This window comes from Streptomyces sp. NRRL S-37, assembly GCF_000721605.1.
Lineage (GTDB): Bacteria > Actinomycetota > Actinomycetes > Streptomycetales > Streptomycetaceae > Streptomyces.
Genome location: NZ_JOIZ01000022.1, coordinates 1 through 56,711, shown reverse-complemented (window position 1 = coordinate 56,711; position 56,711 = coordinate 1). Strand labels below are relative to the sequence as shown.

Below are 56,711 nucleotides of genomic sequence, written 5' to 3'. Positions count from 1 at the left end.
GGATCGACGGCCTCCATGGCGCTCACCGCGCGCCCCGCCGCCGTCTGCGCGGCGTGCACGTCGCCCATCAGCGCGTGCCCGCGCGCCTCCGCCGCGTGGAACATCGCCTCCGCGCGGGGTGTCACGCGCCCCCGCGCGCCCTCCTGCGCCGCGCGCGCCAACTGCGCGATCTCCCGCGGGTTTCCGAGCTGTGCGGCCAGGTGGCTCATCGAGGCGGCGAGCACGTACCCGCCGTATCCGCGGTCCCCGGCCGCCTGCGCCAGCCGCAGCGCCTGGATGTAGTAGCGCTGGGCGAGGCCCGGCTGCCCGGTGTCGACGGCCATGTACCCGGCCAGTTCGGTCAGCCGCGCGACCGCCGCGAACAGGTCGCGCCCCACGGCCTCGCGGTACGACCCCGCCAGCAGCCCCGAGACGACGCTGTTGAGGTAGTGGACCACGACCGGGCGCACGTGCCCGCTGCCGTACTGGTGGTCCAGGTCCACCAGCGCCTGCGTCATGGACCGCACGGCCGCCACGTCGGACTGGCCCACGCGGGGCCCGGCGGAGCGCGCCACCTGCCCGTCGGGCGCGGAGATCAGCCAGTCGCGGCTGGGCTCCACCAGCGCGGAGGCGGCGACAGAGGACCCGGACAGGAAGTCCCGCCGGCCCACGTCGCTGCGCCACAGCTCGCAGACCTGCTCGATGGCCCCCAGTACCGTCGGCGAGAACTGGAGGCCGACGCCCGAGGCGAGGTTCTTGCCGTTGGCCATGCCGATCTCGTCGATCGTGACCGTACGGCCCAGTTTGCGGCCCAGCGCCTCCGCGATGATCGCCGGCGCCCGGCCCCGCGGCTGCTGTCCGCGCAGCCAGCGCGCCACCGACGTCTTGTCGTAGCGCAGGTCGAGGCCGTGCTCGGCGCCGCACATGTTGACCCTGCGGGCCAGCCCGGCGTTGGAGCATCCGGCTTCCTGGATGAGCGCCTGCAGCCGTTCGTTCGGCTGCCGTGCGACGAGAGGCCTTGCGGCCATTGGCGTACCCCCTGAGGCTGCGGTGCCCTGCCACGCACCGAGTTGACGTGTCTTCCGCGGCCGTACGTCTCGCGTCCCGGCGATGGATGCGGCCGGGAAGATCAATGCCCCACTGAAGTACCGACAATGCGGGACATGTGAGGATTGCCGGGGTAACGGCGGATGCCGGCCCCTCTCCTGGTTACCCACCGGGGACGCGGATCCTCCCGCGCGCCCCCGTGGATGCACCCATGCGCCCCGGACACGGAGCCGGTGCTCCTCCCCCGCGCATGCGCGTGGGCGTAACCCCTGGTGACGGCCGTAGTTGTGTTCATCGTGGAAGAGACGATCGCGGGCGCCGACGCCGTACAGATCCCGAAGCAGCGCGGGGAATCGCTGCTGGACACCGCAGTTCGCTACGCCGAGGAGCGGCACTGGGACGTGTTCCCGGGTACCTGGCTGGAGGCCGTCGAGGGGGTGCAGCGCTGCTCGTGCGGTGACGCCGCGTGCCCCGCGCCCGGCGCGCACCCGGCCCGCCCGGACTGGGCGGCCCAGGCGACCGGCAGCGCGACCGTCGCCCGCCGGATGTGGCAGAAGCAGCCGGACGCGTCGATCCTGCTGCCCACCGGGCGGACGTTCGACGCGGTCTCGGTGCCGGAGACGGCGGGGTTCCTGGCGCTCGCGCGGATGGAGCGGATGGGGCTGACGCTGGGGCCGGTCACGGTGACGCCGGACCGGCGGACGGAGTTCTTCGTGCTGCCGGGGGCGTCGGCGAAGGTGCCGGATCTGCTGCGCAGGCTGGGGTGGTCGTTGTCGTCGCTCGACCTGGTGGTCCTCGGGGAGGGGGCGTACGTGGCCGCGCCGCCCACGCGGGTCGGGTGCCGGGGGGCCGTGCAGTGGGCCTGCCGGCCGACGGCGGCGAACCGGTGGCTGCCGGACGTGGAGGAGTTGGTCTCGCCGTTGGCTTATGCGTGCGGCAGGGATCGGTAGGGCGCCTGTTGTCCCGCGGGGCTTGTGTGGTGTCGCGACCGCGGGTTCGTTGTGGCTTGTCGCGCAGTTCCCCGCGCCCCTTCGGGGGCGCTCCACTCCCCTAGGCTTCTTTGCTGACGGAAGGAGACCTGGTGGGGACTGTGGCCGTAAGTGTGCGAGGGCTGTGGAAGCGGTTCGGGGAACAGGTCGCGGTCGGGGGGATCGATCTGGAGCTGCCCGCGGGGCGGTTCATCGGGCTGGTCGGGCCCAACGGGGCCGGGAAGACCACCACCTTGTCCATGGTGACCGGGCTGCTGCGGCCCGATCAGGGCACCGTCGAGATCGTCGGGCACGACGTGTGGCGGGATCCGGTGGAGGTCAAGGCCCGGATCGGGGTGCTGCCGGAGGGGCTGCGGCTGTTCGAGCGGCTGTCGGGGCGTGAGCTGCTCGCCTACACGGGGCGGTTGCGGGGGCTGCCCGGTGCCGAGGTCGACAAGCGGGCCACGCAGTTGCTCGACGTCCTCGGTCTGGCCGGTGCCCAGCACAAGCTCGTCGTCGACTACTCCACCGGCATGCGCAAGAAGATCGGGCTCGCCGCCGCCCTGCTGCACAATCCCGAAGTCCTCTTCCTGGACGAGCCGTTCGAGGGGGTCGACCCGGTCTCCGCGCAGACCATCCGGGGTGTTCTGGAGCGGTACACGGCGTCCGGCGCCACGGTCGTCTTCTCCTCCCACGTCATGGAGCTCGTCGAGTCGCTGTGCGACTGGGTGGCGGTGATGGCCGCCGGCCGGATCCGCGCCCACGGTCCGCTCGCCGAGGTGCGCGGGGACGCGCCCTCGCTGCAGCGGGCGTTCCTGGAGCTGGTCGGGGCGGACAGCCGGGACGCCGGTTCGGATCTGGACTGGCTGGGCGGGGGTTCCCGGTGAGCGCCGTGAACACTCCCGCCGCCCTCACCTCCGTCTTCGTCCGGCTGAAACTGTCCCTGCTGCGCAACGGGCTGCGGCAGTCCGGCGGGCGGAAGGCGGCCTACATCGCCTCCGCCGTCGTCGTCCTGCTGTTCGCCGCGCTGCAACTGCTCGGGCTGATCGCGCTGCGCGGCTCCGGTCACGTCGAGTCGCTGGTGGTGCTGCTCGTGGTGGTGCTGAGCCTCGGCTGGGCGGTGATGCCGCTGTTCTTCCCCGGGGGCGACGAGACCCTCGACCCGACCCGGCTGGTGATGCTGCCGCTGCGGCCGCGGCCACTGGTGCGGGCCCTGCTCGTGTCCTCGCTGGTCGGTATCGGGCCGCTGTTCACGCTGTGCCTGCTCACCGGTTCCGTGATCGCCGTCGCGCACGGCGGGGCGGCGTTCGCCGTGGGCGTCCTCGCCGTGCCGCTGACGCTGCTGGGGTGCGTGGCGCTCGCGCGGGCGGTGGCCGCCGCCAACGTACGGCTGCTCACCAGCCGCAAGGGCCGGGACCTCGCGGTGCTCAGCGGGCTGGTGATCGCCGTCGGGGCGCAGGTGGTCAACTTCGGGGCGCAGCGGCTGGGTTCCTCCGGTCTGGAGCAGCTCGACCCGGCGGCGGACGTGCTGCGGTGGCTCCCGCCGGCGTCGGCGGTCGCCGCGGTGCACACGGCGGGCGAGGGGGCGTACGGGGTCGCGCTGGCGCAACTGGCGCTGAGTGCGGCGGCGCTGGCGGGGCTGCTCGCGCTGTGGTCGCGGTCCCTGACGCGGCTGATGACCTCGCCGGACGGTTCCACCCTCCAGGCGGCCGGGGACACGGCGGTCCGCGACCGCGCGTCGACGGGCCTGGCCCGGCTGCTGCCGCCGGGCCGCACGGGTACGGCCATGGAGCGCAGCCTGCGTTACGTCTGGCGTGATCCGAAGACGAAGGCCGCGTGGGTGACCTCGCTGGCGATCGGGCTGCTCGTGCCGGTGTTCAACGCCTGGCAGGGCACCGGCTCGGTCTACTTCGCCTGTTTCGCCTCCGGGATGCTCGGCATCCAGATGTACAACCAGTTCGGGCAGGACACCTCGGCGTTCTGGATGGTCGCGATGACGATCTCGTCGGCCCGGGACGCGTACGTCGAGCTGCGCGCCCGTGCGCTGGCGCTGCTGCTGGTCACCCTGCCGTACGCCACGCTCGTCACCGTGCTGACGACGGCGATGCTGGGCGACTGGGCGCGGCTGCCGGAGGCGCTGGGCCTGTCCTTCGCGCTGCTCGGCGCGATGCTCGCGACGGGCGCGTGGACCTCGGCCCGTTTCCCGTACTCCATCCCGCAGGAGGGCCACAGGAACGTCGCCCCGGGGCAGGTCGGGCTGGCCTGGATCTCCATCTTCGGCGGCATGGTCGCGGCGGCGGTGCTGTGCGTCCCGGTCATCGCCCTCACCGTCTGGCTGAACATCGCCGAGGGCGACGACTGGCTGTGGCTGCTGCTGCCGGTGGGCACGGCGTACGGCGCGGCCCTGACGTTCCTCGGCCTGCGGCTGGCGGCCCCGCGGACGGCCGGCCGGCTGCCGGAGATCCTGACGGCGGTGAGCAAGGGGTGAGCCGCGGTCAGTCCTCGCCCGGTGAGTCCAGGGGGCCCAGGGAGTCCAGGAAGGGTTCGATCGCCGCGAGCCAGGTCTCCGGCTGGTCGTAGTGGACCAGGTGGCCGGCGTCGGCGACCTCCGCGTACCGGCCGTGGGGCATGACGCGGACCATCTCCTGGGCCTCCGCGCGGCCGAGTTCGCCGTCGAGGCCGCGGACCACCAGGGCGGGGCAGCGCACCTGGGCCAGTTCCTCCCAGTGGGCGTCGAAGACCCAGGTCTCGCGGGAGCGGAGCATCTGGTCCGGGTCGAACACCGGACGCCAGCCGTCCGGGGACTCGGCCATCACCTCGGCGTAGAACGCGCCGCGGGCCGGGTTGGGCCGCTCCACCCAGGGGTCGTCCTCGCCGAACCACTTGCGTACGTCGGCGAGCGTGGCGAACGGGACCGGCCATGCCTTGAACCACTCCGCCCACTCGCGCTGCGAGGCGGCCCCGAGGGCGGAGGCCCGCATGTCGCAGACGACCAGCCCGCGCACCAGGTCGGGGCGTTTGGCGGCGAGCTGCCAGGCGGTCAGCGCGCCCATCGCGTGGCCGATGAGGACGGTGGGGCCGAGACCGAGCTGTTCCACGGCGGCCTCGGCGTCGTCGACGTAGGCGTCACGGGTGAAGGAGGCATGCGGGGGCTTGTCGCTGCGGCCGTGGCCGCGCTGGTCGAGGGCGACCGCGCGGTACCGCCCGGAGAGCCGGCGGGCGGTGGACGCCCAGTGCGAGGCGCGGCCCATCAGGCCGTGCAGTAACAGCACACCGGGGGCGTTCCGCCCGGCGCCCTCCGCCGGGTCGGCCCCGTTCTTGGGAGGGTCGCCGAACTCCCAGGCGGCGAGCCGTACGCCGTCCGCCCCGGTCACGTCGATGCGTCGCGCCATGGTCCTGGCACCCCCCAAGCTCGCTGCCTGTCCGCTGCCTGTGTACTGGCCCTACCCGTTGCCACCGCCCGCAGGCTATCGAATGAGCATTCGAAAATGGCCTTTTGCCCGGCAACACCCCTCGTTCGAGTGACCCCCTGCGGGGATTGATCGCCGCGGCCCGGGGGAGATCTTCATCGGGAGGCGGACCGCTCGGGGAAAACGGTCCGAGGGGGATGACCCTGAGAGCTCGGGGCTCCGGGTCAGCACAGGGGAGGACAGGCCCCGGCGCCGCGCGGCGCCGGGGCTCCTCACGTGGTCACGGCACATCGTCCCGCCCCTCCCCTGCCGGGACGACACCGCTGTCGGCCCGGCCAGAGCCACTCAGGTCATATGCCTCACGCGACAGCCTCGCACGCGAATCCGGTGAGCGCTGCGATTCGCCGCAGTGGATCCGGCATTCGGCGCGTTCACACCTCACACCGGCGGGCGCGGACCGGCCGCCCGACGTCCCGTCCCACCGGCCTGTCCAGCCTGTCCGGCCGGCCGGCCGGTCAGGGCTTGGCGACGAACACGTGCGAGGCCACCTCCGACTCCAGCTCGGCCGCCTCGCCGCTGCTGCCCACCAGCACCCCGCCCGCCGACTCCGTCACGCTGACCACCGAACCGGGCTGCACGCCCGCCCGGCGCAGCGTGTACATGAGCTGTGCGTCCGTCTGGATCGGCTCGCCGATCCGGCGCACCACGACCGTCTTGCCCCCGACGCCCGGGTCGAGGTCGGCCAGGGACACCATGCCCTCGTCCAGGAACGGATCGGCCCCGTCCTTCTCGCCCAGCTCCTCCAGACCCGGAATCGGGTTGCCGTACGGCGACTCGGTGGGGTGCCTCAGCAGCTCCAGCACGCGGCGCTCGACGGCCTCGCTCATCACGTGCTCCCAGCGGCAGGCCTCGGCGTGGACCTGCTCCCACTCCAGACCGATCACGTCGACCAGGAGACACTCGGCGAGGCGGTGCTTGCGCATCACGCGCGTGGCCAGCCGGCGGCCCTCCTCGGTGAGCTCCAGGTGCCGGTCCGAGGCGACGGACACCAGGCCGTCGCGCTCCATCCGCGCCACCGTCTGGCTGACCGTCGGCCCGCTCTGGTCGAGCCGCTCGGCGATCCGGGCACGCATGGGGATCACACCTTCCTCCTCCAGCTCGAGGATGGTGCGGAGATACATCTCCGTGGTGTCGATCAGTCCGGACATACATGCCCCTCGATGAGATCTGCGGATGGCTCTGCCGGAGGCTGGACGGCTCACCGGCGCGTGCGCTGGCCCAGGACCCAATTCTGACGCATCGGACCGACAACCGGGCCGCACCGTGGAAACGAGGGGCCGCGCGGAGGGGAAACCCCGCCGTCGGACGCCGTATTGACACGGCACTGGTCCAGACCGCACGGTGATCCGCGACACTCCTCCCCGAAGTGCCCGAAGGGATGCCGCATGAGCGACCGCACGCCGGCCGACCGGTTCCTCGACGCCGCGATCGACCTGCTGCGGCAAATCCGCGACGAGGAGGCCGAGTCCGTCACGGCGGCGGGCACGCTGCTCGCCGACACGGTCGCGGACGGTGGCCGGCTCTTCGCCTTCGGCGCCGGGCACTCCTCGCTGGCCGCGCAGGACCTCGTCTACCGGGCCGGCGGACTCGCCCTGATGAACCTGCTCGCCGTCCCGGGGGTCGTCGGCGTCGACGTGATGCCGGCCACGCTGGGCTCCGCCCTGGAACGGGTCGACGGCCTCGCGGGCGTCGTGCTCGACTCCTCACCCCTCCGCGCGGGCGACGCGCTGATCATCGTCTCGCTGTCCGGGCGCAACGCGCTGCCCGTGGAGATGGCCATGAAGGCCCGGGAGCGGGGCGTGCGGGTGATCGGCGTGACGTCGGTGGCGTACGCGGCGCAGACGACGTCCCGGCACTCCTCCGGGACGTTCCTGAAGGACCACTGCGATCTCGTACTCGACTCCCGGATCGCGGTCGGTGACGCGGAACTCACCCTCGACAACGTGCCGGCGCCCTTCGCTCCCGCGTCCACGGTGGTCACCTCAGCACTCCTGCAGTCCGTCGTGGCCACAGCGGCGGCGGTTCTCGCCGACCGCGGCATCGAGCCTCCGCTCCTGCGCTCCGGCAACGTGGACGGCGGCCACGAGTGGAACGCCCGCATCATGGACGAGTACGGCGACCGGATCTTCTACCGCCACTGACCCGGGACGACGGTTTTCCTCGCCCCCGCCGCCCCTTCCCGTCCCGAACCTGGGGCTCCGCCCCAGACCCCGCTCCTCAAACTCCCCCAGAGGGGCTGAAACTTAGCCCCTCTGGGGGTACCCCCTCTGGGGGAGTTTGAGGAGCGGGGGTCCGGGGGCAGCGCCCCCGGGGACGGGAAGGGGAAGGGGCGGCGGGGGCGAGAAAACACCTGTCAGCGGTCGTCGCCGAGAAGCCCCGCCAGATCCAGGGCCGCGGCGATGCGAACCGCCACGTCCTCCGCGTACATCGCGTCGGAGCGCTCGAACGCGTGCCGCCCCACCCCCCGCAGAAACGTCACAGCACCAAGCGACCGCCCCCGGCTGCGCAACACCGCGCACAAGGCGTGCACCGCGTCTCCCGGCCACTGCCGCGCCAGCGCCCACGCCCGCGCCTCCTCGGCCCCCATGGACCCGGCGTCCGCCCGCACCGTCCCGGCCCGCTCCACACACCGCACCGCCGGATGCCCCTCGGCGTACCGCACCGGCAGCCCCGCCCGCCCGGCGAGCCTGCTCGGCCCCGGCGCACCGGCCGGCGTGGCGGCGATCCGCACCAGCCGCACCCGGCCGGTGTCCTCCGCGCCACCGGCCACCCGGTCGATCAGCGCGTGGTCGGCGAACCCGGCCAGCGCGAAGTCCAGGTGGACCGTCACCGCCTCCGCCGGATCCTCGCACTCCGCCGCCGCACGCGCCGCGCGGTGCAGCTGCTGCGCGCGGAACCGCAGCAGCGACGCCTCCTGCTCGCCCCGCCGGGACTCGGTCACGTCCTGGAACAGCCAGCCGACCCCGAGCGGCACCGGCTCCTCCGCCAGCGGCGACGACAGCCGCACGAAGCCGCTCCGCCAGCACCGCCGACGCTCGCCCTCCGGCGTGCGCACGCTCACCCACAGGTCGGCCGGCGCGGGCGGGGCGCCCTCCGCGAGGACATGGGTGAGCGCGCTCTCCAGCTCCTCCACGCCCTGCGCCAGCAGCTCCCCCAGCGGCCGGCCCAGTACGGACGTCCGCCCCGCCCCCAGCGCCCGCGCGGCGTGCGCGTTCACCACCGCGGGCCGCAGGTCCGCGTCGACCAGGACGACACCCCAGCTCGCCTCCTCCAGCAGCGCCTCGCTCAGCGCGATCGACCGCTCCAGGTCGATCTGCGCGTGCACCTCGCTGAACGCGCAGTACACCCCCGCCGGCTTCCCGTCCGGCCCGCGCACCGCCGCGGACTGGGTCCGCACCAGCACCCGGCCGCCGTCCTTCGTCAGCAGCGCGAACTCGTCGACCTGCCGGCCCGGCGCGTCCATGGCCGACATCAGCCGCGCCTCGACCTCCTCGGCGTCCGCGCTGCGCACGGCCCACCCGGCGAGACCGGCCCGGCCCACCGCCTCGTCCGCGCTCCAGCCGAGGATCCGCTCCGCCTCACGGTTCCAGTGCGTGACCGTCCCGTGCGCGTCGAAGGCGCACAGGGCGGCGTCCATACCGTCGAGCAGCGCGGCAAGGAGATCGGAGCCGTCCGCCCCCTCCCGCGCGGGCTCGGGCTCGTCCGGCCCCAGCTCGTCGGTGGTCCCACTACGCCGGGAAGCACTCACCTGGACCCCCTGCAGGCTGCGTCCGCACGTACGGCACGACGGTTCGCTCACTTGCAATCATTCAACTTGAACGTGACTCAGCGCACATCGGGTTCCCGCAAGATTGAGAGAATCGTTGTAGGCGGTCGCCTTCGCGTGAAGCGGCCGCCCTCCCTACGCGGGGGAAGCCACCAGTCGCAGGTCGACCCACTCGTCGCGCTCGCCGTCCAGGACGTACCGCTCCCGCTCGGCGAAGCCCTTCGCCGCGGCGAACCGCAGCCCCTCCGCGTTGGCCGCCTGCACCACGGTCTCGATCTCCCCGGCCCCGAGCCCGCGCGCGTGCGCCAGCCCCTTCTCGTAGAGCGCCGCGCCGATCCCCCTGCCCCGGTGCCCGGGCAGCACCCGCGCGATGACGGTCGCCACGGCCTCCTCGCCCCGCGGGGGCCGCACCGTCGAGCAGCCGACGAGTACGTCACCGTCGTACGCGTTCTCCAGCCGGTACCCGCGCGCGAGCCGCTTCCGCGCCTCGCCGGGCGTCATGGCGGGGGGCGGCACGATCACGTTGTGGACGTGCCGCCACTGCTCCAGCAGGGCGCCGCCGTCCACGACGTCGATACGAAGATCAGTCATCCGGCAAGCCAATCGCGCCCCCGCGCGGGGGTCAACGAAAAAAGTGGTTGATACGGCGCCGATCGCTTCTTAGGGTGGCAGTACTTCGGAAAGGAGGTGGTTCGGCAGATGTATGACAACCGGACGGAAGAGGTGGCTGCGGGCCAGTAGCCCGTCGCCGTACTCGGTTCGGCGCCGGACCGGCGTGTGCGAGATACACGCAACCGGCCCAATCCAACGCAGTCACCCGACCCGCGAGTCGCCGGTAACGTCCGGCCGGCTCCTCCCCAGGGAGGAACCAGACTCGCGGGTCGCCTGCGTTCCGGGGCCTTTCCTCAGTGGACGGTGTCCGCGTAGCCCTCGATCTCGCGCGGGTCGCGCGTGCCCGGGCCGACGTAGCGGGCCGAGGGTCGGACCAGGCGGCCCGTGCGCTTCTGCTCCAGGATGTGCGCCGACCAGCCCGCCGTACGGGCGCAGGTGAACATCGAGGTGAACATGTGCGCCGGGACCTCGGCGAAGTCCAGCACGATGGCCGCCCAGAACTCCACGTTGGTGGCGAGGACCCGTTCGGGGCGGCGGGCGTGCAGCTCGGCCAGGGCGGCCTTCTCCAGGGCCTCGGCGACCTCGAAGCGCGGGGCGCCGAGTTCGCGGGCGGTGCGGCGCAGGACGCGGGCGCGGGGGTCCTCCGCGCGGTAGACGCGGTGGCCGAAGCCCATGAGGCGCTCGCCCTTGTCGAGGGCCTGCCGGACGTACGCCTCGGCGTCCCCGGTGCGCTCGATCTCCTCGATCATGCCCAGTACGCGTGAGGGGGCGCCGCCGTGCAGCGGTCCCGACATGGCGCCGACGGCTCCCGAGAGAGCCGCCGCGACGTCCGCGCCGGTGGAGGCGATGACCCGCGCGGTGAACGTGGAGGCGTTCATGCCGTGCTCGGCGGCCGACGTCCAGTACGCGTCGACGGCCGCGACGTGCTTGGGGTCGGGCTCACCGCGCCAGCGGATCATGAAGCGTTCGACGATGGACTCGGCCCTGTCTATCTCGCGCTGCGGCACCATGGGCAGGCCCTGGCCGCGCGCGGACTGGGCGACGTAGGACAGGGCCATGACGGCGGCGCGGGCGAGGTCGTCGCGGGCCTGTTCGGCATCGATGTCGAGGAGCGGTTTCAGGCCCCACACGGGCGCCAGCATGGCCAGCGCGGACTGCACGTCGACGCGGATGTCGCCGGAGTGCACGGGGATCGGGAACGGCTCGGCGGGCGGCAGTCCGGGGTTGAACGCCCCGTCGACGAGCAGCCCCCACACGTTGCCGAAGGAGACGTGCCCGACCAGATCCTCGATGTCGACGCCCCGGTACCGCAGGGCGCCGCCCTCCTTGTCGGGTTCGGCGATCTCCGTTTCGAACGCGACGACTCCTTCGAGCCCGGGTACGAAGTCGGACATCTGGCGGCTCCTTGTGAGGTGGGTGACAGATGGTGTTGTGGGGTGGGACGACCGGGTCCGGCGGTCTGCGGTCGGCGGAAGCGTGGACGGGCGTCCGGTGGATCCACGGTCCGTATCGAACGGATTCGCGGTCCGGGACGTCACCCCTGTGATGCCCGGCTGGCGGTCACCCAACCGGATCAGTGGCAGCACGATATCCCCGAGTGCCATCTTTGGGGAGAGTTCGCGGCACTCAGTGCCACCACGTGACGCAGGACACCCCGTTCCCGGGGGCTCCGCGCATACGGCAGGATGACGGCGTGACCGACCGAGACGCCGTCCCCTTCGATCTCGCCTCGATGCGCAAGCAGTACCGGACCGAGGGGCTCTCCGAGACCGACCTGGCCGCCACCCCCGTCGGACAGTTCGCGCGCTGGTTCAAACAGGCCGCGACGGACGGCGGGCTGTTCGAACCGAACGCCATGATCGTCTCGACGGCGGACGCGGCGGGACGGCCCAGCTCACGCACGGTGCTGCTGAAGCACTTCGACGACGACGGGTTCGTCTTCTACACGAACTACGACTCCCGCAAAGGCCGCGACCTGGCGGAGAACCCCCACGTCTCGCTCCTCTTCCCCTGGCACCCGATGGCCCGGCAGGTCATCGTCACCGGCACCGCGCGCCGCACCGGCCGCGACGAGACGGCCGCCTACTTCCGCACCCGCCCGCACGGCTCCCAGCTCGGCGCGTGGGCCAGCGGCCAGTCCTCGGTGATCGCCGGCCGCGCGGAACTCGACGCGACCTACGCCGGCCTGGCGGCCCGCTACCCGGAGCACGAGCAGGTCCCGGTGCCGCCCCACTGGGGCGGCTTCCGGGTGGTCCCGGAGGCGGTGGAGTTCTGGCAGGGCAGGGAGAACCGGCTGCACGACCGGCTGCGGTACGTGGCGGAGGCGGGCGGGGGCTGGCGGGTGGAGAGGCTCAGCCCGTGAGCGGGCGGGATTCCCGTGCGGGGGACGAGGGGGCGGCACTGCCGCCGGCCGGGGCGGCGGTGGAGGCCCGTGACATCGCCGCGCGGGGTGAGGTCACGGCGGACGACGTCGTCGGCGTCCTCCGCGCGGTGCGCGGGCGGGCGTGATCGCGCGGGTTCCTACAGCTTGCCCCAGAGGTACGCGGTGCGGTGGCCGTCGAGCAGCCCGGTCAGCCGGGCGCGGAAGGCGTCGGTGAGGTCGGGCCAGTTCCAGAACTCGAAGCCCAGGCAGCCGAAGGCGAGCGGGGCCTCGTCCCAGGCCCAGTCCGGAACGGCGACGGCGGTCGTGCAGGCGGGGCACTCGACGGTCGCGGCACCGGTGTCGTACCACGTCCGCATGGCGGTGCCGAAGCGCTGCCATGTCTCGTCCTCCAGGGGGGGTGGAGGCTCCGCAGCGCGGGCAGAGGGCCGCGCCCGGCATGTCCGCGCCGCTGGTGAAGCCGGTGCGGCGGGTGTGGACGGCGAGTCCGTCCCAGGGCTCGAAGTCCCAGTCGTCGGTCACCGCACGTTCCCAGTGCGGGCCGGGCGGATGTCCCAGGGGCTGTCCAAGGACGCATTTCGTGCGTTCGGCGAGGACGATGCCCTCCGCCGCGAGCCGTTCCACCACCCGCCGGGCGAGCCGGGCGGCGTCCGCCTCGTCCGCGTCGAGGTCGACGATCACCTGGAACCGGTCGCCCATGGGTCAGCCCAGCGCCTCGTCCAGCAGTGCCGCCCACTGGGCCACCACGCGCTCGCGGCGGGCCGTGTCGTCGGTGAGGAGGTTGGCGAGACCGAGGCCCCGGGCCATGTCGAGGAGGCCCTGGACGGTTTCGCGGACGCCGGGGCGGGACTCGTCGGCGCCGAGGAGGTCGACGGCGATGCGGTGGGACTCGCGGCCGACGCGCAGTTCCAGCTCGGTCACGCGCGGGCGCAGCTGTTCCTCATTGGAGGCGGCGACCCACAGGTGGAGCGCCGCGCGGAAGACGGGGCCGGTGTAGAGGCCGACCAGCGCCTCGATCACCGCGCGGCGGTCACCGGCCGCGGCGCCTTCCGGGAAGAGGGCGCGCAGGGCGGTGGAGCGCTCCTCGGCGACGTACTCGACGGCGGCCGTGAAGAGGTCCTCACGGGTCGGGAAGTGGTGCTGGGCGGCTCCCCGGGAGACGCCCGCGCGTTCGGCGACGACCAGGACCGTGGAGCCCGCCCAGCCGTGTTCGGCGAGGCAGGCCACGGCGGCTTCCAGGAGCCGCTGCCGGGTGGCCCGGCTGCGGTCCTGCTTGGGGACTCGTTCGGCACGGTCGGCCGTGCTCACACCACCCATTCCGGATCCCGTCGTTCGAGGAAGGCCGTCATTCCCTCGCGCGCGGGGGCGGAGGCGAAGAGGCGTGCCGAGAGCGCGGTCAGGTCGGCCGCGTCCCGGTCGAAGGTCTCCAGCACCCTAGCCGTGAGCAGCCGTTTCGTCTCGGCCAGGGCGTCGGGGGCGGATCTGCGCAGGCCGTCGAGGATCGGGGCGAGGACCTCGTCCACGTCGTCGCCGGCGGCGGTGAGCAGGCCGATGCGGACGGCCTCGGCGGTGTCGAGGTGTTCGCCGGTGAGGTAGTAGCGGGCCAGGGCGCGCGGGTCGGTGCGGGGCAGCAGCGGCAGGGAGATGACGGCCGGCGCGACCCCGATGCGGACCTCGGTGAAGGCGAACGTCGCCGCGTGGGAGGCGACGGTGATGTCGCAGGCGGCGAGCAGGCCGAGGCCGCCCGCGCGGACGTGCCCGGTGACCCGCGCGAGGACCGGTTTGGGCAGCTCGACGATCTGCCGCAGCAGGCCCACCAGTGCCTCGGGGGCGGGCGGGTCGCGCAGGTCGGCGCCCGCGCTGAAGGTGTTGCCGGTGTGGGTGAGGACCACCGCGCGGACGCCGGTGTCCTCGCCGGCGCCGGTGAGCGCGTCGGCCAGTTCGCCGACGAGGGTGGCGGACAGGGCGTTGCGGCGCTCCGGGGCGTCGAGACAGAGCGTTTCGACGCCCCGCGCGCGGGTGCGGCCGATCAGGGTCACGAGGGCTCCTCGCGCACCGCGCGGAGTTCACGGCGCAGGATCTTTCCGGAGGCGGCGCGCGGGACGCCGTCGATGAAGGTGACGTGCCGGATGCGCTTGTAGGGGGCGACGCGTTCGGCGACGTACGTCATGATCTCGTCCGCGGAGAGCTCCGGGGCGGACGGCCGGCGGACGACGTGGGCGTGCGGTGCCTCGTTGCCGTCGTCGTCGTAGACGCCGATGACGGCGGCGTCGGCGATGCCGGGGTGGGTGAGGAGCAGCGCCTCGAGTTCGGCGGGGGCGACCTGGAAGCCCTTGTACTTGATGAGTTCCTTCACGCGGTCCACGACGAAGAGCCAGCCTTCCTCGTCGACGTGGCCGACGTCGCCGGTGTGCAGCCAGCCTTCCTCGTCGATCATGGCGGCGGTGGCGTCGGGGCGGCCGAGGTAGCCCTTCATGATCTGCGGACCGCGGATGAGGATCTCGCCGGGCTCGCCGGGGCCGAGGTCCTCGCCGGGGTCGTCGAGGGAGACGATCCGCATCTCGGTGCCGGCGATGAGCTTGCCGACGGTGCCGGGGGGCGCGTCGTTCATGGCGTCCAGGGGGACGACGTGGGTGCCGGGCGACAGTTCCGTCATGCCGTACGCCTGGCCGACGGGCGGCAGTCCGAGTCTCCGCGAGCAGGCGGCGGCGAGGCCCGCGTCCAGGGGTGCGGCGGCGCTGACGACGTACTTCAGGGACGACAGGTCGTACCGGGCGACCAGGGGGTGCTTGGCGAGGGCCAGGACGATCGGCGGGGCCACGTACAGGCCGGTGATGCGGTGGTTCTGGATGGCCGCGAGGAACGTCTCCAGGTCGAAGCGCGGCAGGACGACGACGGTGGCGCCCTGCCGGAGCGGGGCGTTCATCAGGGCGGTCAGACCGTAGATGTGGAAGAACGGGAGCACCGCGAGGATGCGGTCGCCGGGGCCCGCGGTGATCAGCGGCTGGAGCTGGGCGAGGTTGGTGGCGATCTGGCGGTGGGTGAGCATCACACCCTTGGGGACGCCGGTGGTGCCGGAGGAGTACGGCAGGGCGGCGACGTCCTCGGCCGGGTCGATGGCGGCCTCCGGCTCGGGTGCGGTGGAAACCAACATGTCGATCAGGGAGCGGTGTCCGGGCGCGCTGTCGCAGACGAGGATCTCCTCGATCCCGCCGGCCAGTCCGGCGGCCCTCCGCGCGGTGTCCAGCAGCGGTGAGACGGTGACGATCCAGCGGGCCGCGCAGTCCTTCAGCTGCTTGCCGAACTCCTCGGCGGTGGCCAGGGGGTGCACGGTGGTGACGGAGGCGCCCGCGCGGGTGGCGGCGTAGAACGCGGTGGGGAAGGCGACCGTGTTGGGGCTGTGCAGGGCGAGCACGTCCCCCTTGCGCACGCCCGCCTCGGCGAGTCCCGCGGCGACCCGCCGGTGGAAGCGGTCCAGTTGCTCGTAGGTGAGGGTGGTGCCGTCGGTGCCGTCGATCAGTGCCGGGGTGGGTGCCGTGCATCGCAAGGCGGAGGAGGGCGCCAGGGCGGAGCCCTGGCAACCGACGACAACGCGGCGAGGTGCGGTGCCAGACCCCGCGACCCCGACAGGATCCAAACGACACCCCCTAGTACGACTTGGGGAGGCCCAGGGTCTGGTGGGAGACGTAGTTGAGGATCATCTCCCGGCTCACCGGGGCGATACGGGACACGCGCGCGGCGGTCACCAGCGAGGCGAGCCCGTACTCGCGCGTGAGGCCGTTGCCGCCGAGGGTGTGCACGGCCTGGTCGACGGCCTTCACGCAGGCCTCGGCCGCCGCGTACTTGGCCATGTTGGCGGCCTCGCCCGCGCCCGCGTCGTCGCCGGCGTCGTAGAGGTGGGCGGCCTTCCGCGTCATCAGGCGGGCCAGTTCGAGGTCGATGTGCGCCTGGGCGAGGGGGTGGGCGATCGCCTGGTGGGAGCCGATGGGGGCGTTCCAGACGGTGCGCTCACGCGCGTACGCGACGGCGCGGGCGAGCGCGTAGCGGCCCATGCCGATCGCGAAGGCGGCCGTCATGACGCGTTCGGGGTTGAGGCCGGCGAAGAGCTGGAGCAGGCCCGCGTCCTCGTCGCCCACGAGGGCTTCCGCGGGCAGCCGTACGTCGTCGAGGACCAGCTCGAACTGTTTCTCCACGGCGTGGAGTTCCATGTCGATGGGGCGCCGCCGGAAGCCCTCGGCGTCGCGCGGGACGATGAACAGGCAGGGCTTGAGCTTCCCGGTGCGGGCGTCCTCGGTGCGGCCCACGACGAGGGTGGCGTCGGCGATGTCGACGCCGGAGACGAACACCTTGCGGCCGGTGAGGAGCCAGTCGGTGCCGTCGCGGCGGGCCGTGGTGGTGAGGCGGTGACTGTTGGAGCCGGCGTCGGGTTCGGTGATGCCGAAGGCCATCAGGCGGCTGCCGTCGGCCAGGGTGGGCAGCCACTGGCGTTTCTGGGCCTCGGTGCCGAAGCGGGAGATGACGGTGCCGCAGATCGCCGGGGAGACGATCATCATCAGCAGGGGGTTGCCGGCGGCGCCCATCTCCTCCAGGACGAGGGAGAGTTCGGTGATGCCACCGCCGCCACCGCCGTATTCCTCCGGCAGGTTGACGCCGATGTAGCCGAGCTTGGCGGCTTCCTGCCAGAAGGAGCGGTTGTCGGTGCCGGGGACGTGAGGGTGGTTGGTCGCGAACGCGGCGACCGCTTCGCGGAGGGCCTTGTGTTCCTCTGATTCGATGAGGGTGTTCATCGGGACTCCTTCGTGGATACCCCGGCCTTCAGGCTGGGGTGGGGGTGCCTCCCGCTTGCGGGGGAGAAACGAAGTTCCCGCGTAGCGGGGCAGGGAAGGGCGAATCGCCTCCAGGGCGATTCGATGTGTGCGGCCACCGGCCGACAGCCTTCACTTACACGGAATCCGATACGGTGTGAGGTGTGACGCGGCAGGTCAAGCGGGCGTTCAAGTACCGCTTCCATCCCACGGACGAGCAGGCGGCGGAGCTGTCGCGCACGTTCGGCTGCGTCCGCCTCGTCTACAACAAGGCTCTGGAAGACCGCACGCGGGCCTGGTACGGCGAGCAGCGCCGGATCTCCTACGTGCAGTCGTCGGCCGCGCTGACACAATGGAAGAAGACCGGGGAACCGGCCTTCCTGTCGGAGGTGTCCTCGGTCCCGCTCCAGCAGGCGCTGCGCCACCTTCAGACGGCGTTCGGGAACTTCTTCGCCAAGCGCGCCGAGTACCCCCGGTACAAGTCGCGGAAGAAGTCCCGGGCGTCGGCCGAGTACACCCGCAGTGCCTTCACGTGGCGTGACGGGAAGCTGACCCTGGCCAAGATGACGGCGCCCCTGGACATCCGCTGGTCCCGTCCCCTTCCCGAAGGGGCGGAGCCGACCACGGTGACCGTCTCCCGCGATCCGGCGGGCCGCTGGTTCGTCTCGATGCTGTGCGAGGACACCATCGCCCCCGCGCCGGCCACCACGGCGGCGGTCGGCATCGACGCCGGGATCACCTCCCTGGTGACCCTGTCCACCGGGGAGAAGATCGCCAACCCCCGGCACGGGTGCCGCGACCGTGCCCGCCTCGCGAAGGCGCAGCGGGAACTGTCGCGGAAGGCGAAGGGCTCGGCCAACCGGGAGAAGGCCCGGCGCCGCGTCGCCAAGGTCCACGCGCGGATCGCCGACCGGCGCCGGGACTTCCTGCACAAGCTGTCGACTCGGCTCGTCCGTGAGAACCAAACGGTCGTGATCGAGGATCTGACCGTCCGCAACCTGCTGAAGAACGGCCGCCTCGCGCGCGCCATCTCGGACGCGGCCTGGACGGATCTGCGCATGATGCTGGAGTACAAGTGCGCCTGGTACGGGCGTGAACTCGTCGTGATCGACCGCTTCTTCCCCAGTTCCAAGCTGTGCGGGGCCTGCGGCACGGTCCGAGGGAAGCTGCCGCTGAACGTCCGGGAGTGGACGTGCGAGTGCGGCGCCGTGCATGACCGCGACGTGAACGCGGCACGCAACATCCTGGCCGCCGGGCTGGCGGCGTCTGCCTGTGGAGACGGTGTAAGACCTCAACGGGAGTCCTCCCGGACGGGGCGGTCGTCGGTGAAGCAGGAAACCCAGCGGGCGACCGCTGGAATCCCCCGCCTTTAGGCGGGGGAGGAAGTCAAGTGGCTCCTTCGACTGCGGGTTGTGTGTGGCTGGTCGCGCCCACGCGGCGGTAACCGCACATCGGGCACAGCCCCGCGCCCCTAGGAGGCTTCCTCCACGACCGCCAGGAGGGTGCCGGGTTCCACTTGCTGGCCCGGGGCCGCGCGGAGGGTACGCAGGACTCCCGTGACCGGGGCGGTGATCTCGTGCTGCATCTTCATCGCCTCCAGCCAGAGCAGGGGCCGGCCGGCCTCCACCTCCGTGCCCTCGGTCAGGCCCTCCGCGACGCGGACGACCGTGCCCGGCATGGGGGCGAACAGGGAGCCGGGAGCGTGCTGGGCGGTGGGGGCGGGGAAGCGGGGCAGGGCGGTGAGGGCGGTGGCGCCGACGTGGACGCGGTCGCCGTAGCGGCTGACCTCGTAGCGGCGTCGTACGCCGTCCACGTCCAGGATCACCAGCCCCGCGTCGGCGTGCACGACGTGCACCCCGTCGGCCGCGAGGCCGTCGCGCGTGTGCCGGTAGCGGACCTCGTGCTCCTCGCCCGCCATCGCGTACCGCTTGACCTGCGGCTGCGAGGGCAGGTTGCGCCAGCCACCGAAGCGGGAGCGACCGTGGGCGTCGGCGAGGGCGGCGGCGAGCGGGGCGTACGGGTCGGGGGCCGGGGCGGTCAGCTCGGGCAGGTGGCGGTCGTAGAAGCCGGTGTCCATGCGGGCTTGCGCGAACTCCTCGTGCCGCAAGGAGCGGACGAGGAGGTCCCGGTTGGTGACGGGGCCGTGGGTCACCGCCCGTTCCAGTGCGGACGCGAGCTTGCGGACGGCCTCCGCGCGGGTGGGGGCGTGGGCGACGACCTTGGCGAGCAGGGGGTCGTAGTGGACGCCGATGTCGTCGCCGTCCGTATAGCCGGTGTCCAGGCGTACGGAGTCGGGGACGGCGAGGCGGTGCAGCCGGCCGGTCTGCGGTGCCCAGTCCTGGGCGGGGTCCTCGGCGTAGAGGCGGGCCTCGACGGCGTGCCCGCGCGGGAGAGGCGGCCCGTCGCCCAGTGCGTGGCCCTCCGCGACGCGGATCTGCTCGGCGACGAGGTCGATCCCGAAGACGGCCTCGGTCACCGGGTGCTCCACCTGGAGGCGGGTGTTCATCTCCAGGAAGTGCGCCCTGCCGTCGGCGACGAGGAACTCGACGGTCCCGGCGCCGACGTAGGAGACGGCACGCGCGGCGCGTACGGCGAGGGCGTGGAGCTCCTCGGTGAGCGGTCCGGTGAGACCGGGCGCCGGGGCCTCCTCGATCACCTTCTGGTGGCGGCGCTGGAGGGAGCAGTCGCGGGTGCCCAGCACCCACACCGTGCCGTGAGTGTCGGCGAGCACCTGCACCTCGACGTGCCGGCCGCCCTCCACGTACGGCTCGACGAACACCTCGCCGTCACCGAAGGCGCTCGCGGCCTCCGCGCGGGCGGCGTTCCGCTCGCCGTCCAGGTCCGCGAGGCGCCGTACGACGCGCATCCCGCGTCCGCCGCCGCCCGCCGCCGCCTTCACCAGCACCGGCAGGTCGGCCTCGGTGACCTCGTACAGGGGCTCGATGCCCATCAGCTCCTTGGCGCGCGTCTTCGACGCCATCGCCTCGATCGCCTCCGGGGGCGGCCCGATCCACACCAGGCCCGCGTCCCGTACGGCCCGCGCGAAGCCGGCGTTCTCGGAGAGGAAGCCGTAGCCGGGGTGGACGGCGTCCGCGCCGGCCGCGAGGGCGGCCTTCACGATCAGGTCGCCGCGCAGGTAGGTGTCGGCGGGCGCCGTCCCCGGCAGGCGTACGGCGGCGTCGGCCACGCGCGCGTGGAGGGCGTCCTCGTCGGCGTCCGAGTGCACGGCGACCGTCCGGATTCCCAACTCACTGCAGGTGCGGGCGATCCGGCAGGCGATCTCGCCCCGGTTCGCGATCAGCAGGGAAGTGATCATCGGTCCCTCACATCCGGAAGACGCCGAAGCCGCCGCGCGCGCCCTCGTAGGGCGCGGTGTGGACGGCCGACAGGCACAGGCCGAGGACGGTGCGGGTGTCGCGCGGGTCGATGACGCCGTCGTCGTACAGCCGCCCCGACAGGAACATCGGCAGGGACTCGGACTCGATCTGCCGCTCCACCATGGCGCGCAGCGCCGCGTCCGCCTCGTCGTCGTACGGCCGTCCCTTCGCCGCCGCCGACTGCCGGGCGACGATGGACAGCACGCCGGCGAGCTGCTGCGGGCCCATGACGGCGGACTTGGCGCTGGGCCAGGAGAAGAGGAAGCGGGGGTCGTAGGCGCGGCCGCACATGCCGTAGTGGCCGGCGCCGTAGGAGGCGCCCATGAGGACGGACAGGTGGGGGACGCGGGAGTTGGCGACCGCGTTGATCATCATGGCGCCGTGCTTGATGATGCCGCCCTGTTCGTATTCCCTGCCGACCATGTAGCCGGTGGTGTTGTGCAGGAAGAGCAGGGGGATGTCGCGCTGGTTGGCGAGCTGGATGAACTGGGCGGCCTTCTGGGACTCCTCGCTGAACAGGACCCCCCGGGCGTTGGCGAGGATGCCGACGGGGTAACCGTGGAGAGCCGCCCAGCCGGTGGTGAGGCCGGCGCCGTAGAGGGGTTTGAACTCGTCGAAGTCGGAGGAGTCGACGATCCGCGCGATGACCTCGCGCGGGTCGAAGGGGATCTTGAGGTCGCCCGGGACGATGCCGAGGAGTTCGTCCTCGTCGTACTCGGGCGGGGCGGCCGGTCCCGGGTCGCCGTACGCCTTGCGGTGGTTGAGGCGGGCGACGACCCGGCGGGCCTGGCGGAGCGCGTCGGGTTCGTCGACGGCGAAGTGGTCGGCGAGGCCCGACACGCGCGCGTGCATCTCGGCGCCGCCCAGGGATTCGTCGTCGCTCTCCTCCCCGGTGGCCATCTTCACCAGCGGCGGCCCGCCGAGGAACACCTTCGCCCGCTCCTTGACCATGATCACGTGGTCGGACATGCCGGGGATGTACGCGCCTCCGGCGGTGGAGTTGCCGAAGACGACGGCGATCGTGGGGATGCCGGCCGCCGAGAGCCGGGTGAGGTCCCGGAAGATCGCGCCGCCGGGGATGAAGATCTCCTTCTGGGAGGGCAGGTCGGCGCCGCCGGACTCGACGAGGCTGATCACGGGCAGCCGGTTGGCGAGCGCGATGTCGTCGGCGCGCAGGGCCTTCCTCAGGCTCCAGGGGTTGCTGGCGCCGCCGCGCACGGTCGGGTCGTTGGCGGTGATCAGGCACTCCACGCCCTCGACGACACCGATACCGGTGACGAGCGAGGCGCCGACGGTGTACTCGCTCCCCCAGCCCGCCAGTGGGGACAGCTCCAGGAAGGGCGTGTCGGGGTCGAGGAGCAGCTCGACGCGCTCGCGGGCGAGCAGCTTGCCGCGCTTCCGGTGCCGTTCGACGTACTTGTCGCCGCCGCCCGCGAGGGCCTTGGCGTGTTCGGCGTCGAGTTCGGCGAGCTTGGCGAGCATGGCGTCGCGGTGCGCGCGGTACTCCGGGTCGGCCGTGTCCAGGGCGGATGCGAGGACCGTCACAGGAGGGCCTCCGGGATGTCGAGGTGCCGGGAGCGCAGCCATTCGCCGAGCGCCTTGGCCTGCGGGTCGAAGCGGGCCTGCGCGGCGACGCCCTCGCCGAGGATGCCCTCGACGAGGAAGTTCAGGGCGCGCAGGTGGGGCAGTATGTGCCGGGTGACCGGCAGGTCGCGGGCCTCGGGGATCAGCTCCCGGAACCGCTCGACGGTCAGCTCGTGCGCGAGCCACCGCCAGGCGTCGTCGGAGCGGACCCAGACGCCGACGTTGGCGTTCCCGCCCTTGTCGCCGCTGCGGGCGCCTGCGAGGAGGCCGAGGGGGGCTCTGGTGATGGGTCCCGCGGGCAGCAGCTCGGGAAGCGCGGGTTCTGGTACGTCGTCGAGTACGGCAGTGTCATGGGGCGCGTCCACGGCGATCCGGCGTCCGTCATGGAGGACGGCCACATGGTCGACGTCCCCCTGGGGGACGTACACCTCCTCGAAGACGCCATAGGGGGAGCCCTTGCCCGGTGGTGCCATCACATGGAATCCGGGGTAGCTGGCCAGTGCCAGCTCGATGGCGGCCCCGCTCAGCACCCGTCCGGCCTTCTCCTGGTCGGGATCCCGTACGACGAGCCGCAGCAGCGCGCTGGCGGTCTCCTCGGTGCCGGCGTCGGCCCGGTCGGTGCGGACCAGCTCCCAGCGCGCCTCGGCGGGCGGCGACTCGGCGAGCGCGTCACCCATCTGCTCCTTCACGAGGCGGGCCTTGGCCTCGATGTCGAGCCCGGTGAGCACGAACACGACCTCGTTGCGGAAGCCGCCGAGCCGGTTGCGCCCGACCTTGAGCGTGGGCGGCGGGGCCTCCCCCCGGATGCCTTCGACGCGCACCCGGTCGGGCCCCTCCTGCCGTAACCGCACGGTGTCGAGGCGTGCGGTGACGTCCGGCCCGGCGTACCGGGCCGCGCCGGTCTCGTACAGCAGTTGCGCGGTGACGGTGCCGACGTCGACGAAGCCGCCGGTTCCGGGGTGCTTGGTGATGACGCCGCTGCCGTCGGCGTGGATCTCGGCGAGCGGGAATCCGGGCCGCCGGAGGTCGCCGGGGCGGCGCTCGCCGAAGAAGGCGTAGTTCCCGCCGGTCGCCTGCGTCCCGCACTCCAGCACATGCCCGACGACGACCGCCCCCGCCAGCCGGTCGTACTCCGTCGGCTTCCAGCCGAAGTGCGCGACGGCGGGCCCGGTGACCAGGGCCGCGTCGGTGACCCGCCCGGTGACGACCACGTCGGCGCCCGCGCGCAGGCACTCGGCGATCCCGAATCCGCCGAGGTAGGCGTGGGCGGCGAGGCTGCCGGGGTACCGCGCGGTGAGGTCGTCGCCCTCGACGTGGGCGACCCGTACGGGGAGGCCGAGCCGGCCGGCGAGGGCGCGTACGGCGTCGGCGAGTCCGGCGGGGTTGAGTCCGCCCGCGTTGGCGACGATCTTCACGCCCCGCTCGTGGGCGAGCCCGAGGGTCTCCTCCAGTTGCCGCAGGAAGGTGCGGGCGTACCCGGCGGAGGGGTCCTTCAGCCGGTCGCGGGCGAGGATGAGCATGGTCAGCTCGGCGAGGTAGTCGCCGGTGAGGACGTCGACCTCGCCGCCGGTGAGCATCTCGCGCGGGGCGTCGAAGCGGTCGCCGTAGAAGCCGGAGAAGTTCCCGATGCGCAGGGTCACCGGGTGCCCTCCTTCGGCGGGCGTCCGGCTCCCGGCGGCCCGGCGAAGGCCTGGGCGATGTCCAGCCAGCGGTCGGCGTCGGGGCCGTCGGCGGTGAGGGCGAGGTCCGCGCGGTGGGCGCGCTGGGTGACGAGGAGGCAGAAGTCGAGCGCGGGGCCGGTGACCCGCTGGGCCGCGTCCTCGGGACCGTACGCCCACACCTCGCCCCCCGGCCCGGTGAGCTCGACCCGGAAGGGGTCGGCCGGCGGGGTGAGTCCGTGCGTCGCGTAGGCGAAGTCCCGGGTCCGCACCCCGAGCCGGGCCACATGCCGGAGCCGGTCGGTGGGTGGCCGCATCACACCGATCGCGTCCGCCACGTCCAGACCGTGGGCCCAGGTCTCCATGAGGCGGGCGGTGGCCATGGAGGCGGCGGACATGGGCGGCCCGTACCAGGGGAACCGCGCCCCGGCCGGCGCCTCCCGCAGCGCCTTCTCCAGCGCCGCGCGTCCCTCGCGCCACCGCGCGAGCAGGTCGGCGGGCGCGGACCGGGCGTACTCCTCGGCGCCCTCGTCCACGAAGGTGTGCGGGGCGGTGAGGGCCTTCTCCACCAGCGCCCGGAATCCGTCCGGGTCGGTGACGGCGAGCAGCGCGGAGCGGTCGGTCCAGGCGAGGTGGGCGATCTGGTGGGCCACGGTCCAGCCCGCGGCGGGCGTCTCCCGCCCCCACTGCTCCGCACCCGCCCCGGCCACCAGCCGGTCGAGGTCGTCGCTCTCGGCACGCAGATCGTCGATGACACGCGTCGGGTCGGCCATGAGGGGAGCATGGCAGGGGCGAATAAAACAATCAAGCGTGCTTGCTCGCTTTTACCAACCGGGGCAGCAACTCGCCCACTTGCTCAAAATATTAGCCTGCGCTAATTTCTTCAGGTGTGGCCGAACCCTATGAGCTGCGCTTCTTCGAAGACGTACTGGACTGGATCAAGACGCTCGCCAAGGAGGACCCGGAAAGCCACCTTCACGTGATAGCCGCTCTGGAACGGCTCCAGGAAGTGGGCCCCGCGCTTCGGCGGCCAACGGTCGGGGCGATCGAGAAAAGCCGCTACCGGAACATGCGGGAGTTACGTCCCCGCAACGGCGGGACGGTGAGCATCCGCATGCTGTTCGTCCTCGACCCCGAGCGGCGGGCCATCTTCCTGGTCGCGGGCAACAAGGCCGCCGGGCGCCAGTGGGCCGCCTGGTACCCCAGGGCGATCAAAGAGGCCGACGACAAGTTCACGGCATACCTTGAGGCGCTGGAACAGGAGAAGAGGAAAGGGCAGGACTGATGAACCTTGGTTCCATGGACGACCTGACGGCCGACATCACCCCCGAGAAGCGCGAACGCATCGATGCCATCAAGGCGGAGATGATCGATGCGGAGCGCGGGCACGAGCTGGCCACGCTCCGCAAGGCCCAAGGCTTCACCCAGGTTCAGGTCGCCAAGGCGATGGGCGTCACTCAGGGCCGGGTCAGTCAGATCGAGCGGGGGACCGCTCGCCTGGACACCTCGACGATGGCGGCGTACCTGCACGCGATCGGCGGCGAGCTGACCATAACGGCCACGGTGGGAAACCTTTCGGTACGGCTGTAGAGCGCGCCGGATCACAGTCCGGCGCCGTCGGCCTTCCCCCGCCCCACCTGTGTCCGCACCGCGCCCATGCTCGCCGCGATGACCAGGGCGATGGCGGCGGCCCCGGTGGCGGAGAGGGCCTGGTCGAGGACGAGGAAGCCGGCGGTGGCGGCGAGGGCCGGTTCCAGGCTCATCAGGATCGCGAAGGTGGAGGCGGGCAGGCGGCGCAGGGCGAGGAGTTCGAGGGTGTACGGGAGGACGGAGGACAGCACCGCGACCGCCGCGCCCAGGCCGAGGACCGTCGGGTCGAGGAGCTTCGTACCGGACTCGACGACGCCCAGCGGCAGGAAGAGGACCGCCGCCACGGCCATGGCGAGGGCGAGACCGTCCGCCTGCGGGAAGCGGCGCCCCGTACGCGCACTGAAGACGATGTACGCCGCCCACATGGCGCCGGCGCCCAGTGCGAAGACCACACCCAGCGGGTCGAGACCGCTGAAGCCGCCGCCGCCCAGGAGGAACACCCCGGCGAGGGCCAGGGCGGCCCACACGAGGTTGACCGCCCGCCGGGAGGCCAGCACGGACAGCGTGAGCGGGCCGAGGACCTCCAGCGTGACCGCCGGGCCGAGCGGGATGCGGGCGACGGACTGGTAGAACAGCCCGTTCATCGCCGCCATGGCGACGCCGAAGGCGATCACCGTGCCCCAGTCGGCGCGCGCGTGTCCGCGCAGCCTCGGCCGGCACAGCACCATCAGCACGAGCGCCGCCACCAGCAGCCGCAGCGTCACGACCCCGAGCGCGCCGGCCCGCGGCATCAGCGTCACCGCCAGCGCCCCGCCGAACTGCACGGAGATCCCGCCGGCGAGGACCAGCCCGACCGGCCCGAGGGAACCCCGTCCGCGCGGGGCGCCGGCCGGGGCGGGCGCGTGGCCGTGCTGCCCCGTCCCTGCTGTGGTGGACGGGGTGGTGGCGCTGGGGGTGGTCACGGGGCCTTCCAGGGACGTCGGAGCGGACACTTGCCTGTACCGAGTGTGCATCCTGATGAACCGCTCGGTCCAGAGTATTGGACCGAGTCAGTACCGTGAAGCACTTATATACCTGACCATGCGGTCCCCGTCCCGCTCAGGTCAACTCCGTTCATCACCTGGACCCAGCGGGTACCGTTCCCACCGGTGATCACCCGCGTCCGCTCCCACACCGTCCGAGGTCCCGTGCACCGACTCATCGCCCGTATCTGGCGGCTCCTGCGCCCCGTGCAGAGCCGCATCATGTGGCTGCTGCACACCACATACGTGGTGGGCGTGACCGGTGTGGTGCGTGACGACGAGGGGCGGGTGCTGCTGCTGCGGCACCGGATGTGGCCGCCGGGCCGCCAGTGGGGCCTGCCGAGCGGCTTCGCCCGCAAGGGCGAGGACTTCCGGGCGACGGTGGTGCGCGAGGTCAAGGAGGAGACGGACCTCGACGTGGAGGTGGGCCGCCTGGTCATGCTGAACAGCGGCTTCCGTACGCGTATGGAGGTGGCCTACGAGGCCCGCCTGCTCGGCGGCGAACTGCGCCTCGACCCCTTCGAGATCCTGGAGGCCCGCTGGTGCCGCCCGGACGACCTCCCGGAGGGCGTCCAGCCGGTGTGCGGACCGCTGGTACGGGGCGAGACGACTCCCTGAGCCCGACCGACGGACCCGTGCGCGCGGGCCCTTACGTCTCGGGCCGCTTCGCGGCGGAGGTCTGGAGCGGCTCAATTGAGCGCGTCGAGGACACCAAGGCGGCGACTGCTCACCTATTTCTCCAGAGCACCCGCCAGCACCTCCGCCAGGTGCCGTCCCCGTACGCCCGCCAGGTGCTCGAGCTGCGTCCGGCAGGAGAAGCCGTCGGCCAGGACGACCGCCTCGTCCGGGGCCTGGCGCACCGACGGGAGGAGCTGGTCCTCGGCGCAGGCGGCCGAGACCTCGTAGTGGCTCTTCTCGAAGCCGAAGTTCCCGGCCAGGCCGCAGCAGCCGCCGGCCAGGTCGCCGGTGAGGCCGGCCGCCTCACGCAGCCGGCGATCCGGCTCCTCGCCCAGTACCGCGTGCTGGTGGCAGTGGGTCTGGCCGGTGACCGGGCGGTTCAGCGCCGGTGGGGTCCAGTCCGGGGCGTGCCGCTCCAGGGCCTCCGCGAAGGTCAGCACCCGTGCGGCGAGCCGGGCCGCGCGGGGGTCGTCGTGGAAGAGTTCCGGGGCGTCCGTGCGCAGGGCCGCCGCGCAGCTCGGTTCCAGGACGACCAGGGGGGCGTCCGTGGCCAGGACCGGTTCCAGGAGATCCAGCGTTCGGCGCAGGACCGTACGGGCACGGTCGAGCTGGCCCGTGGAGATGTACGTCAGGCCGCAGCAGACCCGGCCCCTGCGGGCCGTCAGCAGGGAGAGGGCCGAGCGGGTGCGGGCGTCGCCGACCGGGCGGCTCCCCGGCCGCAGGGTGGGGGGCAGCGCCACCCGCAGGCCCGCCGCTTCCAGGACCCGTACGGCAGCCCGGCCCACCGACGGCGACAGGTGCTCGGTGAAGGTGTCCGGCCAGAGGACCACCAGCTCGCCCTCGCCGGAGGGCGAGCTTCCGCGTTTGTGCCACCAGCGCGTGAACGTCTCCTCCGCCACCTTGGGGATGTCCCGCTCCCGCGCGATCCCGCCCAGCCGTTTCGCCGCGTCCGCGAGCGGCCCCACCGAGGCGAGGGCGTTCGCCGCCCCCGCCGACCTCGTCCGCGCCACCCAGCCCAGCCACACCGGCAGCCACCCCATCGCGTAGTGCGCGGCCGGGCGGCGACGGCCCGCGTAATGGTGGTGCAGGAACTCCGCCTTGTACGTGGCCATGTCGACCCCGACCGGACAGTCCGAGCGGCAGCCCTTGCAGGACAGGCACAGGTCCAGGGCGTCCCGTACCTCCGTGGAGCGCCAGCCGTCGGTCACCAGCTCGCCCGCGAGCATCTCGTGCAGCAGGCGGGCGCGCCCGCGCGTGGAGTGCTGTTCCTCGCCCGTCGCGCGGAACGACGGGCACATCACCGCCGGCCCCGACACGGACGTCGTACGGCACTTGGCGACGCCCACGCAGCGCCGTACCGCCGCCGAGAAGTCGCCGCCGTCGGCGGGGTAGCCGAAGGCGACGTCGACCGGTTCGCGCGGGAGGACGGAGAAGCGGAGGTTCGTGTCCAGGGGCGCCGGGCGGACCAGCATGCCGGGGTTGAGCAGGTCGTCCGGGTCCCAGACGGCCTTCACGCGTTCGAAGAGGGCGACCGTCTCCGCGCCGTACATGCGCGGCAGCAGCTCGGCCCGCGCCTGTCCGTCCCCGTGCTCCCCGGAGAGGGAGCCGCCGTGCGCCACGACCAGGCCGGCCAGGTCCTCCGAGAAGCGCCGGAAGCGGGCGACGCCCGGCCCGGTCAGCAGGTCGAAGTCGATGCGGACGTGGATGCAGCCGTCCCCGAAGTGCCCGTACGGGGTGCCGCGCAGCCCGTGGTCCGCCATGAGGGCCCGGAAGTCGCGCAGGTACGCGCCGAGCCGGGCGGGCGGCACCGCGCAGTCCTCCCAGCCGGGCCAGGCCTCCGTGCCTCCCCCAGACTTCGTCCGGGAGGTGCCCCCAGGCATGCGCGTCGCCGTACCGCTCGCGTCCTCCCGGATGCGCCACAGCGCGCGCTGCCGTGCCGGGTCGGTGACCACCAGGGCGTCCCCGGCGTCCGCCGCGCGGACGATCGTCTCCGCACGCGCGCGTGCCTCCGCCTCCGTGTCCCCGCCGGTCTCCACGAACAGCCAGGCGCCCCCGCGCGGGAGGTCCGCGGCGGACGGCACGAGGTCCGCCGCCATGCCCTCCACGGTCAGCGGGCCGTGCTCCAGCAGCCCCGCCGCCGCCTCCGCGGCCCCGCTCTCGTCCGCGTACGCCAGCACGGCGAGCGCACGCGCGCGGGGTGCCCGTACGAGATCCACGACCGCCTCCGTGAGCACGCCCAGGGTGCCCTCCGAGCCGCAGAAGGAGCGGGCGACGTCCGCGCCCCGCTCGGGCAGCAGGGCGTCCACGGCGTATCCGGAGATACGGCGGGGGAGGTCGGGGAAAGCCGTGCGCAGGCGGGCCAGTTCGCCGTCCACCAGGTCCCGCAGTCCCGCCGGGGCGCCCGCCCAGCCCCGTCCCGGCCGCAACCGGTCCCCGCGCGGGGTGACGACGGACAGCTCGCGCACGCTGTCGGCCGTCGTGCCCCAGGCCACCGAGTGGGAGCCGCAGGAGTTGTTGCCGATCATGCCGCCGAGGGTGCAGCGGCTGTGGGTGGAGGGGTCCGGGCCGAAGCGCAGGCCGTGCGGGGCGGCGGCCTCCTGGAGACGGTCGAGGACGAGACCGGGCTGGACGACCGCTGTACGTGCCTGGGGATCGAGGGACAGCAGACGGTTCATGTGCCGTGTGAAGTCGAGCACCACACCGGTGCCGGTCGCCTGCCCCGCGATCGACGTACCGCCGCCGCGCGGCACCACGGGGACGCCGTACGTCCGGCACACCGACAGCGCCGCCGCCACGTCGTCCGCGTCCCGTGGGGCCACCACACCGAGCGGCACCCGGCGGTAGTTGGAGGCGTCCATCGTGGTCAGCGCCCGTGCGGTCGCGGTGAAGTCGACCTCGCCGCGCACGGCCGCCCGCAGCGCTGCCGGCAGTTCCCGGTGATCCGTCATGCCCTCAGGATGCCTCCGCGGAGACCGGGCGCAGGAGACGGCGCCCGCATGTCCCGCGGCGCCACGGGAAGTCCCGGCATATGCCCGAGGCGGGCGATGAGCGAAAACGGAAGCGGAATCTTCCCAAGTCGAACACGAACTCTCATATAGTGACCGCGAGTTGTGCGCAGTTGTCGGCCTCGTTCGAAAGCGACCCCGAAAACCGAGTCCGGCATTCCCGTGGAACCGCCCGAGGGCCGCGCGGACACGACGGTGCACGCCCGCGGACCGACCGAGGAACCGACCGAGGACCCCGATTGATGACCTCCCCCCTGCTCCCCGGCGACCGCCCCACCCCCCGCAGCCTGCTGCCCGTCCCGGTGCTCACCGCGGCGGTCACCGCGGCAGGGGTCCTCGCCGCCCTCTTCCTCGTCCCGGACGACGCGGTCGGCTCCGTCGTGGTGGTCGGGACGGTCGCCGCCGTACTGCTGTGCGCGGCGGCCACGGTGGCCACGTACGCCGTCCTGTCGGCGCGGGCCGCCCGGGCGCGGCTGGACGCCGTCACCCAGGACGTCGGCCGGCTGCTCCAGGAACGCGCCCGGCTGGCGGAGGAGTCCCGCCGCCAGCACGAGCGGCTGACCGGCGAACTCACCCGTGAGCGCGCCCGGTTGTCCGCCGAACTGGACCAGGAGCGCAACCACCTCGCCGAGGCCCTGGCCGCGGAACGCGACCGTCTCGCCGAGCAGCACGCCGCCGACACCACCCGCCTGACGCGGGAGCACGCCGACGAGCGGGCCCGGCTCACGGACGACCACACCACCGCGCTGAGGCGGCTCGCCGAGGAACACGCCGAGAAGCTGCGCCTCATCACCGAGGAACACGACGCCCACACCGCCCGGTCGGCCCGCGACCACGCGGAGGAGCTCGGCCGGCTGGCCGAGGAGCGGGACCGGCTCGAGGCGGACCGGGACCGGCTCGCCGCGGAGAACGTACGGCTGGCCACCCGGCTGCGCGAGACCGACAGCGCCCGGGCCGCCGCGCTGTCCGCGACCGCCAACGCGGCCGGACGCATGCAGGCCCTGGCCACCGGCATGCTCGCCGACCTGCGCGCGATGGAGGAGAAGCACCACGACGAGGAGGTCCTCGCCGACCTGCTCCACCTCGACCACCGCACCGCGCAGGCGGGCAGGCTCGCCGACTCCGTCGCCGTCCTCACCGGCGCCCGCTCCGGCCGCCGCTGGGCCCGGCCCATCGCCATGGAGTCCATCCTGCGCGGCGCCATGGGCCGGATCAGCGGCTACCAGCGGGTCAGGGTCCACTCCGCCAGCGACACCGCGGTCGCCGGGCACGCCGCCGAGGGCGTGATGCACGCGCTCGCCGAACTCCTCGACAACGCCGCGAACTTCTCGCCGCCGACCGCCGAGGTCCACGTGTACGTCGAGGAGGTGCCGGCCGGGGTCATCGTCTCCGTCGAGGACAGCGGGCTCGTCATGGGCGAGGCGCAGCTGCGCCGCGCCGAGCGCGCGGTCTCCGGCGAGTCCGCCGGACTCGGGGGCCTCACCGGCACCCGGCTCGGCCTCGCCGTGGTCGGCCGGCTGGCCCGGCGGTACGGGCTGCGGGTCTCCTACCGGCCCTCGGCCCGCGGCGGCACGGGCGTCCTGATGCTCGTCCCGCAGGACATCCTCGTACCGCCGGACGCGGCATCCCCGGTCCCGGCGGCGGGAACCGCGGCGACCGGGGGCACCACCGCTCCGGCCGGTACCCCGTCCGTTCCCGCGACCCCCGCCGCACTCGTCGAGACACTCGGCTCCGAGGGCCCGAAGGCCCCGCGGGTCCCGAAGGCCCCGCAGGCCTCGCAGGCCCCGGCGGACGAGACGTCCGGCGGCCTCCTCCAGCGCCCCGGCCACCGCGCGGAGACCGTCCCCGGCCGGCCGGAACCGGAGACCAGCCACGGCAGCACGGGCGACAGCGACACCAGCACCGGCACCAGCACCGACGCCGGTACCTCCCCGGTGGACCGCCCGGCGTCCCCCGGGAGCACCCGCCCCGCCCCCTCCTACGCGGCCTCCCGCGCGGGCGCCGACCTCGACCCCGACCCGGTGCCGACCCACGAGTCCCCGGACCGGACCGCCGACACCCCGCCCCTCGTCCTGCCCCGCCGCCGCCGGGGCCGGACCCTCGCCGAGGCGGAGCGCACCCGTCCGGGCAGCCGTGGCACCACGCCCCGGCCCGCCCCGACCGCCGAGGAGACCAAAGCGCGCACCGCCCGCTTCAGCAGCTTCCGCCAGGCCGTCCGTCCGCCCACTCCGGACGACACGGCCGACCCGGACACCGGCACCACCACCGCCCCGACCCCCGAAGCACACCCCACCCCCGCGACCCCGGAAGGCGACCCCACCTCATGACCGGCACGACGACCGCCGACGAGAAGCTCACCTGGCTGATAGAGGGCCTGCTGGAGCGGACGCCGGGCGCACGGCACGCGCTCGTGCTCTCCCGTGACGGCCTGAAACTGTGCCGCACCCCGGAGCTCTCCACCGACCAGGCCGACCAGCTCGCCGCCATCGCCGCCGGCATCCAGTCGCTGTCGCACGGCGCCTCCGTCGAGTTCGGCGACGGCAGCGGCGGCGTGCGCTCGGCGATGACCGAGTTCTACGGCGGTGTGCTGTTCATCGTGGAGGCCGGAGAGGGCGCGCACCTGGCCGTGATCACCGACGAGGACGCGGACGCCGGGCTCGTCGGACACAACATGAGCGAGCTCGTGGAACAGCTCGGCGAGCACCTGACCGCGCAGCCGCGCACCTCATGAGCAGGCCCGGCAGGGACGACTCCCCCGACCGGCTCTACACCCTCACCGGAGGGCGCAGCCGGTCCGGTCCCGACAACCCCTTCGACCTGGTGACCCTGGTCGTCGCCGAATGCGACCCGGTGCCCGGCATGCAGTCCGAGCACGCGGCGATCCTGCGGCTGACCGAACGCCCCACGGCGGTCGTGGAGATCGCGGCCGAGCTGAAGCTGCCCGTGAGCATCACCCGGATCCTGCTCGCCGACCTGCAGGCGGCGGGCCGGGTCAGCGCCCGTCACCCCCGCAAGGCCGCCGTACCCGACCCCGACATCCTGGAGCAGGTGCTCGTTGGACTCCGCAACCTCTGAGACGCGTACGCCGCTGGGCGCGTCGGCCGACAACGGCCTGAAGATCGTGGTCGTGGGCGGCTTCGGCGCCGGCAAGACGACGATGGTCCGCTCGGTCAGCGAGATCCGTCCCCTCAACACCGAGGAGACGATGACCCAGGCCGGGGAGGCCGTCGACGACATCAGCGGGGTGAGCGGCAAGACCGCGACCACCGTCGCCTTCGACTTCGGCCGCATCACCCTCGACACCCGCAATGTGCTGTACCTGTTCGGGGCGCCCGGCCAGGAGCGCTTCTGGTTCCTGTGGGACCGGCTGTTCTCCGGCACGCTCGGCGCGGTCGTCCTGGTCGACACCCGGCGCATCGACGACTCCTGGTACGCCATCGACCGGCTGGAGAAGCACGGCACGCCGTTCATCGTGGCCTGCAACGACTTCGGCGGGCCCACCTTCACCCCCCAGCAGATCCGCGAGGCCCTCGACCTCGATCCGCACGTACCCCTGGTCAACTGCGACGCACGCTCCCGGGAGTCCAGCAAGATCGTGCTGATCACGCTGGTGGAGCACATCCGGGCCCTGTACGCCGGCCCGGCCCGAACCCCCCGTCAGGAGCTGGTGTGAGTCCCGCCTCCGTCCCCGACGCCGTCCGTTTCCAGGGATCCCTGCTCCAGGACGACCCGGCCCGCGTGTACCGGGAGATGCGGCGCGAGCACGGCAACGTCGTCCCGGTGGTGCTGGACGGGGACGCCCCGGCGTGGCTGGTGCTCGGCTACCGCGAGCTGCACCAGATCACCGGCGACCCGGTGCTGTTCAGCCGCGACTCCGAGCTGTGGAACCAGTGGGAGAACATCCCCGACGACTGGCCGCTGCTGCCGATGATCGGCCGCAGGCAGCCGTCGATCCTGTACACCGTCGGCGAGCGGCACCGCGAGCGGGCCGGGATGCTGGGGAACGCGCTGGAGGCGGTCGACCCGTTCGAACTGCGCGGATACGCCGAGAAGTTCGCGGACGAGCTCATCGACGGCATCTGCTCCGAGGGCACCGCCGACCTGATCGGCGAGTTCGCGATGCTGCTGCCGGTGCGGGTGCTGGCCCGGCTCTACGGCTTCCCCGACGAGGAGGGCCCGGGCCTGGTCACCGCCCTCAACGACATGATCGACGGGCGGGAGCGGGCGCTGGCGGGCCAGACCCACCTGTTCACGTCGATGACGGAGCTGGTCGCCGCCCGCAGGAGCGCGCCCGCCGAGGACGTCGTCTCCCGGATGCTCGCCGACACCTCGGGCTTCACCGAGGAGGAGATCGTCCAGGACCTGATGGTGATGATGGCGGCCGGGCACCAGCCGACCGCCGACTGGATCGGCAACTCGCTGCGCCTGATGCTCACCGACTCCCGGTTCGCCGCCTCCCTCTTCGGGGGCCGCAACAGCGTCGCCGAGGCGATGAACGAGGTGCTGTGGGAGGACACGCCGACCCAGAACGTGGCCGCCCGCTGGGCGTCCCGCGACACCCAGCTCGGCGGCCGCCGCGTCCGCGCCGGCGACATGCTGCTGCTCGGCCTCCAGGGCGCCAACTCCGACCCCCAGGTGCGTACCGACGGCTCGGCGCTGACCGGCGGCAACAGCGCGCACTTCTCCTTCGGCCACGGGGAGCACCGCTGCCCGTTCCCGGCGCAGGAGATCGCCGAGGTGATCGCCCGGACCGGCATCGAGGTCGTCCTGGACCGGCTGCCGGACATCGACCTCGCGGTGCCGGCCGCGAAGCTGACCCGCCGCCCGTCGCCGTGGCTGCGCGGACTGTCCGAACTCCCGGTCACGTTCACACCCACCCCCGCCCTTGGAGGCTCGCTCGCATGACGGCTGGTACGGACACCACGACGACCGACACCGGACAGACCCGTATCCCCCTCGACCCCTTCGTCTCCGACCTGGACGGGGAGAGCGCGGCGCTGCGGGCCGCCGGGCCGCTGGCCGCCGTGACGCTGCCGGGCGGCGTGCCGGTGTGGGCGGTCACCCACCACGCCGAGGCGAAGAAACTGCTCACCGACCCGCGCCTGGTGAAGGACATCAACGTCTGGACCGCCTGGCAGCGCGGCGAGATCGCCCCCGACTGGCCGCTGATCGGGCTGGCCAACCCGCCCCGCTCCATGCTCACCGTGGACGGCGACGACCACCGCCGGCTGCGCACCCTGGTCGCGCAGGCGCTCACGCCCCGCCGGGTGGAGCGGATGCGGGAGCGGATCACGGAGCTGACCGAGGGCCTGCTGGACCAGGTGGCCGCCCGGCCCGGCGACACGGTCGACCTGAAGGCGGTGTTCGCCTACCCGCTGCCGATGTACGTCATCGCCGACCTGATGGGGCTCGCGGAGGAGCGGCTGCCGCGCCTGAAGGAGCTCTTCGAGAAGTTCTTCTCCACGCAGACCCCGCCCGAGGAGGTCATCGCGACGCTGACCGAGCTGGCCGGGATCATGGCCGAGACGGTGGCGCACAAGCGCGAGAACCCGGGCGACGACCTGACCTCCGCGCTCATCCAGGCGTCGGAGGACGGCGACAGCCTCACCGACGAGGAGATCGTCGCCACGCTCCAGCTCATGGTGGCGGCCGGTCACGAGACGACGATCTCCCTCATCGTCAACGCGGTGGCCAACCTGTCCCTCCACCCCGAGCAGCGGGAACTGGTGCTGTCCGGCGCGGCGGACTGGTCGGCGGTGGTCGAGGAGACACTGCGGTACGCCACGCCGACGTCCCACGTGCTGATCCGGTTCGCGACCGAGGACGTACCGGTGGGCGACAAGGTCCTCCCGGCGGGTGACGCGCTGATCGTGTCGTACGCCGCGATCGGCCGCGACGAGCGGGCGCACGGCCCGACGGCCGGCGTCTTCGACATCACCCGCGAGGTCACCAACCGGCACATCTCCTTCGGCCACGGCCCGCACGTCTGCCCCGGCGCGGCGCTGTCCCGCCTGGAGGCGGGCGTGGCCCTCCCGGCCCTGTACGCCCGCTTCCCGAAGCTGGACCTGGCGGTCCCGGCGAGCGAGCTGCGCAACAAGCCGGTGGTCACCCAGAACGACCTGTACGAGCTTCCGGTGAAGCTCGGCGGGTGAACGACACGGGTGGCGGGCGGACCTCCCCCCGGTCCGTCCGCCACCCGTTCCCTTCCGTCCCGGCACCCGTCCCCCTTCGTCCCGGCACCCGTCTCACGTCCGCCCCACCGCTCGTCTCAGCGGACGGACGATGTTTCGCCCGGGTTTCCCGCAGCCGCTAGGCTCCGGTCGTGGCTGAGATCCGGATTCCTGCTGACATCAAGCCCGCCGACGGTCGTTTCGGTGCGGGTCCCTCCAAGGTGCGGACGGAGGCGCTGGACGCGCTGGCCGCGACCGGCACGTCCCTGCTCGGCACCTCCCACCGCCAGGCCCCGGTGAAGAACCTGGTCGGCAAGGTGCGCGAGGGCATCTCCGAGCTGTTCCAGCTCCCCGACGGCTACGAGGTGATCCTCGGCAACGGCGGCTCCACCGCGTTCTGGGACGTCGCGACCCACGGCCTGATCGAGAACAAGTCGCAGCACCTCACCTTCGGCGAGTTCAGCTCCAAGTTCGCCAAGGCCGCGAAGCTCGCCCCCTGGCTCGCCGAGCCCACCGTCGTCTCCGCCGACCCGGGCACCCACCCGGAGGCGGTCGCCGAAGCGGGCGTGGACGTCTACGCGTTCACCCACAACGAGACCTCCACCGGCGTCGCCATGCCGGTCAAGCGCGTCGCCGGCGCCGACGAGGGTGCCCTGGTCCTGGTGGACGCCACCTCCGGCGCGGGCGGTCTCCCGGTCGACATCGCCGAGACGGACGTCTACTACTTCGCCCCGCAGAAGTCCTTCGCCTCCGACGGCGGCCTGTGGATCGGCGTGTTCTCCCCGGCCGCGATCGAGCGCGCCGAGCGGATCCACGCCTCCGGCCGCCACGTCCCGGAGTTCTTCAGCCTCCCCACGGCGATCGACAACTCCCGCAAGAACCAGACGTACAACACCCCGGCGCTGGCCACCCTGTTCCTGCTCAACGAGCAGCTCGAGTGGATCAACGGCCAGGGCGGCCTCGCCTGGTCCACGGCCCGTACGAAGGACTCCTCGACCCGCCTGTACACCTGGGCGGACGAGTCCAAACACGCCACCCCGTTCGTCACCGACCCGGCCAAGCGCTCCCAGGTCATCGGCACGATCGACTTCACGGACGAGATCGACGCCGCCGCCGTCGCCAAGGTCCTGCGCGCCAACGGCGTCGTCGACACCGAGCCCTACCGCAAGCTCGGCCGCAACCAGCTCCGCGTGGCGATGTTCCCGGCGATCGACCCGGCGGACGTCGAGGCGCTGACGACGTGCGTGGACTACGTCATCGAGCAGCTGTAGACCGTCGTACGCGACTGAGGGGCGCCCGGCGGACGATCCGCCGGGCGCCCCTCACGCATCCGTACGCTCTACTCCCCGGCGAACAGCTCCTCGGCGCTCGCCACGGTCAACGAGCGGTCGAGCCAGCCCTCCAGAACGTCCAGGTTCACACAGGCCATCACCCGCTCCCGGACCGCGTCGGAGACCTCGACACCCCGCGCGCCAAGCACCCGAAGCACAGCCTTGGCCTCGCCCCTCGCCTCGCCGTCGGCGTGGACCTTGTGCCACGCCTCCTCCATCACGGTGCCGTTGCCAGGGAAGACCGGGGTGTACGCCTCCATCAGCTTCCTCCAGTACTCACGGGCCGGGCCCTCGCCCAGACCCACCTCGATGATTTCCGCCCAGTCCTTGTGGGGCCCCACGACCGGCCCGACCTCATCCATTATTGCCAGCAGACCGGGGTCCTTGGCGTGTGCCAGCACCGAGAAGGCGGTGACGGGGATGTCCCGCGCCGCCTCCTCCGGATCCGCGATCAGCGGAAGGTTCTTCGGCCCCAGCACCAGCGGGAAGATCTGCATGCTGGTGTGGAAGCCACTGCCGACGCGAATGGGTTCCGCAGCCCAGGACGCCGTCGCTCTGTCCTGGCACACCACCAGCAGGACGGGCGGCAGGCGGTACTTGGCGTACAGGTACGCCAAGTAATACGTCCAGCTGTTGTGCTTCTCCTGGGCCGGCTTGCCCTGCGATTCGACCGCGAGCAGGAAACCGCCCTCTTCCCCCACCGTACGCACCCGGAAGAGGCTGTCCACCCGCCGTTCCAACGGTCTGATCTCGGTGAGATCGGTGTCCAGGCACTCGATCGAGCGGTACTCGGGAAACGTGATGCCCACGCGGGGCAGAAGGCGCGCGAACAGATCCGGCTCCTTGCGGAAGATCTGATGCAGCGTGTCATGCGGTGAACCGACCATATGTCGGAACATAGTTGGGCGTCCGTCATGTCTGCTGCAGTACGAGGGTGGGTTCAGCCGACCGAGTGAATATGTCGCCGGACTATGAGCTCGGGCTGCAGCGGATCCTGGACGGTCTCGAGGTGTTCGTCGCCGGGCGGGCCCCTCAGGGGCAGGGCGGCTGATCAGCGGTTGCGGCGGCGCAGCACCCGGAAGAGGAGCACGCAGAGGAGGGCCGCCGCGGCGGCGGCGCCGATCTTGACGTTGCCGCCGGTGCCGCCGGTGGCGGCACCGCCGCTCCCGCGCTTCTCGCCCTCGGCGCCCGCCCCCGGCTCTCCGGCGCCTCCGGGCGCGTCCTCGGCCGCGACGGGGCTCCCGGCCCCCTCCATGCCGAGCAGCAGCTTCCTGCCGTCGGTGGTGTAGGTGGCGGACTCGCCCTGCCCCAGGGGCACGCTGATCCGCCCCCCGCGCCGGATCTCGCCGCCGTTCCAGTCGTACCAGATGCCTCCGAGGTAGCCGCGCACGGCGAGCCGTTCGCCGTCCGGGGAGAACGCGGCGTCGGTGGCCCACAGGTCGACGGGGACGGTGGGCTCGAAGACGTTCGTCCCGGAGGCGGAGAGCTTCTCCGGGCCCTCGTACAGGTGTCCGCCGTCCTCGTTCTTGTCGATGATGTAGACCCGTCCGGTCTTCGGGTGGACCACCATCGACTCCGCGTCGCGGGCGCCGTCCGCGTACTTCACGACGTACTGCGTCGCCCGGACCGTCCGGTCCTTCAGTTCCGTCGGCTCGGGCAGCTCGTAGATCCACACGTGGGGCCAGGTGCCGCCGAGGTTGTCCCCGATGTCACCGACGTAGATCTTGTTGCCGGGGCCGATGGAGATGGCCTCGACGTCGCGGAGCGTGCCGACGCCGGAGAGCGCGATACGTGCGACCGTCTCGCCGGTGCCGCCGTCGACGGCGTACAGGTAGGGCCCGTCGTCCTGGTCGTTGTGGGTCCAGTAGACGCCGGGGTGAAGGCGGGAGGCGGCGAGTCCGCTGGACTCGGTGATGCGCGGGTCCTTGAGGGTGAAGCCCTCGTCGCCGTCGACCGCGGAGGCGGCGGGCACGGTGAGCGCACTCGTGAGGAGGGTCGCGGCGAGCAGGGCGAAGGATCGGCGCATGTGCCAAGAGTGCCATCGATCAACGCACTTCAGGGCGGGTGTCCGGACTCACATGGCGACGGATCGCGGCGGCCGGACCGATCGTCCATGATGATCGGGTGCTCAGGTTCATGCCCGTAGGTGACTCGATGACGATCGGGAGCGCGGGCGAACACACCTGGCGCTACCGGCTGTGGCGGCACCTGTGCACGGCGTACGACGGCCCCTTCACGCTGGTCGGCCCGCGCGAGACGCTGCACGACCCGTCGGCGGACGCCCCCACCTCGTACGCGTACGCCGACCCCGGCTTCCCGCGCGCCCACCTGGCCGGCTGGGGCGAGGGCTGGCAGCACATGGCCCCGCTGATCGGCGGGGCCGTGCGCTCCTGCCGCGCGGACGTGCTGCTGGTGTCGCTGGGCCTGATCGACCTGGGCTTCTACACCAACGCCGAGCAGACGGCGGAGAACGTCCGCGCCTTCGTCGCCGGGGCGAGGGCCGCGAACCCGCGCGTCCGCGTGGCCGTCATGCCGGTGATCCGCAACATCCGGGTGGAGTCCGACCCGGCCTTCGCCGAACAGGTCGCCCACTTCAACGAACTCCTGGCGAAGACCGTCGCCGACCTGGACGAGCCGGACTCCTCCCTGCTGCTGGTCCTGCCGCCGGCGTCGTACGACTTCCGCACGGACACCTACGACGGCACGCACCCCAACGAGACCGGCGAGCACAGGATCGCGGGGGCGTTCGCGGAGGCGATGTGGCGGGGGTGGGGGCTGGGCGGGCCGTACGCGGGGGCGTAGCGGCCGGGAAGTTCTGGCATATGCGCCCGCCCCCGTGCCCTACTCACCGTGCGTATCGTTGTACCGCGCGGCCGCACTCGTCCGTGGGCGGCCGGGGAGGAGCGCCACGATGACCGTCCTTGAAGACAGGATCGCCATGGCCGACGTCAACACGCAGCGCTTGGACGAGTGGTTCGAGCGGCTGGAGCGGATGCCCGTCCCCGAAGGATTCAGGGTCGAGATCGTCGGGGGCAGCGTTTACATGACACCGCAGCGTGACACTCATTGGGGGATCATCCGTCGGATCGTGCGGGCCGTCGAGGACAGGTTCGGGATGGATGTCCAGGTGTTCTCGGACGTCCGCATCGACTTCCCTGGCCACGAGAACGGCCTCTGCCCCGACGTGGCCATGCTCCGGGATTCCGCCGAGAAGGACGACGAGGGCCACTGGCGGTACGAGGACGTCGAGTTCGTCTTCGAGGTCATCTCCGAGGGCACGGCCGCCAACGACTACGGCCCGAAGAAGGCCGCCTACGCGACCGCCGAAGTGCCCCTCTACGTCATCGTCGACCCCTACCGGGGCCGCTGCTACGTCTACACCGACCCGAAGAACGGCGACTACGTCACGAGGACGCGGGTGGACTTCGGCGACGACATCGATCTGACCGGCACCGTGGCCGACCTGACCGTGAGCACCCGCGCCTTCCCCCGGGACCCGTCCCCTCTTGCATAGAGCGCACTCCAGGCCGTTGGCTTGACGACCATGAAGTACACACAGCTCGGACGCACGGGACTCAAGGTCAGCCGGCTCGTCCTCGGGACGATGAACTTCGGCCCGCAGACCGACGAGGCCGACAGCCACGCCATCATGGACGCCGCGCTGGACGCGGGACTGAACTTCTTCGACACGGCCAACGTCTACGGCTGGGGCGAGAACAAGGGCCGGACCGAGAGCATCATCGGGAACTGGTTCGCGAAGGGCGGCGAGCGCCGCGACAAGGTGGTCCTCGCGACCAAGGTGTACGGCAACATGGGCGCCGACGGCGAGGCGTGGCCCAACCACGACAAGCTGTCCGCGGTGAACATCCGCCGGGCCGTCGACGCCAGCCTGAAGCGGCTCCGGACGGACTACATCGACGTCTACCAGTTCCACCACGTCGACCGGAACACCCCGTTCGAGGAGATCTGGCAGGCGATCGACGTCCTGGTCCAGCAGGGCAAGATCCTCTACGTCGGTTCCTCGAACTTCCCCGGTTACAAGATCGCCCAGGCCAACGAGATCGCCGCCCGGCGCGGCGGCACCATCGGCCTGGTCAGCGAGCAGTGCCTCTACAACCTCGCCGAGCGCCGCGCCGAGATGGAGGTCATCCCGGCCGCGCAGGAGTACGGGCTCGGGGTCATCCCGTGGTCGCCGCTGCACGGCGGTCTGCTGGGCGGTGTGCTCAAGAAGGAGGTCCAGGGCGGCCGGCGCGCCTCCGGGCGGGCCGCCGACACGCTGGCCGATCCGTCGTCCCGCGCGCAGATCCAGGCGTACGAGGACCTGCTCGACAAGCACGGCGTCGAGCCCGGCGAGGCCGCGCTGGCCTGGCTGCTCACCCGGCCCGGCGTGACCGGCCCGATCGTCGGCCCGCGCACGGCCGAGCAGCTCGCCTCCGCGCTGCGCGCGGTCGAGCTGGAGCTGAGCGAGGAGCTGCTGACCTCGCTGGACGAGATCTTCCCGGGTCCGGGTCCTTCGCCGGAGGCCTTCGCCTGGTAGGGCGCGTACGGGGCGGGCGGCGGCGCTGATCGTCCGGCGCCGCGTACAGCGGCCGGGCGGCGGCGCTAATTGCCCAGTGCCGCCGCCAGCGCCACCACGACGAACATCAGCACGAGTACACCGGCCATGATCCGGTTACGGGTCTTCGGGTCCACGCCGTCGAGCCTAACGGGCCGCGCCCAGTGCCCACCGGGCGACCGGCGTATAGCGGGGCTGCTCGCCCGGCACCCCGGACGTCGGCAGGTCGCTGCGCACCAGCACCGCCTCGTCCACGGTCCAGGTGCGGCTGCGGAACGCGTGCAGGGCCGCCACGTACGGCCGTACGTCGACGGCGTCCCGGCTGCGGGCCACCGTCAGATGGGCTTTGTAGCGCCGGTGCTCGTCCATCGGCACGCCCGCCTTCCGCGCCGACGCCTCGGCCCGCTCGGCCAGCAGCCGCATGGTGCGCAGGTCCCCCTCCGCCCCGGTCCACAGCACCCTGCCGTGCCCGAACTGCCCGCCACCGCACAGGGCCAGCTCGAAGGGGTCCGTCCGGGCCGCGGCCCGCTCCAGCCGCGCGGTCAGCTCCGGTACGAGCTCGTCGTCGACCTCGCCGTAGAACGCCAGCGTGAAGTGCCAGTCAGCGGCTCCGCCGCGGGACCGGTCAGCGGCTCCGCCGCGGGGCCGCCCGGCCCGCCCGGTCCACCGCAGCCCGTCCGCCCCGGGCAGCCTCCGCAACTCCGCGACCTCGGCGGCGAGCTCCTGGAGCACGTCCTCGGGCGGCAGTACGGCGGCGAAGAGTCTCATGGGGCCAGTCTGCCGTCAGACCGCCGGCGTCAGCGTCTCCTGAGGCTCCCGTGGCAGGAACCGCACCTGTGGGTGCCCCCGGTGCCAGCCCACCGACAGGCGCAGGCCGCCGACCCTGGCCAGGATCAGGCCGATGACGGCCGCCGCGGCCACCGCGACCGCGCCGCCGGCCGCGAAGCCGACGCGGGCGCCGTAGGTGTCGGTGACCCAGCCGACGATCGGGGCGCCGACCGGGGAGCCGCCGAGGAAGACCATCATGTAGAGGGCCATGACCCGGCCGCGCATCGCCGGGTCGGTGGCCATCTGGAGGCTGGTGTTGGTGGTGACGTTGACCGTCATCGAGAACAGGCCCAGCGGGACCATGATCAGGGCGAACATCCACAGTTCCGGCGACGCGGCGGCCAGGATCTCCAGCGTGCCGAAGGCCAGCGCGGCCAGGATCAGCAGCCGCAGCCGGGCCGTGCCGCGCCGGGCGGCGAGCAGGGCGCCGGAGACGGAGCCGACCGCCATCAGGGTGTTGAACATGCTGTAGACGCCCGCGCCCCCGTGGAAGACGTCGTCGGCGAAGGCCGAGAGGTAGACGGGGAAGTTGAAGGCGAAGGTGCCGATGAAGCCGACCAGGACGATCGGCCAGATCAGCTCGGGCCGCCCGGTGACGTAGCGCACGCCCTCCCGGAGCTGTCCCTTGCCGCGCGGGGCGCGCTCGACGGCGTGCAGCTCGCGGGCGCGCATCATCATCAGGCCGGCGAGCGGCGCGACGAAGGACAGGCCGTTGAGGAGGAACGCCCAGCCGGTGCCGACGCCGGTGATCAGCAGGCCCGCGACGGCGGGGCCGACCAGGCGGGCGGACTGGAAGTTCGCGGAGTTCAGGCTGACCGCGTTCTGGAGCTGGCCGGGGCCGACGAGCTCGGAGACGAAGGACTGGCGGGCCGGGTTGTCGACGACGGTCGCGAGACCGAGGGCGAAGGCGGCGACGTAGATGTGCCAGACCTCGACCCGTCCCGTCAGGGTGAGGGCGGCGAGCACGAGGGAGGTGAGGGCCATCGCGGTCTGCGTGACGAGCAGCGTGGGGCGCTTGCGCAGGCGGTCGACGAGGACACCGCCGTACAGGCCGAACAGCAGCATCGGCAGGAACTGCAGGGCCGTGGTGATGCCGACGGCGGCCGAGGAGCCGGTGAGGCTGAGGACCAGCCAGTCCTGGGCGATGCGCTGCATCCAGGTGCCGATGTTGGAGACGACCTGGCCGAGGAAGAACAGGCGGTAGTTCCTGACCCTCAGCGAGGCGAACATCGAGGTCCTGCGGGCGGGGGTGTCGGGGGCGGCCGGGGTGTCGTGGGGGTCAGGTGCGGGGGCGGAAGCTGCTCCGGATCCCGTACTCAAAAGGGTTCGCCTCCTTGCTGCTGTACTGCGTGCTCAGACGTGCGCCAGTTTCTCCAGCACGGGGGCGGCGGCGCGCAGTGTCGCCCACTCGTCGTCGTCGAGTTCCTCGACCAGCGCGGCCAGGAACGCGTTCCGCTTGCGGCGGCTCTCCTCGAGCATCGCCTCGGCCCGCTCGGTCTGCGTGACGACCTTCTGGCGCCGGTCGTCGGGGTGCGGCTCCAGGCGGACCAGTCCCTTGGCCTCCAGCAGGGCCACGATGCGGGTCATCGACGGCGGCTGGACGTGCTCCTTGCGGGCGAGCTCGCCCGGGGTGGCCCGGCCGCAGCGGGCCAGGGTGCCCAGCACCGACATCTCGGTGGGGCTGAGGGACTCGTCGACGCGCTGGTGCTTGAGCCGACGGGACAGCCGCATCACGGCGGATCGGAGGGCGTTCACGGCGGCTGCGTCGTCGCCATGGCTGAAGTCCGGCATGTTCTTTAGCATAACTCATTACTCTCGCTAAGGACCACTCGGGGGGCACGCGCACGCCCGTGACCCCGGCCACTGTCACGCCGCATCACCCATACGAGTGATCTATCCGCGAATCGTGGCGCGGCGCACCGTGGTGTGCAGGGACCCTCATGCGCATGGGGACCGACGTGCTCAGCCTGCGTATCGACCACGACCTGCTCGAACGGCTCCGGGAGCATGCCGCCAAACGCGGCATGAGCGTCCAGGACTATGTCGTCCGGACGCTCATGCGCGATGACTTCGACCAGCGGTTCCAGACCGCCGTCGAGGAGACGGAGAGGTTCTACGGGGTCACGTGAGCCCCCGCGTGCACGGTCAGGTCAGACCCAGCGCCGGCATCAGGTAGTAGAAGGCGAAGACCGCCGACACCACGTACATCGCCGCCGGGATCTCCCGGCCGCGCCCGGCCGCCAGGCGCAGCACCACGAAGGTGATGAAGCCCATGCCGATGCCGTTGGTGATCGAGTAGGTGAACGGCATCATCACCATCGTCACGAAGGCCGGGATGGCGATCGTGTGGTCCGCCCAGTCGATCTCCTTGACCGAACCGGCCAGGATCAGGAAGCCCACCGCGACCAGCGCCGGGGTGGCCGCCTGGGACGGGACCATCGTGGCGATGGGCGTGAGGAACAGCGCCACCGCGAACAGGGAGCCGGTGACGACGTTGGCGAAGCCGGTGCGCGCGCCCTCACCGACGCCGGCCGTGGACTCCACGAAGGCGGTGGTGGCCGAGGCGGAGGCGGCACCGCCCGCGGCGACCCCGACGCCGTCGAGGAACAGGACCTTGTTGACGCCGGGCATCTGGCCCTGGGCGTCGGTCAGCCTGGCCTCGTCCGAGACGCCCATGATCGTGCCCATCGCGTCGAAGAAGCTCGACAGCAGCACGGTGAAGACGAACAGGATGCCGGTCAGCACGCCGACCTTCTCGAAGCCGCCGAACAGGCTGACCTGGCCGATCAGACCGAAGTCGGGGGTGGCGACCGGGTTGCCGGGCCACTCGGGGGTCGTCAGGCCCCAGGTGGGAATGTCAGCCACGGCGTTGATGACCAGCGCGAGGACCGTCATCGCGACGATCGAGATGAGGATCGCGCCGGGCACCTTGCGCGCGATCAGCACCAGCGTGAGCAGCGCGCCGAGGACGAAGACGAGGACCGGCCAGCCGGTGAGGTGACCGGTGCCGCCGAGCTGGAGCGGGACGGTGGTGTGGGCGGCGTCCGGGATGCGGGAGACGAACCCGGCGTCGACCAGGCCGATCAGCATGATGAACAGGCCGATGCCGATGGCGATGGCCTTGCGCAGACCGTAGGGGACGGCGTTCATCACGCGCTCGCGCAGACCGGTGGCGACCAGCAGCATCACGATGAAACCGGCCAGTACCACCATGCCCATGGCGTCCGGCCACGACATGCGCGGCGCGAGCTGGAGCGCGACGACCGAGTTGATGCCCAGACCCGCGGCCAGCGCGATCGGGACGTTGCCGATGACGCCCATGAGCAGCGTGGTGAACGCGGCGGTCAGGGCGGTCGCGGTGACGAGCTGGCCGTTGTCGAGCTGGTGGCCGTACATGTCCTTCGCGCTGCCCAGGATGATCGGGTTCAGCACGATGATGTACGCCATCGCGAAGAAGGTGGCGAAACCGCCGCGGACCTCACGGGACAGGGTGCTGCCGCGCTCGGAGATCCGGAAGTAGCGGTCGAGGGCGCCGGACGCGGCACCGGACCCCGGCTGCTCGGGGGTGGGGGCCTTGGTCGTGGCCGACGGGGACATGCGGAGACCTCATCACCGGCGGGCGCCCCCCGAAGCCCTTTGGTGTTTTCTACGAATGAAAGTGGTCAGAGACAAACGGATTCAGTATGAAGATATAACGCCGCCCGCGCTATCTCCGCGCGTAGAACCGTGTGGCCCCGTGCGGTCCCCGTCACGTGCCGGGCCTCGTAAGCTTGTCCGCATGGCGAAGTGGACCCCCAAGCACGAGGCGCCGGAGCCCCTGGAGGGCCCCGTGGTCGCCACCATCATCGGCGGCACGATCGTCTGGTTCGCCCTGTTCCTGGTCCAGCTGCCGTTCTACGGCTGGTTCGACGACCACGGTCACACCTGGTGGCTGTGGACCTGCCTGGCCGGCGGCGGGCTCGGTTTCATCGGCATCTGGTACGTCCGCAGGCGCGACGCCGCGATCAAGCGGGCGCGGGCCGCCGGGACGCCGGAGCCGGACCGCTCCCCCGCCCCGTCGGCCGACTGAACCCGTCCGGCCTCCGCGCCACCGCCGTACGGCCGAACCCTGCCGGTTCCGACGCCACCGCCGTACGACCACGGCATTACGGCCCTCCTCCCCCGGTCGGATCTTCCGCCGATCGGGTGGGTGAACCCCCGGATCCGCACGTACCGTCGAATGCATGACGCATCTCGAGGCGGGCGACCGGATCGATGCCGAACACCCCGCCGGGGTCACCTCGCCGGTGACCGGGCTGACGGCCGCGGAAGTGGCCGAACGGGTGGCGCGCGGGCAGGTCAACGACGTCCCGGTGCGCAGCAGCCGGTCCCTCGGTGAGATCGTCCGCGCGAACGTCTTCACCCGGTTCAACGCGATCATCGGCGTGCTCTGGCTGATCATGCTGGTGGTCGCGCCCATCCAGGACAGCCTGTTCGGCTTCGTGATCCTCGCCAACACCGGCATCGGCATCGTCCAGGAGTGGCGGGCGAAGAAGACCCTCGACTCGCTCGCGGTGATCGGCGAGGTACGGCCCACGGTGCGCCGGGACGGGACGGCCACGGAGGTCGGTACCTCCGAGATCGTGCTGGACGACCTGATCGAGATCGGGCCGGGGGACAAGGTCGTCGTCGACGGGGTGTGCGCCGAGGCGGACGGCCTGGAGATCGACGAGTCGCTGCTCACCGGTGAGGCCGACCCCGTGGTGAAGCGGCCCGGGGACCAGGTCATGTCCGGCAGTTTCGTCGTCGCGGGCGGCGGCTCCTTCCAGGCGACCCGGGTGGGACGCGAGGCGTACGCGGCGCAGCTCGCCGAGGAGGCGTCCCGGTTCACCCTGGTCCACTCCGAGCTGCGCTCGGGCATCTCCACGATCCTCAAGTACGTGACGTGGATGATGGTCCCGACCGCGATCGGCCTGATCGTCAGCCAGCTCGTGGTCAAGGACAACGAGCTGAAGGACTCGGTCGCCCGCACGGTCGGCGGGATCGTGCCGATGGTCCCCGAGGGGCTGGTGCTGCTCACCTCCGTCGCCTTCGCGATCGGGGTGATCCGGCTGGGGCGCAAGCAGTGCCTGGTGCAGGAGCTGCCGGCGATCGAGGGGCTGGCCCGCGTCGACACGGTCTGCCTGGACAAGACGGGCACGCTCACCGAGGGCGGCATGGACGTCACCGAGCTGCGGGTACTGGGGGACGGTGACGAGACGTACCTGCGCAAGGTGCTGGGCGAACTCGGCTCGGCGGACCCCCGCCCGAACGCCTCCCTGCAGGCGATCATCGACGCGTACCCGGACACCACCGGGTGGCGCCTCACCGACACGCTGCCCTTCTCCTCCGCCCGCAAGTACAGCGGCGCGACGTTCGAGGAGAACGCGGACGGCGGGGCCGTGACCTGGCTGCTGGGGGCGCCCGACGTACTGCTGGGCCCCGACGACCCGGCGCTGGCCGAGACCGGACGGATGAACGAACAGGGGCTGCGGGTGCTGCTGCTCGCCCGGGCCCGCGACGGTGTGGACGTCGACGACCCCGGTGCCGCCGAGGGCGTACGGCCGGCCGCGCTGGTGGTGCTGGAGCAGCGGCTGCGCCCCGACGCGGCCGACACCCTGCGCTACTTCGCCGAGCAGGACGTCCGGGCCAAGGTCATCTCCGGGGACAACGCGGTGTCGGTCGGGGCGGTCGCGTCCAAGCTGGGCCTGTCGGGGACGGCGGTGGACGCGCGCCGGCTGCCCGCCGACCCGGACGGCATGGCGAAGGCGCTGGACGACGGCACGGTGTTCGGACGGGTCACCCCGCAGCAGAAGCGGAACATGGTGGGCGCGCTCCAGTCGAACGGCCACACGGTCGCGATGACCGGGGACGGCGTGAACGACGTACTCGCGCTGAAGGACGCGGACATCGGCGTGGCGATGGGATCCGGTTCGGAGGCCACCCGGGCGGTCGCGCAGATCGTGCTGCTGAACAACAGCTTCGCCACGCTGCCGTCGGTGGTGGCGGAGGGGCGCCGGGTGATCGGCAACATCACCCGGGTCGCCACGCTGTTCCTGGTGAAGACGGTGTACTCGGTGCTGCTGGCGGTGCTGGTGGTGATCTCGCAGGTGGAGTACCCGTTCCTGCCGCGCCATCTGACCCTGCTGTCGACGCTGACCATCGGCGTCCCGGCGTTCTTCCTGGCCCTCGCCCCCAACAGGGAGCGGGCGCGGCCGAACTTCGTACGGCGGGTCATGCGGTACGCGGTCCCGGGCGGGGTGCTGGCCGCGCTGGCGACGTTCGCGTCGTATCTGGTCGCGCGGGAGCACTACACCGGTGCGGGTGCGCTGGAGGCGGAGACGAGCGCGGCGACGCTGACGCTGTTCCTGATCTCGGTCTGGGTCCTGGCGATCATCGCCCGCCCGTACACGTGGTGGCGGATCGGACTGGTGGCGGCGATGGGCGGGGCGTTCCTGGTGGTGCTGGTGGTGCCGTGGCTGCAGGAGTTCTTCGCGCTGAGGCTGGTCGGCACGGTGATGCCCTGGGCCGCGGTCGGCATCGCGGCGGTGGCGGCGGCCGCCCTGGAACTCCTGTGGAGACTGGTCGACCGCCGCTTTCCCGCCGGGTAGGCCCCGGGGGTTACTGCACGCCGATGTAGTCACCGGTGGCGGTGGCCTTGCCGCCGGTCGGGGAGCCGTTGAAGACGAAGCGGTAGTGGCCGCTGGCGCTCGCCTTGACGGTCGTCTTCAGGGCGCCGGTGGAGGTGGACTTGATCCCCTTGACGCTGCCGTAGGTGCTGGAGCCCTTCGCGCGGTACTGGAGGCCCACGGACTGGCTGCCGTAGCCGACGTACTTGTTGGTGTCCCAGTCGGCGCGGGTCAGCTTGCCGGTGATGGTGATGGTCGCGCCCTTCTTCACCGGCTCCGGAGCGGCGTCGACGGTCACCTTGGAGGTGCGCAGAACCTTGCGGGTGCCCACGTTCTCCAGGGTCACCTCGTCGTCCTCGGTGACCACGACGACGCCGACGCGCCAGGTACCGGCGTCCTCGTTGAGCAGTTCCTCCGGCAGGAAGGTGACGGTGGTCGAGCACTTCAGGGCGGTCGAGGAGACCTCGGTGCAGGCGGCCGCGTCGTCGGAGGCGAAGCCCCAGGTCGCGTCGTCGATCGAGGTGCCGTGGTAGATCACCGCGGCGGTGCCGTAAGCACCCAGGTCGCCGGTGTGGTTCAGGGTGTACGTGAGCGGCACGGTATAGGTGCCGGTCGTACCGACGACGACGTCCTTGTTGTTGTTGACCGACACGCCGGAGACGGTGACGTCGAGCGCGGCGGCGGCCTCCACGGAGGCGCCGCTGCGGGCGGCGGGCGCGGGCGCGTCGGCCTTGAGGTCGGCCTTGAGGTCGGCGGTGGTGTCGCTGACGGTCGCCCCGAAGGACGGCCGGGCGTCGTCGGCGGCCTGTGCGACGGCCGGCACGGCGAGGGCGGAGAGAGCCAGGGCGCCGGTGACGGCAGCCACGGTGGCATGTATGCGCATGTGTTGGATCCCCCACAGGGTGACAGTGGAGTCTGGTGACTCACATGATCCGATCCGTGGCAGGAGTGACTGGTTGTACGCCGTACGAAGGCTTGGTGGAAACGGCACCGGCAGTTCACCCTGATGCCCAGGAGGTGAACTGCCGGTATCGGAGGTCGGGTTACTTCACATCGATGAAGTCACCCGCGGCGTTGACCGCCGGGGTGGTCGAGGTGCCCGCGAAGGAGTAGCGGTAGTAGCCGTCGGCGGAGGCCTTGACGGTGGTCTTCAGCTCGCCCTTGGAGTTGGTCTTGACGGTCTTGACCGTGGTGTAGGTGCTGGAGCTCTTCTTGCGGAACTGCAGCTTCACCGACTGGCCGGTGTAGCCGGCGTACTTGCCGGTCTCCCAGTTGGCGCGGGACAGCTTGCCCGTGACGGTGATCGTCTTGCCCTTCTTCACCGGCTCGGGGGAGGCGTTGACGGTGAGCTGGGAGGCGCGCTGGACCTGGAAGCTCTTGACGTTGTCCTTCTGTGTCAAGTTGTCGTCCTTGGCCACGGCGACGGCCCACACCTTCCAGGTGCCGGCGGACGCGTTGACGATGTCGTAAGCCGGCTTCAGGGTGTAGGTGGAGGTGCAGTTCGACTTCGTGGCGTTGACCTTGGTGCACTTGGCCTCGCCGTCGTTGCCGTCGGCGATGGCCCCGGCGTCGGACTTCTCGATGGTCGAGCCGTGGAACAGGATGGCCTGTGCCCAGGCGAGGCCGGAGTTGTCGGTGACGGTGAAGGTGACGGTGACCTTCTTGGCGGCGGTGGCGCCGACGACGACGGACTTGCCGCCGTTGACCACCACGTTGGAGATCTTCGTGTCGCCCACGGATTCGTCGGCGTGGGCGGCCGGGACGGCGAGGGCGGAGAGGGCCAGGGCGCCGGAGACGGCGGCCACGGTGGCGCGTATACGCATGTGTTCCCCATGGTGGAGAGGGGGCCCCGGCTCTGGTCGTTTCGTACGGCTCGTCGTCGGCCGGGGCCCGAATGATCAGGGAGTCTGTTGACTCGCATGATCAGATGCACCGTTCCGTCACATGGTTGTACGGGAAGTGGAAAATTCGTGCGTGATTTCCCTGGCTCAGTCGAACCAGCGGTCCCGCGCCAGTTCCTCCGTCCGGGACGGGTCCTCCAGCAGTGCCGCCACCTCGAAGCGCCGGGGCCACTGGCCCGCCGCCCAGGCGAGGCCCGCGGCCACGCCCTCCAGGGTCGCCGCGTGCAGGACGCCGTCGTCCGTCAGCCGCCAGTCGATCTCCACGCCGTCGACGACCAGTTCCTCGTGCTCGACGTACGAGGCCGGGGTGCGCGGCCCCAGCAGCACCCGTACCGGCTCCGGTACGTCGTGCTCCGTGCCCTCGGAGTCCACCTCCCCGGTGACGGACTCGCTCAGCCGCCGCACCTGGAACAGCTCCGCCAGTTCGGCGGCCCGCGCCGGCCGTACGGGCAGCAGCGGCATCCCCGACGTGAACGGCAGCAGGTCGGGTGAGTCGACGACCACCGCGTCCGCGGCGTCCACCACCTCCACCCGGCCGTCGACCACGGCCCGCAGATCGTCCGGCAGGGTCACCTGCTCGGGGTCCAGCTCGGCCAGCGCGCCGTAGAGCGCGTGCAGCTGGGCCGCCGTGACCGGCCGGCCGGGGTCGGCGAGCCGGTCCAGCAGTTCGGCGGCGCCTCCCGGCTCGTCGAGCAGCGCGGCCACCGAGGTCCGTACGCCCAGCGCCCGCAGTACCTGCTCGTCCTCGAACCCGGTCGCGTCGGCCTCGTCGTACAGGCCGCGCAGCAGCGGGTCGCCGCCGGCCGCGCGCAGTCCGGCGGGGCGTCGCCCGCCGATCACCGGGTGTCCGCGCAGCCACCACGCGGTGTACGGCCGTACGACCTCGTGGGTGCCGTCGTGCAGCAGGATCCGCACGGGCTGGACGAGCGCGTCGCGCAGCGGGGGGCGGGAGAGCAGGGCGAGGGCCTGGGGCCAGCGGTCGTCGTCGACGAGGTCGAGGTCGCGCACGGCGACGATCTCGGTGGCGACGGGCGGGACGGGGCTGTCCGGGAAGCGGTCGAGGACGTCCTCGCTCCACACGTCCACGGCGTCGAGCAGGCCCGCGTCGTCGGGCTCGGCGAAGTCGCCTTCGCGCGGTTCCAGTTCGTCCGGGTCGAGGACGACGTCGGTGGCGCGGATCAGCGCGAAGCCGACCAGCACCCCGCAGGCGGCGAGCGGCTGTTCACCCCACCGCTCGGCCAGTTCGGCGTCCACGGAGGCGAGTTCGCCCTCCCGCATGACCTGGGCGAACGGCCCGCCGGGGAAGACCAGCTCGCAGGCCGGGGAGAGTTCGCCGTCCTCGTCGGGGAGGGCGAGGGCACCCAGCCACGGCTCGTCACCGGGTTCGAGGGCGGCGTCGCGTACGAGACCCAGCACGGTGTCGGCGAGTTCCTCGGCGTCCGGGGTGTCCTCCTCCCAGTTCACCGGGCCCTCGTCGTCCAGGGACGCGGCGACGGCGGCCCGCACCTGCGGGGTGGTGAGGACGGCGCGCGGGGTGGCGGGGAGCGCGCCGAGCTTCTCCAGGAGGGGGTGGGCGGCGTCCGGGTGGGCGACCTTGAGGCCGAGCCGGGCCAGCACCTCGGGGTCGGTCCGGGTGGCCTCCGCGCCGGGCAGCAGCACCTGCCGGGGGCCGATGGTGGTGCGTCCGTCGGCCAGCGGCACCGGCAGTCCGGACAGCCGGTCGGGGTCGACCCCGGCGAGGCTGTCGTACAGCCGCCGCCACCAGTCGGGGGACTTCTCCAGACCGGCCAGCCGGTCGACCGCGTCGGTGAGCGGGACGCGGGCCACGCCCAGCGTGCGCAGCTCCGCACGGCGTTCGAGACCGGCGGGCAGCAGGGTGGGGAGGACTTCGGCCAGTACCCGTACGGTGTCGGCGCCCGCGCCCTCGACGACCTCGGCGTCGCGGGGCCGCAGGGACTGCGGCAGTTCGGAGTCGTCGTCCTGCCCGCGCGGCCCGGCGGCCGGCGGCAGGAAGGACGTGCGGGGCAGCCGTTCGAGGACCGCCCGGCGCAGGGCGCCGTCCAGTTCGCCCTTGCCGAGCGGGCCCGGCACGAGGTCGATGATCCCGGCGGTCACCGGGCGCCAGTCGGCGAGGAGTCCGGCGTAGGCGTCGGCGGCGCGCTGCACGAGGAAGTCGGTGAGCGGGCCGGGGGCGGCGTGCCGGCGGGTGGAGTCCAGCGGGAAGGAGGCGATGAGCAGGGCGGGCACGCCGAGCGGCTCGTCGCTGGGGGTGGGCGCGTGCACGACGGGACTGGTGCGGGGCCGGGCGGGGCCGCCGTCGGCGTCCACGGGGACGGCCCAGGTGACCGACCAGTGGGGGCGCAGCCGCTCCTCGACGGGCCGGTCGGCGAGGAGTTCGGGGGTGAGCGGGCCGTGTGCGGCGGCGGTGCGCCAGCGGGTGGTGCCCTCCCGGCTGTCCTCGACGACGGTGAGGCCGTCCTCGTCGCGGCGGCTCACGGTCCGGGGTTCCTCGTCCCCGATCTCGACGACCACCTCCTCCAGGCCGGGCAGGGCGAGCAGCAGGGCGTCGTCGACGGCGTTCAGCAGCCGCTCGGTGAGGCCGGTGGCGGCGGTGTCGCGCAGGGGGAGGATGACGGCGGTGTCGTACGGGCCGGGCGCGGTGCCCTCGGCGGCGAACGGGAGCCGGAGCAGGGGGACGTGCCCGTCACGCCGCCGGATCTCGTCCCCGAGCCCGGGGCTGTGCCGGGCGGTGTCGCCCGCGAGTTCCCGTGCCTCGGCCAGCGACCAGCGGACCCCGCCGTGCCGTCCGACGACGGCGGGCTCGTCGGTGACGGCGAGGACGGCTGCGAAGCCGACACCGAAGCGTCCCACGGACCGGTCCGGCGCGTCCCGCTTGGCGGAGGCGCGCAGGGTGGACAGCGACTCGACACCGGCCGCGTCCAGCGGGGCCCCGGTGTTGGCGGCGACGAGGACCCCGTCGCGCAGGGTGAGCCGCAGCCGTCCCGGTACGCCGGCGCGGGCGGCGGCGTCGGCGGCGTTCTGGGCGAGTTCGACGACGAGGCGGTCCCGGTAGCCGCCGAGGACGAGGTCCTCCTCGGCGTTGGCGTCCTCACGGAAGCGGGCGGGGCTGGTGACCCAGGCGTCCAGGACCCCGCGCCGCAGACGTGCCGTACCGAACGGATCGGCACCCTCGGCGGCGGGCCGCACGAACTTGCTCACGTTCATCTCTCCTCATCGGCCCCACATCGGCGCATCGGCGCATCGGCGTGAGGTCGAAGGTACCGCCCCGCGCCGTTGCGGCGACGCGGTGTCCACGTCCCGCCGCCCCCTGTGGATGATTCAGGGTTGTGCTGCTCGAATCGCTGTCCGTCGCCGCGCTGGCCGTGGTGCTGGTGTGTGCCGTCGTCCGTCCCTTCCGCTGGCCGGAGGCGGTGTTCGCGGTGCCCGCCGCCGGTGTCGTGATCGCGACCGGCGCGATCCCGTTGGACGCGGTGCGGGAGGAGGCCGTCCGGCTCGGGCCGGTGCTCGGTTTCCTCGCCGCCGTGCTGGTGCTCGCCAGGCTCTGTGCCGACGAGGGTCTCTTCCACGCCTGCGGGAGCTGGATGGCCCACTGGTCGCGTCACCGGCCGCGCAGGCTGCTGGGCGCGGTCTTCGCCCTCGCCTCGCTGATCACCGCCGTGCTCAGTCTGGACGCCACCGTGGTGCTGCTGACGCCGGTGGTGTTCGCCACCGCCACCCGCATGGGTGCCCGTCCGGCTCCCCACGTCTACGCGGGCGCGCACCTGTCGAACACGGCGTCGCTGCTGCTGCCGGTGTCGAACCTGACGAACCTGCTCGCGTTCACCGCCACGGGGCTGGGCTTCACCCGTTTCGCGTTGCTGATGACCCTGCCGTGGCTGGCGGCGATCGCCGTGGAGTACGCCGTCTTCCGCCGCTTCTTCGCCGCCGACCTGGATGCGGTGCCCACCGCTCCGGAGGTGCCGGAGGAGCCGGTGCGGCCGCCGCTCTTCGCCCTGGTGACGGTGGCCGCCACGCTCGCCGGGTTCGCCGGGGCGTCCGCGCTCGGCGTCGACCCGGCGTGGGCGGCGGCGGCCGGCGCGACGGTGCTGGCCGTGCGGGCCCTGTCGCGCCGCCGCACCACCCCGGTGGTGCTCCTCCGCTCGGCCGACCTGCCGTTCCTCGCGTTCGTCCTCGCCCTCGGCGTGGTCGTACGGGCGGTCCTGGACCACGGCCTGGGCGACGCGCTCGGCGCGGTCCTCCCCGACGGCACGTCACTGCCGTCCCTGCTGGCCGTCGCGGGTGTGGCGGCGCTGCTCGCCAACCTGATCAACAACCTGCCGGCGGTCCTCGCCCTCGTCCCCCTGGCCGCGCCGTCCGGCCCCGGCGCGGTCCTCGCGGTCCTGCTGGGCGTCAACATCGGCCCGAACCTCACCTACGCGGGTTCCCTGGCCACCCTCCTGTGGCGCCGCATCGCCCACCACCACGCCCATGAGGTCAGCCTCAGGCGCTTCACGCTGCTGGGCCTGGCCACCGTCCCGGCGGCGCTGGTGGCGTCGACGGTGGCGCTGTGGGTGTCGCTGGAGCTGCTGGGCGGGTGAAGGGGACGGAGATCCCGGAGACCCACACCACATTCAGGCGGGTCCCGGATCGGGCTCCGGGTGACAAGCGGCACAGGCGTTCCATCCGGTACTACCCGGGATAGTGGAGAAATGGTTGAACCCAAAAGGGACATTTAGGGCTCAAGGTCGGTCGATCGGCTTGAAATGGGGGGTTTCGCCCCGTACGGACCCACTGGTCAAGAGACGTGCGTCTCACGCCCGAAGTACGGCCTTTCGTCGTAGGTCACACCTTTGCGGCTTCTGTCCGGTCCCGGTTACCAAGGAACAGCCAGCGCGGCACGGACCCGTTCCGCCGCCGGCTTCCCTGTCCCCTCACCCATGAGGTCTCCATGCTCCAGCGCGTCACGTCCCGTCTCCCCCGTACGTCCCTGAACCAGACCCGCGCCGCCGTCCTGGCCGCCGGTATGGGCGCCACGGTCGTCCTGGGAGTCGGGGCCGCGGTCGCCGCCGAGAACACGGCCGCGCCCGGCGCCGCCACCACTACCCAGGCGCAGGCCGCCGCGAAGTCGACGGCTTCCTGGACCTCCCCGGTCAAGAGCTACCAGCTGTCCGCGAGCTTCGCCCAGAACGGCGGCATGTGGGCGCACAAGCACAGCGGCCAGGACTACGCCGTCCCGACTGGCACCACCGTGATGGCCGCGCACGGCGGCACCGTCGTCAAGGCCGGCCCCAACGGCGCCGGCGACGGCCCCGCGTACGGCAACGCCATCGTCATCAAG

The 56,711-nt window shown here is 72.4% G+C and carries 51 protein-coding genes (1 of these 51 running past the window's edge); 25 read left to right on the top strand and 26 right to left on the bottom strand.

The features are described from left to right. Positions 1-1,007 carry the 5' portion of a hypothetical protein gene (locus tag IH50_RS0129855; RefSeq protein ID WP_030869099.1) on the bottom strand. It extends 379 nt beyond the left edge of the window, so only the first 1,007 of its 1,386 coding nucleotides appear in the window; its start codon is at positions 1,005-1,007; its stop codon lies beyond the left edge, outside the window. Positions 1,008-1,313: 306 nt separating this feature from the next. Here IH50_RS0129855 and IH50_RS0129850 point away from each other — a divergent pair, with 306 nt between their 5' ends. The 3 genes from IH50_RS0129850 to IH50_RS0129840 all read left to right on the top strand — a co-directional run bounded on the left by IH50_RS0129850 (position 1,314) and on the right by IH50_RS0129840 (position 4,482). Continuing rightward, positions 1,314-1,976 (top strand): bifunctional DNA primase/polymerase, encoded by a 663-nt coding sequence (locus IH50_RS0129850; RefSeq protein ID WP_030869097.1) that lies wholly within the window; start codon positions 1,314-1,316, stop codon positions 1,974-1,976. Between the two features lie 113 nt (positions 1,977-2,089). Continuing rightward, positions 2,090-2,881, top strand: a complete 792-nt coding sequence (locus tag IH50_RS0129845; protein ID WP_037873135.1) for an ABC transporter ATP-binding protein — start codon at positions 2,090-2,092, stop codon at positions 2,879-2,881. Between the two features lie 5 nt (positions 2,882-2,886). After that, positions 2,887-4,482, top strand: a complete 1,596-nt coding sequence (locus tag IH50_RS0129840) for a hypothetical protein (protein WP_030869089.1) — start codon at positions 2,887-2,889, stop codon at positions 4,480-4,482. A gap of 7 nt (positions 4,483-4,489) precedes the next feature. Here IH50_RS0129840 and IH50_RS0129835 read toward each other — a convergent pair whose 3' ends face one another. Together IH50_RS0129835 and IH50_RS0129830 are read right to left on the bottom strand one after the other, a co-directional pair. After that, positions 4,490-5,386 (bottom strand): alpha/beta fold hydrolase, encoded by an 897-nt coding sequence (locus IH50_RS0129835; RefSeq protein WP_030869072.1) that lies wholly within the window; start codon positions 5,384-5,386, stop codon positions 4,490-4,492. A gap of 533 nt (positions 5,387-5,919) precedes the next feature. After that, positions 5,920-6,612: a metal-dependent transcriptional regulator gene (locus IH50_RS0129830; protein ID WP_030869069.1), complete on the bottom strand. Its 693-nt coding sequence runs from the start codon at positions 6,610-6,612 to the stop codon at positions 5,920-5,922. A 237-nt stretch (positions 6,613-6,849) separates the two neighbouring features. On the opposite strand from IH50_RS0129830, the gene IH50_RS0129825 reads away from it, so the two are divergent. Continuing rightward, positions 6,850-7,605: an SIS domain-containing protein gene (locus IH50_RS0129825; protein WP_030869066.1), complete on the top strand. Its 756-nt coding sequence runs from the start codon at positions 6,850-6,852 to the stop codon at positions 7,603-7,605. A gap of 212 nt (positions 7,606-7,817) precedes the next feature. Here IH50_RS0129825 and IH50_RS0129820 read toward each other — a convergent pair whose 3' ends face one another. The 3 genes from IH50_RS0129820 to IH50_RS0129810 all read right to left on the bottom strand — a co-directional run bounded on the left by IH50_RS0129820 (position 7,818) and on the right by IH50_RS0129810 (position 11,236). Further along, the gene (locus tag IH50_RS0129820; RefSeq protein WP_030869063.1) at positions 7,818-9,212 is read right to left on the bottom strand and encodes a PAS domain-containing protein; all 1,395 of its coding nucleotides are present in this window, start codon (positions 9,210-9,212) and stop codon (positions 7,818-7,820) included. 153 nt (positions 9,213-9,365) lie between these two features. Continuing rightward, positions 9,366-9,821 carry a GNAT family N-acetyltransferase gene (locus tag IH50_RS0129815; protein ID WP_030869061.1) on the bottom strand — a complete coding sequence of 152 codons (456 nt, stop codon included), beginning with the start codon at positions 9,819-9,821 and terminating at the stop codon, positions 9,366-9,368. A 314-nt stretch (positions 9,822-10,135) separates the two neighbouring features. Next, a complete protein-coding gene (locus IH50_RS0129810) occupies positions 10,136-11,236 on the bottom strand; it encodes a citrate synthase 2 (RefSeq protein ID WP_030869058.1) in 1,101 nt (366 codons plus the stop codon). Between the two features lie 299 nt (positions 11,237-11,535). Here IH50_RS0129810 and pdxH point away from each other — a divergent pair, with 299 nt between their 5' ends. After that, complete coding sequence (gene pdxH / locus IH50_RS0129805; RefSeq protein WP_030869056.1) at positions 11,536-12,204, top strand: pyridoxamine 5'-phosphate oxidase; 669 nt, start codon at positions 11,536-11,538, stop codon at positions 12,202-12,204. After that, the gene (locus IH50_RS41755; protein ID WP_158801324.1) at positions 12,201-12,350 is read left to right on the top strand and encodes a hypothetical protein; all 150 of its coding nucleotides are present in this window, start codon (positions 12,201-12,203) and stop codon (positions 12,348-12,350) included. The genes pdxH and IH50_RS41755 overlap by 4 nt, the downstream gene beginning before the upstream one ends. 12 nt (positions 12,351-12,362) lie before the next feature. Here IH50_RS41755 and IH50_RS42800 read toward each other — a convergent pair whose 3' ends face one another. From IH50_RS42800 to IH50_RS0129775, 5 genes are all read right to left on the bottom strand, one after another. Next, positions 12,363-12,581: a hypothetical protein gene (locus IH50_RS42800; protein ID WP_234328261.1), complete on the bottom strand. Its 219-nt coding sequence runs from the start codon at positions 12,579-12,581 to the stop codon at positions 12,363-12,365. A 343-nt stretch (positions 12,582-12,924) separates the two neighbouring features. After that, a complete protein-coding gene (locus IH50_RS0129790; RefSeq protein ID WP_030869053.1) occupies positions 12,925-13,539 on the bottom strand; it encodes a TetR/AcrR family transcriptional regulator in 615 nt (204 codons plus the stop codon). Then, on the bottom strand, positions 13,527-14,261 hold the full coding sequence (locus IH50_RS0129785; protein ID WP_030869051.1) for an enoyl-CoA hydratase family protein: 735 nt from the start codon (positions 14,259-14,261) through the stop codon (positions 13,527-13,529). Before IH50_RS0129785 ends, IH50_RS0129790 begins: the two co-directional genes overlap by 13 nt. Continuing rightward, positions 14,258-15,787, bottom strand: a complete 1,530-nt coding sequence (locus IH50_RS0129780) for a 4-coumarate--CoA ligase family protein (protein ID WP_051767505.1) — start codon at positions 15,785-15,787, stop codon at positions 14,258-14,260. Before IH50_RS0129780 ends, IH50_RS0129785 begins: the two co-directional genes overlap by 4 nt. An 82-nt stretch (positions 15,788-15,869) precedes the next feature. Beyond that, entirely contained in the window at positions 15,870-17,009 is a 1,140-nt protein-coding gene (locus IH50_RS0129775; RefSeq protein WP_030869045.1) for an acyl-CoA dehydrogenase family protein, read from the bottom strand. Positions 17,010-17,191: 182 nt separating this feature from the next. On the opposite strand from IH50_RS0129775, the gene IH50_RS0129770 reads away from it, so the two are divergent. Beyond that, on the top strand, positions 17,192-18,400 hold the full coding sequence (locus tag IH50_RS0129770; RefSeq protein WP_030869043.1) for an RNA-guided endonuclease InsQ/TnpB family protein: 1,209 nt from the start codon (positions 17,192-17,194) through the stop codon (positions 18,398-18,400). A 98-nt stretch (positions 18,401-18,498) separates the two neighbouring features. Here IH50_RS0129770 and IH50_RS0129765 read toward each other — a convergent pair whose 3' ends face one another. Genes IH50_RS0129765 through IH50_RS0129750 form a run of 4 tightly spaced genes read right to left on the bottom strand, consistent with a single transcriptional unit; the run spans position 18,499 to position 24,419 of the window. Further along, on the bottom strand, positions 18,499-20,343 hold the full coding sequence (locus IH50_RS0129765; RefSeq protein ID WP_030869041.1) for an acetyl/propionyl/methylcrotonyl-CoA carboxylase subunit alpha: 1,845 nt from the start codon (positions 20,341-20,343) through the stop codon (positions 18,499-18,501). Between the two features lie 7 nt (positions 20,344-20,350). Then, positions 20,351-21,949, bottom strand: coding sequence for an acyl-CoA carboxylase subunit beta (locus IH50_RS0129760; RefSeq protein WP_030869038.1), 1,599 nt, complete (start codon positions 21,947-21,949; stop codon positions 20,351-20,353). After that, positions 21,946-23,628: an acyclic terpene utilization AtuA family protein gene (locus IH50_RS0129755; protein ID WP_030869036.1), complete on the bottom strand. Its 1,683-nt coding sequence runs from the start codon at positions 23,626-23,628 to the stop codon at positions 21,946-21,948. The genes IH50_RS0129760 and IH50_RS0129755 overlap by 4 nt, the downstream gene beginning before the upstream one ends. Further along, positions 23,625-24,419: a TIGR03084 family metal-binding protein gene (locus tag IH50_RS0129750; RefSeq protein WP_030869033.1), complete on the bottom strand. Its 795-nt coding sequence runs from the start codon at positions 24,417-24,419 to the stop codon at positions 23,625-23,627. Before IH50_RS0129750 ends, IH50_RS0129755 begins: the two co-directional genes overlap by 4 nt. A gap of 116 nt (positions 24,420-24,535) precedes the next feature. Between IH50_RS0129750 and IH50_RS0129745 the strand changes: the two genes are divergently transcribed. Both IH50_RS0129745 and IH50_RS0129740 read left to right on the top strand, forming a co-directional pair. Next, the gene (locus IH50_RS0129745; protein ID WP_037873128.1) at positions 24,536-24,931 is read left to right on the top strand and encodes a type II toxin-antitoxin system RelE/ParE family toxin; all 396 of its coding nucleotides are present in this window, start codon (positions 24,536-24,538) and stop codon (positions 24,929-24,931) included. 14 nt (positions 24,932-24,945) lie between these two features. Continuing rightward, positions 24,946-25,236 (top strand): helix-turn-helix domain-containing protein, encoded by a 291-nt coding sequence (locus tag IH50_RS0129740; RefSeq protein WP_234328260.1) that lies wholly within the window; start codon positions 24,946-24,948, stop codon positions 25,234-25,236. 11 nt (positions 25,237-25,247) lie between these two features. Here the strand turns inward: IH50_RS0129740 and IH50_RS0129735 are convergent, their stop codons facing one another. After that, a complete protein-coding gene (locus IH50_RS0129735; protein ID WP_030869023.1) occupies positions 25,248-26,198 on the bottom strand; it encodes an EamA family transporter in 951 nt (316 codons plus the stop codon). 225 nt (positions 26,199-26,423) lie between these two features. Here IH50_RS0129735 and IH50_RS0129730 point away from each other — a divergent pair, with 225 nt between their 5' ends. Continuing rightward, positions 26,424-26,876 carry an NUDIX hydrolase gene (locus tag IH50_RS0129730; RefSeq protein WP_030869019.1) on the top strand — a complete coding sequence of 151 codons (453 nt, stop codon included), beginning with the start codon at positions 26,424-26,426 and terminating at the stop codon, positions 26,874-26,876. Positions 26,877-26,989: 113 nt separating this feature from the next. Here IH50_RS0129730 and IH50_RS0129725 read toward each other — a convergent pair whose 3' ends face one another. Further along, entirely contained in the window at positions 26,990-29,884 is a 2,895-nt protein-coding gene (locus IH50_RS0129725) for an FAD-binding and (Fe-S)-binding domain-containing protein (protein ID WP_030869015.1), read from the bottom strand. A gap of 299 nt (positions 29,885-30,183) precedes the next feature. On the opposite strand from IH50_RS0129725, the gene IH50_RS0129715 reads away from it, so the two are divergent. The 7 genes from IH50_RS0129715 (at position 30,184) to serC (ending at position 37,382) form a co-directional block, all read left to right on the top strand. Further along, positions 30,184-32,268, top strand: a complete 2,085-nt coding sequence (locus IH50_RS0129715; RefSeq protein ID WP_030869013.1) for an ATP-binding protein — start codon at positions 30,184-30,186, stop codon at positions 32,266-32,268. Then, positions 32,265-32,672, top strand: a complete 408-nt coding sequence (locus IH50_RS0129710; protein WP_030869010.1) for a roadblock/LC7 domain-containing protein — start codon at positions 32,265-32,267, stop codon at positions 32,670-32,672. Before IH50_RS0129715 ends, IH50_RS0129710 begins: the two co-directional genes overlap by 4 nt. Next, the gene (locus IH50_RS0129705) at positions 32,669-33,016 is read left to right on the top strand and encodes a DUF742 domain-containing protein (RefSeq protein ID WP_030869007.1); all 348 of its coding nucleotides are present in this window, start codon (positions 32,669-32,671) and stop codon (positions 33,014-33,016) included. Before IH50_RS0129710 ends, IH50_RS0129705 begins: the two co-directional genes overlap by 4 nt. Further along, on the top strand, positions 32,997-33,614 hold the full coding sequence (locus IH50_RS0129700) for a GTP-binding protein (RefSeq protein WP_030869002.1): 618 nt from the start codon (positions 32,997-32,999) through the stop codon (positions 33,612-33,614). The genes IH50_RS0129705 and IH50_RS0129700 overlap by 20 nt, the downstream gene beginning before the upstream one ends. Next, complete coding sequence (locus IH50_RS0129695) at positions 33,611-34,846, top strand: cytochrome P450 (protein ID WP_030868998.1); 1,236 nt, start codon at positions 33,611-33,613, stop codon at positions 34,844-34,846. The genes IH50_RS0129700 and IH50_RS0129695 overlap by 4 nt, the downstream gene beginning before the upstream one ends. After that, positions 34,843-36,093, top strand: coding sequence for a cytochrome P450 family protein (locus IH50_RS0129690; RefSeq protein WP_030868996.1), 1,251 nt, complete (start codon positions 34,843-34,845; stop codon positions 36,091-36,093). The genes IH50_RS0129695 and IH50_RS0129690 overlap by 4 nt, the downstream gene beginning before the upstream one ends. A 170-nt stretch (positions 36,094-36,263) precedes the next feature. After that, positions 36,264-37,382, top strand: coding sequence for a phosphoserine transaminase (gene serC, locus IH50_RS0129685; RefSeq protein ID WP_030868993.1), 1,119 nt, complete (start codon positions 36,264-36,266; stop codon positions 37,380-37,382). Positions 37,383-37,450: 68 nt separating this feature from the next. On the opposite strand, the gene IH50_RS0129680 is transcribed toward serC, so the two are convergent. Continuing rightward, on the bottom strand, positions 37,451-38,329 hold the full coding sequence (locus tag IH50_RS0129680; RefSeq protein ID WP_030868990.1) for a hypothetical protein: 879 nt from the start codon (positions 38,327-38,329) through the stop codon (positions 37,451-37,453). A 164-nt stretch (positions 38,330-38,493) separates the two neighbouring features. Next, positions 38,494-39,468 (bottom strand): hypothetical protein, encoded by a 975-nt coding sequence (locus tag IH50_RS0129670; protein ID WP_030868988.1) that lies wholly within the window; start codon positions 39,466-39,468, stop codon positions 38,494-38,496. 98 nt (positions 39,469-39,566) lie between these two features. Between IH50_RS0129670 and IH50_RS0129665 the strand changes: the two genes are divergently transcribed. From IH50_RS0129665 to IH50_RS0129655, 3 genes are all read left to right on the top strand, one after another. Further along, positions 39,567-40,244, top strand: a complete 678-nt coding sequence (locus IH50_RS0129665) for a GDSL-type esterase/lipase family protein (RefSeq protein WP_030868986.1) — start codon at positions 39,567-39,569, stop codon at positions 40,242-40,244. Positions 40,245-40,353: 109 nt separating this feature from the next. Next, positions 40,354-40,956, top strand: coding sequence for a Uma2 family endonuclease (locus IH50_RS0129660; RefSeq protein ID WP_030868985.1), 603 nt, complete (start codon positions 40,354-40,356; stop codon positions 40,954-40,956). A 30-nt stretch (positions 40,957-40,986) separates the two neighbouring features. Next, entirely contained in the window at positions 40,987-41,979 is a 993-nt protein-coding gene (locus IH50_RS0129655; RefSeq protein ID WP_030868983.1) for an aldo/keto reductase, read from the top strand. Between the two features lie 165 nt (positions 41,980-42,144). Here IH50_RS0129655 and thpR read toward each other — a convergent pair whose 3' ends face one another. Genes thpR through IH50_RS0129635 form a run of 3 tightly spaced genes read right to left on the bottom strand, consistent with a single transcriptional unit; the run spans position 42,145 to position 44,616 of the window. Next, complete coding sequence (gene thpR, locus IH50_RS0129645; RefSeq protein ID WP_030868981.1) at positions 42,145-42,765, bottom strand: RNA 2',3'-cyclic phosphodiesterase; 621 nt, start codon at positions 42,763-42,765, stop codon at positions 42,145-42,147. Between the two features lie 15 nt (positions 42,766-42,780). Further along, positions 42,781-44,145 carry an MFS transporter gene (locus IH50_RS0129640; protein WP_030868979.1) on the bottom strand — a complete coding sequence of 455 codons (1,365 nt, stop codon included), beginning with the start codon at positions 44,143-44,145 and terminating at the stop codon, positions 42,781-42,783. A 33-nt stretch (positions 44,146-44,178) separates the two neighbouring features. Then, the gene (locus IH50_RS0129635) at positions 44,179-44,616 is read right to left on the bottom strand and encodes a MarR family winged helix-turn-helix transcriptional regulator (RefSeq protein WP_030868977.1); all 438 of its coding nucleotides are present in this window, start codon (positions 44,614-44,616) and stop codon (positions 44,179-44,181) included. 155 nt (positions 44,617-44,771) lie between these two features. Between IH50_RS0129635 and IH50_RS0129630 the strand changes: the two genes are divergently transcribed. Continuing rightward, the gene (locus IH50_RS0129630) at positions 44,772-44,954 is read left to right on the top strand and encodes a ribbon-helix-helix protein, CopG family (protein ID WP_037873132.1); all 183 of its coding nucleotides are present in this window, start codon (positions 44,772-44,774) and stop codon (positions 44,952-44,954) included. Positions 44,955-44,970: 16 nt separating this feature from the next. On the opposite strand, the gene IH50_RS0129625 is transcribed toward IH50_RS0129630, so the two are convergent. Continuing rightward, positions 44,971-46,422, bottom strand: a complete 1,452-nt coding sequence (locus tag IH50_RS0129625) for an NCS2 family permease (protein ID WP_030868972.1) — start codon at positions 46,420-46,422, stop codon at positions 44,971-44,973. Between the two features lie 181 nt (positions 46,423-46,603). Here IH50_RS0129625 and IH50_RS0129620 point away from each other — a divergent pair, with 181 nt between their 5' ends. Then, positions 46,604-46,894: a DUF2530 domain-containing protein gene (locus IH50_RS0129620; RefSeq protein ID WP_030868969.1), complete on the top strand. Its 291-nt coding sequence runs from the start codon at positions 46,604-46,606 to the stop codon at positions 46,892-46,894. A gap of 154 nt (positions 46,895-47,048) precedes the next feature. After that, positions 47,049-49,454 (top strand): HAD-IC family P-type ATPase, encoded by a 2,406-nt coding sequence (locus tag IH50_RS0129615; protein WP_030868966.1) that lies wholly within the window; start codon positions 47,049-47,051, stop codon positions 49,452-49,454. A 10-nt stretch (positions 49,455-49,464) separates the two neighbouring features. Here IH50_RS0129615 and IH50_RS0129610 read toward each other — a convergent pair whose 3' ends face one another. From IH50_RS0129610 to IH50_RS0129600, 3 genes are all read right to left on the bottom strand, one after another. Then, positions 49,465-50,355, bottom strand: coding sequence for a hypothetical protein (locus tag IH50_RS0129610; RefSeq protein ID WP_030868963.1), 891 nt, complete (start codon positions 50,353-50,355; stop codon positions 49,465-49,467). A gap of 160 nt (positions 50,356-50,515) precedes the next feature. Continuing rightward, complete coding sequence (locus tag IH50_RS0129605) at positions 50,516-51,295, bottom strand: DUF5707 domain-containing protein (RefSeq protein WP_030868961.1); 780 nt, start codon at positions 51,293-51,295, stop codon at positions 50,516-50,518. A gap of 165 nt (positions 51,296-51,460) precedes the next feature. Further along, the gene (locus tag IH50_RS0129600; protein WP_030868959.1) at positions 51,461-54,592 is read right to left on the bottom strand and encodes a sacsin N-terminal ATP-binding-like domain-containing protein; all 3,132 of its coding nucleotides are present in this window, start codon (positions 54,590-54,592) and stop codon (positions 51,461-51,463) included. A 128-nt stretch (positions 54,593-54,720) separates the two neighbouring features. On the opposite strand from IH50_RS0129600, the gene IH50_RS0129595 reads away from it, so the two are divergent. Together IH50_RS0129595 and IH50_RS0129590 are read left to right on the top strand one after the other, a co-directional pair. Continuing rightward, positions 54,721-55,971 (top strand): arsenic transporter, encoded by a 1,251-nt coding sequence (locus IH50_RS0129595; protein ID WP_030868957.1) that lies wholly within the window; start codon positions 54,721-54,723, stop codon positions 55,969-55,971. 350 nt (positions 55,972-56,321) lie between these two features. Continuing rightward, positions 56,322-56,711 (top strand): M23 family metallopeptidase (locus tag IH50_RS0129590; RefSeq protein ID WP_030869255.1); only part of this gene is annotated, 390 nt, incomplete at its 3' end.

Coding starts and splice junctions, on each gene's coding strand:
- IH50_RS0129670 (WP_030868988.1), bottom strand. CDS start 39,468: ATGCGCCGATCCTTCGCCCTGCTCGCCGCGACCCTCCTCACGAGTGCG.
- IH50_RS0129740 (WP_234328260.1), top strand. CDS start 24,946: ATGGACGACCTGACGGCCGACATCACCCCCGAGAAGCGCGAACGCATC.
- IH50_RS0129660 (WP_030868985.1), top strand. CDS start 40,354: ATGACCGTCCTTGAAGACAGGATCGCCATGGCCGACGTCAACACGCAG.
- IH50_RS0129635 (WP_030868977.1), bottom strand. CDS start 44,616: ATGCCGGACTTCAGCCATGGCGACGACGCAGCCGCCGTGAACGCCCTC.
- IH50_RS0129715 (WP_030869013.1), top strand. CDS start 30,184: ATGACCTCCCCCCTGCTCCCCGGCGACCGCCCCACCCCCCGCAGCCTG.
- IH50_RS0129765 (WP_030869041.1), bottom strand. CDS start 20,343: ATGATCACTTCCCTGCTGATCGCGAACCGGGGCGAGATCGCCTGCCGG.
- IH50_RS0129725 (WP_030869015.1), bottom strand. CDS start 29,884: ATGACGGATCACCGGGAACTGCCGGCAGCGCTGCGGGCGGCCGTGCGC.
- IH50_RS0129790 (WP_030869053.1), bottom strand. CDS start 13,539: ATGGGTGGTGTGAGCACGGCCGACCGTGCCGAACGAGTCCCCAAGCAG.
- IH50_RS0129775 (WP_030869045.1), bottom strand. CDS start 17,009: ATGAACACCCTCATCGAATCAGAGGAACACAAGGCCCTCCGCGAAGCG.
- IH50_RS0129835 (WP_030869072.1), bottom strand. CDS start 5,386: ATGGCGCGACGCATCGACGTGACCGGGGCGGACGGCGTACGGCTCGCC.
- IH50_RS0129810 (WP_030869058.1), bottom strand. CDS start 11,236: ATGTCCGACTTCGTACCCGGGCTCGAAGGAGTCGTCGCGTTCGAAACG.
- IH50_RS0129830 (WP_030869069.1), bottom strand. CDS start 6,612: ATGTCCGGACTGATCGACACCACGGAGATGTATCTCCGCACCATCCTC.
- IH50_RS0129615 (WP_030868966.1), top strand. CDS start 47,049: ATGACGCATCTCGAGGCGGGCGACCGGATCGATGCCGAACACCCCGCC.
- IH50_RS42800 (WP_234328261.1), bottom strand. CDS start 12,581: ATGCGGACGTGGTACGACACCGGTGCCGCGACCGTCGAGTGCCCCGCC.
- IH50_RS0129825 (WP_030869066.1), top strand. CDS start 6,850: ATGAGCGACCGCACGCCGGCCGACCGGTTCCTCGACGCCGCGATCGAC.
- IH50_RS0129680 (WP_030868990.1), bottom strand. CDS start 38,329: ATGGTCGGTTCACCGCATGACACGCTGCATCAGATCTTCCGCAAGGAG.
- thpR (WP_030868981.1), bottom strand. CDS start 42,765: ATGAGACTCTTCGCCGCCGTACTGCCGCCCGAGGACGTGCTCCAGGAG.
- IH50_RS0129655 (WP_030868983.1), top strand. CDS start 40,987: ATGAAGTACACACAGCTCGGACGCACGGGACTCAAGGTCAGCCGGCTC.
- IH50_RS0129605 (WP_030868961.1), bottom strand. CDS start 51,295: ATGCGTATACGCGCCACCGTGGCCGCCGTCTCCGGCGCCCTGGCCCTC.
- IH50_RS0129750 (WP_030869033.1), bottom strand. CDS start 24,419: ATGGCCGACCCGACGCGTGTCATCGACGATCTGCGTGCCGAGAGCGAC.
- IH50_RS0129625 (WP_030868972.1), bottom strand. CDS start 46,422: ATGTCCCCGTCGGCCACGACCAAGGCCCCCACCCCCGAGCAGCCGGGG.
- IH50_RS0129710 (WP_030869010.1), top strand. CDS start 32,265: ATGACCGGCACGACGACCGCCGACGAGAAGCTCACCTGGCTGATAGAG.
- IH50_RS0129690 (WP_030868996.1), top strand. CDS start 34,843: ATGACGGCTGGTACGGACACCACGACGACCGACACCGGACAGACCCGT.
- IH50_RS0129705 (WP_030869007.1), top strand. CDS start 32,669: ATGAGCAGGCCCGGCAGGGACGACTCCCCCGACCGGCTCTACACCCTC.
- IH50_RS0129630 (WP_037873132.1), top strand. CDS start 44,772: ATGGGGACCGACGTGCTCAGCCTGCGTATCGACCACGACCTGCTCGAA.
- IH50_RS0129610 (WP_030868963.1), bottom strand. CDS start 50,355: ATGCGCATACATGCCACCGTGGCTGCCGTCACCGGCGCCCTGGCTCTC.
- IH50_RS0129815 (WP_030869061.1), bottom strand. CDS start 9,821: ATGACTGATCTTCGTATCGACGTCGTGGACGGCGGCGCCCTGCTGGAG.
- IH50_RS0129620 (WP_030868969.1), top strand. CDS start 46,604: ATGGCGAAGTGGACCCCCAAGCACGAGGCGCCGGAGCCCCTGGAGGGC.